Source organism: Streptomyces nymphaeiformis (assembly GCF_014203895.1).
In the GTDB taxonomy this organism is placed as follows: Bacteria; Actinomycetota; Actinomycetes; order Streptomycetales; family Streptomycetaceae; genus Streptomyces; species Streptomyces nymphaeiformis.
In genome coordinates this window covers 519,045-576,715 of sequence record NZ_JACHJY010000002.1, presented here as the reverse complement: position 1 = coordinate 576,715, position 57,671 = coordinate 519,045, and the positions used below count along the sequence as shown (strand labels likewise).

The following is a 57,671-nucleotide window of genomic DNA, read 5'->3' as shown; positions in this document are numbered from 1 at the left end:
ACCGTCTCCATGGCCGCGGGCGGTCTCGCCGCGCCGGGCAGCAGGAGACCGAACAGATGGGAGAGGTCCGCATGACCACGCGCACTCCGGAGGAACTCGCCGTCCCCGTACGAGGAGGCGACCTCGCCGTGACCCGATGGCCGGGAGAAGGGCCTGCGGTCATCGCCGTGCACGGCATCACGGGCAACAGCCTGGCCTTCGGCGCCGTCGCCGAGCGGCTCGGCGACATCGATCTGTACGCCCCGGACCTGCGCGGCCGGGCCCACAGCGCCGGTCTGCCGGCTCCCTACGGCATCCAGGCCCACGTCGAGGACGTCCTCGCCGTCCTCGATCACCTGGGTCTGCGTCAGGCGCTGCTCGTCGGGCACTCCTTGGGGGCCTTCACCACCGCGGTGGCCGCCGCGCGGCACCCGGACCGCTTCCCGCGCGTGGTTCTCGTCGACGGTGGCCTCGGCTTCCCGATTCCGGGCGGCGCGGACCTCGACGAGGTGATCGAGTCGGTCATCGGCCCGGCGATGCGCCGGCTCAAGACGACCTTCCCGGACGGCGACGCGTACCGCGCGCTCTTCCGTGAGCACCCGGCCTTCACGGACCACTGGGGCCCGCACGTCGAGGCGTACGTGGACCGCGACGTGACCGGCGAGCCCCCGGAGATGCGCAGCAGCTGCGTCCTGGAAGCGATCCGTGCCGACGGCGCGGGCCCCATCGGCGACGCCGAGACGCTGGCCGCCATCCACCGGCCGGAGGTGCGCGGCACCATGCTGTGGGCGGAGCGAGGGGTGATGAACGAGCCTCAGGGGCTCTACGACGAGGGGCGTCTGGCCGGGGGCGGCCTCTCTCCGGACCGGATCACCACCCGCCGGGTCGACGACACCAACCACTACACGATCCTGTTCGCGGAGAACGCGACGGCGGCCATCGCGGAGGCGGTGTACGCGGAGCTGAAGCAGATGTAGCACCGGAGCCGACGTGACACACCGGGCCGAGCGCGCGTCCGATTCTGCGGAACGGCGCACGTCCGGCCCGGTGCGCGACCGGCGTCAGCACGGCCGTCTGCCTGCAGACGGGTTGTTTCGAAGGTCTGATCCTGTGGCAGATGGTGACGGTGTGGACACGTACCGCTCACAGGCACCACACTCGCCTCAGCCCCTCGGCGGGGAACCAGACCTCAGGACGGAGACGCGATGCTTCGGCGCACGATCCAACTCACCCTCTCGGTTGTCATGGTCATGGTGGCAACGCTGGGTGGGATGCTGTCCACGGCCGGATCCGCCCAGGCCGACGAGTGCTACACCTGGGGCCGCACCCTGTCCGAGGGCATGTCGGGCTCCGACGTGACGCAGTTGCAGATCCGCGTGGCCGGACACGCGGCGTACGGCGAGGTCATCGCCGTCGACGGCTCCTTCGGCCCGGCCACGAAGGCCGCCGTGACCCGATTCCAGCAGGCGTACGGGCTGCCCGCGGACGGCATCGCCGGTCCCCAGACGTTCAGCAAGATCTACGCCCTGCAGGACCCGGACTGCACGCCCGTCCACTTCACCTACGCCGAACTGAACAAGTGCAACTCCGACTGGTCCGGTGGAGCGGTCAGCGCCGCGACGGCCAAGGCCAACGCCCTGCGGACGATGTGGAAGCTGGAGGCCATGCGCCACGCCCTGGGCGACGTGCCGCTGACCGTGACCAGCGGATTCCGCTCGTACGCCTGCAACAGCGCGGTGGGCGGCGCCTCGAACAGTCGGCACCTGTACGGTGACGCCGCCGACCTGACCGGCAGCCCGTCGCTGTGCACGCTGGCCCAGCGGGCCCGCTACCACGGCTTCGGCGGAATCTTCGGCCCCGGCTACCCCGACCACAACGACCACACCCACGTGGACGGACGCACCAGCCGATCCTGGTCCGCGCCCAACTGCGGCGTCTGACCCGTACGTACGCCACGGACAGCGGGCTCTCCCCCGGACCGGCTCCGGCCGGGGGAAGAGCCCGCACCGCACGCACGGCGCGCGGCCGGCAAGGCTCCGGCCCTCCGGACGGGCACCGCTCGTCCCCGCCCCGAGCAGACCTGCCCCCTCCCTCTCCCCCCTCCCCGCATCGAGTAGGAGTGCCCTGATGTCCTCCCGCATCCCCTGGCGCGTCCGTGCCGGAACGGCCACGCTGGCGGTGCTCGCCGGTGTCGGCGCGTTCGCCGCGCCCGGATCCGCCTCTGCCGCCTCCCCGCCCGGGGCCGGCCGACAGGCCGTCAGCTACCACGGCTACCGCATCGAGGTCCCCGCCGACTGGCAGGTCGTCGACCTGGCCGAGAATCCGCAGGCCTGTCTCCGATTCGACAGACCCGCCGTCTACCTGGGCGAGCCCGCCGAGCAGAGCGACTGCCCCGCACACCTCGTGGGCCGTACGGCGGGCATCGTCGTGGAGCCCCTCAGCGCCCGCTCCGCCGGCCAGGCGACGGCGGCCACCGCAAGGACCGCACGCGGCAAGGCCACCGCCCCGACCGCCGTGTCCAGCAACGACACCATCCAGATCGCGGTCGAGGACGCCGGTGTACTCGTCACCGCCGCCCACACCCCGGCGACCGAGGATCTGGTGCGGGGCGTTCTGGCCTCGGCCGAGCTCACCCCGGGTGCCCGGCGCACCGAGCTGCCCCGCACAGTCCAGCGGCCCGACGCCACCGCCCTCGCCGCGGCCGGGCCGCAACCCGGCAACTACCTGGGCAAGGGCTTCGACACCTGCGCCGCGCCCTCCCAGGCCGCCATGAACGCCTGGCGGGCCGGCTCGCCGTACAGCGCGGTCGGCGTCTACATCAGCGGCTCCTTCCGCGGCTGCGCGCAGCCGAACCTGACCGCGAGCTGGGTGACCGGTCAGACCGGCAACGGATGGCGGCTGATCCCCATCGACGTCGGCCGCCAGGCCCCGTGCACGAGCTTCTCGCTGAAGATGTCCGCCGACCCCGCCACGGCCAAGTCCCAGGGCGTGACCGCGGCGGCCGCCGCCCTCACCGCCGCGGCGAACCTCGGCATCCCCGCGGGCAGCGCCGTCTACAGCGACATCGAGGGATACGCCTCCACGGCCTCCTGCAAGGCGGCCGTGCTGTCGTACCTGTCCGGCTGGACCGAACGGCTGCACAGCGGCGGCTATCTGTCGGGCTTCTACTCCAGCGCGTCCTCCGGCATCAAGGACGCCGCGAGCGAGTACGGCAACAGCGCCTACACGCGGGTCGACCACATCTTCTACGGCTGGTGGAACGGCACCGCCGACACCAACACCGGTTCCTACGTCCCGTCCACCTACTGGGCCGGCCACCAGCGCATCCACCAGTACGCGGGCGAGGTCACCGAGTCCTACGGCGGCTACTCGATCAACATCGACCGCGACTACCTGGACGTGGGCACCGGCACACCGCCCGCGCCCACCTGCACGGGGACGAACCTCGACTTCACCACGTACCCCACGGTCCAGAGCGGATCGACCGGCGACCAGGTCAAGGCGGCCCAGTGCCTGCTCAAGGCCGCCGGATACGACCCGGGCACCCCGGACGGGGCGTTCGGCTCCTCCACGACCACCGCGACCAAGAACTTCCAGAGCGGCACGGGGCTCACCGCGGACGGAGTGATCGGGCCGAAGTCCTGGACCGCCCTGCTGTCCCGCGGATCCACCCCCACCGTCCAGAACGGCTCGACGGGAGAAGCCGTTACCCGGCTCCAGCGTGCCCTGACCGCCGCGCTCGGCCGGACGGTGGCCGTCGACGGCTCCTTCGGTCCGGGCACCGACCAGGCCGTGCGCGACTACCAGTCCTCACGTGCTCTGACGGTCGACGGCATCGTCGGCTCCGGCACCTGGGGCGCCCTCCAGTCGGGAAGGTGAGGAAGGCGCCGTGAGAGGGAGAAGGCCTGCACGGTTCAGGCCTTCTCCCTCCTCTGCTTCGCGCTCGACCGGCGCCCGTGAACCAAGACCGCCACGGGCGTCCGGTCCGGCCTTCCCCTCCTCGTCCCCGGCCTGGTGGTCGCCCGCGTCAGGAAAGCGTGCTCACGACCTTGCGGACCTCCGTCGCGACGGACGCGGGCAGCCGTGCGTAGTGGTACGCGTCCAGCTGGGACTGGCCCTCCTCGCTCGCGGTGTACGTGAGGAAGGACTTGAGGGCGGGCAACGTCTCCGGCCGGTTGCCCGTGTCGCAGACGATCTCGTAGGTCACGAGGACGATCGGGTAGGCGCCCTCGGCCTTGGTCCGGTAGTCGAGCTTCAGCCTGAGGTCCTTGCCTTCGCCGGCGATCTCGGCCTCGGCGATGCCCAGCGAGGCGCTCCGGGGAGTCGGGGCGACCGGCTCGGCGGCGCCCGTGGCGATGCGGACCGTCCCGATCTTCCGTTGCACGGCGAAGGACAGTTCGAAGTAGCCGATCGCGCCGTCGGTCTGCGTCACCGCCTGGGAGACGGCGTCCGAGCCGCTGGCCGACTGACCGCCCTGGGCCTGCCACTTCTTGTCCGCCGGATACGGCCAGGACCTCCGGGCCGCGCCCTTGAGGTAGGCGTTGAGGTTCTGGGTGGTGCCGGAGTCGTCCGCGCGGTGCAGCGGGACCACGGGGATGTCCGGCAGCGTCGCATCGGGGTTGAGGCGCTGGATCGACGGGTCGTTCCAGCGGGTGATCCGCGCGTCGAAGATCCGGGCGAGGGTCGGCGCGTCCAGAACGAGATCGGTGACCCCCGGCACGTTGTAGCCGATGGCGATGGGCCCCCCGGCCATGGGCAGGTCGACGGCCTGCCCCCCGGGGCAGACGTCCTTGGTGAACTCCACGTCCTCCGCGCTCAGTGCCTGGTCCGTGCCCCCGAACGCGGTGGCGCCGCGCTGGAACTGGGCGACGCCCGCCCCCGATCCGAGCGGGGCGTAGGCGACCTGGACGCCCTTGCAGGCGAGCTGGTACTGCCGGATCCAGCGCTCCATCGCGTTCTGCTGGGCCGACGAACCCGACCCGCGTACCTGCCCGGACTCGGCGCAGTCGATGCTCGGCGCGGCCTCCGTCGCCGACGGCCCGTCCGCGCCGTCGGAGCCTCCCGCGCAGCCGGCGAGCAGCGCGCCGCCCATCGCCACCGCGGTGGCTCCTCTCCATCGGCCGGACCGTCCCGAACGCCGGAAACCCACCGTGATCCTCCTTCGGCCATACGCGGATGTCGCGCAGATGATCATCGATGTTCCGGAGGAGAGATGACCGTGTGGTGAACAGGGGCGGTCATCCGGTCGACGTCCAGGTGAGCGGGGCGCCTTCCCCCGACCGCGGGCGGGGGAAGGCGCCCCGTGCCCGCGGTCGGGCGGTCTCGATCAGGCGCAGGTGAGGGTGGGTGCGGCCCAGTCCGCGTGGTCGTAGTCCTTGCCGTCGCCGGCGTCGGTGACCTGAAGGGTGAGCTCGTAGGCACCGGTGAGCGGGGCGTCCAGGTGCACGGTGCCGGCGCTGCCGGTCACGGTGGAGCTCTCGGCCACCTTCGTACCGTCCGCGAAGACCCTGAAGACCACCGAGCCGTGGCTGCCGGACTCGTCGTCGACGCCCACGTCGGTGCTCAGGCCGGTACACGTGCCGCCCAGGTAGTACGTGACGGTGGAGGCGGCGTGGGTGCCGAGTCCCTTGGCGTACGGCGTACCGCCGATGGTCAGGGTGCGGCCGTCGCCGGCCGCCTGCTCCCCGTTGCTGAGGTCGCGCTCCACCGGGCCCCAGCCGTTGACGGCACCCGCCCAGGGCAGGTCGCCGAGGTCGTGCCTGCCGGCCGACGGGCCGTCGCCGCAGGCGAGGCGCGCACCCGCCCAGTCGGCGTGGTCGTGGTCCTTGCCGTCGCCGGCGTCGGTGACCACCAGCCGCAGGTCGTTCGCGCCGGTGAGGTCGACGCTGAGGCGCCTGGCGGGATCGCTGCCCCGGAGCACCCCGCTGTCGGCGGCCAGGCTCTGGTCGCGGTACACCCGGAAGACCACCGAGCCGTTGTTGCCGGACTCGTCGTCGACGCCGACGTCGACGGTGAGGTTCCGGCACGTCCCGCCCAGGTGGTAGCGGACCTCGGAGGCGGCGTGGGTGCCCAGGCCCTTGGCGTACGCCGTGCCGCCGACGGTCAGGGCGTGCCCGTCGCCGGAGCCGCTCTCGCCGTTGCTCCGGTTGCGCTCCACCGGGCCCCAGCCGTTGGTCGCCGAGGTCCAGGCCAGGTCGCCGAGCTGGTGCAGGCCGGCGGGCAGCGCGATCGGCGCGTTCGGGGTCACCCGGTACATCACGGTGCCGTGCGGGGGAACCGTGGCGCCGACCGTGCCGGTCGAGGTGGTGGTCTGCTTGGACCACAGGTCCTTGAGCGTGTACGAGGGCGCGCCGCCGATCCCGGCGGCCTCTGCGGTGGTGGCGACGGTCTGGGTCTGGCCGGTCTCGTTGGTCAGGGTGATCGCGCGGCTGCCGTCGGCCAGCGGCTTGCTCATCACGACGAGGCCGCCGCTGCTGGACAGCACGGTGCCCTGCACGCCCAGCGGGTCCTGGTCGACCGCGATCACGTCGGTGTTCTTCAGGATCGCCAGCGTCGCCGCACTCGCGGTCCGCAGGTCGCTGCCGATGAGCAGCGGCGCGGACATCTGGGCCCAGAGGCTGAAGTGGGTGCGGTACTCGGTGTCGGTCATGCCGCCGTTGCCGACCTCCAGCATGTCCGGGTCGTTCCAGGCGCCCGGCCCGGCGTACGGGGCGAGCGGCTGGTTGGCGTGCGCGATGCCGATCATGCTGGACCAGGTGTCGGTGATGTCCCCGGTGGTGCGCCAGGAGTTGCCGACGTCCTGCGCCCAGTTCCACGGCTGGTTCTGGCCCCACTCGCAGATGCTGTAGAGGATGGGCCGGCCGGTGGCCTTCAGGGCGTCGCCCATCGCCCGGTAGCGCTGCCGGGCGTCGACGAACTGGTTGTTGCAGTTGTCGTACTTGAGGTAGTCGACGCCCCAGGACGCCCACAGGTCGGCGTCCTGCTGCTCGTGGCCGAGTCCGCCGGGGAAGCCGAGGTTGTCGCAGGTCTTGGTGCCGGCGCTGGAGTAGATGCCGAACTTCAGGCCCTTGGAGTGGACGTAGTCGGCCAGCGCCTTGATCCCGTTCGGGAAGCGCACCGGATCCGGGACCAGGTTGCCGGAGGCGTCGCGGTTGGGCAGGGCCCAGCAGTCGTCGAGGTTGACGTACTGGTAGCCGGCGTCCTTGAGTCCCTGGGAGACGAAGATGTCCGCGATGCCCTTGACCATCGACTCGTTGAACTCGGCCCGGCAGTGGGTGGAGTTCCAGTTGTTGAAGCCCATGGCGGGGGTGCGGGCCAGTGTGTTGTCGGCGGCCGCCGCCGGTGGAGCGGCGGCCAGTTGGAGGCCGGCCGCGGCCGTCGCGGCGAGCGCCCCGCCGCCGAACAGCATGGCCAGCGAGGCGGTCACCGCGGTCAGGGCATGCCTGATCCCGGGTGTGGACGGAGTCACGTGGGTTCTCCTGTCTGAGAGGTTGTTGGGCCGGAGCTGATCTACGCGGGCAGGCCGACGGCGCGGCCGCGGTTGCGGCGCTGCTGGATGACGACGGCGGCCACCAGGAGCAGCCCCTGTGCGACGTTCTGCCAGAAGGTGTTGATGCCCTGGACGGTGAGCCCGTTCTGGAGGGCCCCCAGCAGGGCGACCGCGAGCAGGGTGCCGCCGACGGTGCCCTTGCCGCCCTTGAGGGCGCAGCCGCCGAGCGCGGCCGCGGTGATCGACTGGAGTTCCAGGCCCTCGCTGCCGGAGACCGGCTGCCCGGAGCCGGTGCGCGCGGTGAGCAGTACACCGGCGAGGGCGGCGACGGTGCCGGTCAGCGCGTACGCCGAGATCAGGTACTTGTTGAGGTTGATGCCGGCCAGTCGGGCGGCGGTGTCGTTGCCGCCGAGGGCGTAGATGTTGCGGCCGATGTCGGTGTACGTGAGCAGGACGTGCACGGCGACCGCGACCAGGGCCAGGATCCAGACCATGGTGGGCAGCCCGGCGATCCTCCCCCGGCTGAGGAAGACGAACACCGGGTCGCCGAGGACGTAGCCCTGCGCCCGTCCGTCGGAGACGAGTTGGGCGAGTCCCTTGTACGCGGCGAGGCCGGCCAGGGTCGCGATGGTGGGGTTGACCCGGCCGTGGATGATGACCACGCCGTTGAGCAGGCCGACGGCGGCACCGGCGAGCAGGGCGGCGCCGATGCCGAGCGGGGCGCTGGAGCCGGTGGCGGTGAACACCATCGCACTGACCACGGAGGCGAGGCCGGCCTGGGAGCCGACGGAGATGTCGAGGCCGCCGCAGATGATGACGACGGTCTGCACCACGGCGAGCAGCCCCGCGATGGTGGCCGCCTCTCCGATCACCCGGATGTTGTCCCAGCCGAGGAAGTTCGGGTCGAGCGAGCCGAACAGGGCGATCACGACGACGAGGGCGCCGAGGAGGCCGACGTTCTGCCCGCCGATCGAGGCGAGGAGCGCGCGCGGGCCGCGCCGGGTCGGCTCGGGCCCGGTTCCGCTCGGCGGGCGTCGGGTGCTCGGGGCGGTGGTGGCGCTCATCGGGCGGCTCCGGTGGCGGTGGTCGGGGTGTCGGTGCCGGCGCCGCCCTGGGGAGCGGCGGTGAGGTCGTCGGCCATGGCGAGGGCGAGGATCGCCTCCTCGGAGGCCTCGGAACGGCCGAGTTCGCCGGTGATGCGGCCGTTCTGCAGCACGAGGACGCGGTCGGCGAGGCCGAGGACCTCGGGCAGTTCGGAGGAGACCACCAGGACGGCCACGCCCTCGCGGGCCAGGTCGGCGATGATCTGGTAGATCTCCGCCTTGGCGCCGATGTCCACGCCGCGGGTGGGCTCGTCGAGTATCAGCAGCGCGGGCCTGCGGGCCAGCCATCGGGCCAGCACGACCTTCTGCTGGTTGCCGCCGGACAGGGCGTGGACCTCGGTCTCGACGGAGGGTGCGCGCACGCGCAGGCGGTCGGCGAACTCCTGCGCGAGGGCGCGCTCCCGGGACTTGCTGACGAAGCGCCGGCGGCGCAGTCGGCGGAGGCTGACCAGAGCGGTGTTGTCGCGGACGGTGCGGTGCAGGAACAGTGCCTGGGCCTTGCGCTCCTCCGGGGCCAGACCAATGCCGGCGGCGATCGCGTCGCGCGGGCTGCGCAGGTCGAGACGCCTGCCGTCGAGCGTGACGGTGCCGGAGCGGATCGGTGTGTCCCCGGCGAGGGCGAGGGCGAGTTCGGAGCGGCCGGCGCCGATCAGTCCGGCAAGGGCGACCACCTCGCCGGCCCGTACCTGGAGCGTGACGTCGCGGACGTCGTCGGTGGTGAGGCCCTTGACGTCGAGCACGACGTGCTCGGTGGCGACCTCCTGCCGGGCGAACAGGCCGGCCAGGTCGCGGCCCACCATCAGACGGACGACCTCCGCCTCGGTGGTGGCGGAGGCCTCGACGACTCCGGCCACCCGGCCGTCGCGCAGGACGGCTATGCGGTCGGCGAGGCGGAAGATCTCCTTCATCCGGTGCGAGACGTAGACGACGGCGACGCCCTGGTCGCGCAGCCGCCCGATCAGGGTGAACAGGGCTTCGGTCTCGTGCTCGGAGAGGGAGGAGGTCGGCTCATCGAAGGCGATCGCCCGGGGTGGCGTTCCGCCGGTGAAGGCGCGCAGGATCTCCACCAACTGGCGCTGTGCGGCGGTCAGCCGGGAGCCGGGGAGGTCGGGGTCGAGGACCTTGGCGAAGCCGAGCCGTGCCAGGTCGGCGGTGATACGCCGGCGCAGCTCGGCCCGGTCGAGGCGGCGCCCGGCGCGGCGGGGCAGCGAGCCGGCGTACACGTTCTCGGCGACCGAGACGTGCGGGATGATCTCCGGCTCCTGCGGGATGATCCGGATCCCGGCCCGGCGCGCGTCGATCGGCGAGGCGAGGGAGAGCGGCGTCCCGTCCAGGAGGACCTGCCCCTGGGTCGGCCGGTGGTCTCCGGTCAGGATGCGCAGGAGGGTGGACTTGCCGGCGCCGTTCTCGCCCATCAGGGCGGTGACCTGGCCGGGCGGGAAGTGCAGGGTGACGTCCTGGAGGGCGTGGACGGCGCCGAAGCGCTTGGAGACGTTCTCGGCGGACAGGCCGGCGGCCGGGGTGGTGGTCATGGGGCCTCACTGATGCGAGGAGGGGCGGGACGGGAGCGAGGGCGCGTCAGCCGCAGGAGACGCCGGCGGTCCGCCAGGAGGTGGCGTCGACCATCCGGGTCGGGGCGAACGCCTCCGCGGGGAAGTCCTTGCCGCTCTTGAGGCGGTCGTACATGGTCTGGACGGCGAGCGCGCCGACGTCCTTGCCGTTGATGAACAGCGCCGCCTTCATGCCGGACGGCTTGCCGGACTGCCAGTCCTTGCAGGCGAGGTAGGCGCCGAGGCCGACGCCGATGATGTCGTTCGGGCCGACGCCCGCGTTCTGCAGGGCGGTGACGCCGCCCTGGACGTTCTCGTCGTTGCAGCCCCAGACGACCCAGTGCTTGACCCCCGGGTTGGCGGTGATCGTGGCCGCGACCTTGTCCTGGGCGCCGGTCGGGGTGTTGTCGGTGGCGACGTCGATGTTCTGGACGGCGGCGCCGGCGGATGCGGCGAACGCCGCCTTCGCGGCCTTGACGCGGTCGCCGCAGACGGTCACGTCCTGCTTCCAGGCGGAGACCGTCCGGGTGTCGGCCGCGTTCCAGCCCGCCTTGGCGTACTCCTGGGCGGCCCGCTTGCCGACCTCGCCGCCCATCTGCGCTCCGCTGAAGCCGATCCGCGGCACCAGATCGCCCTTCGCGCAGGACGCGGGGGCCGGTCCGGTGGTGCAGATCTGGTCGTCGGAGGTGAGCAGGGCGACCTTGGCGTCCCGGGCCGCCTGGACTACCTGCGGGCCGACCGCGGGATCGGGGACGACGACGATCAGGCCGTTGCTCTTCTGCGCGATCGCGGACTGGACCTCGCTGACGGTCTTGTTGGCGTCGTTGCCCAGGTTGACCACCTTCAGGTCGACCCCGAGCTCGGCGGCCTTCGCCTTCGCCCCGGCGGCCTCGCCGATGAAGTACTCCTGATCGCCCTGTTTCTGAAGGTACGTCAGGGACATCTTGCCCGCCACCGTGTGGACGTCACCGGACGAGCCGGACGGCGCCTGGCCGCTCGAACACGCGGAGAGGCCGAGAAGGGTGACGAGAACCGTCGAGGCAGCGGGGGCCAGGCGGGCGCGCAGGGTAGGCATTCGAGGGCTCCTGAGGGTGGGAAGTAACCAGCGAGTGCGACACAACCAATCAGAACCACGCGCAATCAAACGATGCGGTCACAGGAAACGCCGCGATCATGCAACCGTCAATACCTCGCGCTCGAATGGGTCATGCGGCCGCGAAACAAAGGAGGTTGAGGGAACGAGCAGGCACCCCTCAGGAGTCCGGGACAGCAGGCCGACCGGACCACGGAGGTGGTAGATCCTGTTCGAAGTACCTTCGTTCGCGACAGTCGACGCCGAGGGGGTCCGGGCGGCGGCCGGGGGACCTACCCTCTCCCCCATGCCACCTCCGCTGTTGCACCGGCGCTGTCCCGAACTGGCCGACTCCCTGGGCTTCCTCCGGCTGGGCGAGGCCCCCACACCGGTTCGGCGTCTGCCCGGCCTGGGCAGGCGCTCCGAGTTGTGGATCAAGGACGAGAGCGGATACGGGGACGGCGGCTGGGGCGGCAACAAGGTCCGCAAGCTGGAGTGGCTTCTGCCGGAAGCCCGGCGGCGCGGCGCGAGGACCATCCTCACCGTCGGCGGCCTCGGCACCAACTGGGGCCTCGCCGCTGCCTCGTACGCGCGGGAGCTGGGGCTCGGGGTGGCCCTGGGCCTGATCGACCACCCGGTCGACGAGCACGTGCGGGCTCAACTGGAACGACTGCGTGCTTCTGGGGCGACGCTGCATTTCCTGCACAGCAGGACGAGGCTGATCCTGGCCGCGCCCTGGCTCTTCGCCCGGCACGCCCACGGCCTCGCTCCGCCGTACTACCTGCCGGCGGGCGGCTCCTCGCCACTCGGCACGCTCGGCGCCGTCGAGATCGCCCTGGAGCTGGGCGCACAGGTCGAGGCCGGGGAACTGCCGGAGCCGGCGTGGCTCGTCACCCCCGTCGGATCCGGCGGGACCGCCGCGGGGCTGGCCCTGGGGCTACGGCTCGCCGGGCTGCGCACCCGCGTCCTCGGCGTCGTGGTCAACGACACCCTGCGGCTGGACTCCGCCACCCTCCTCAGGCTGTCACGCCGCTGCGCGGCTCTCCTCCGGGCCCGGGGTGCGGATCTGGACGACGCCGGGCCCGCCCCCGACGCGATCCGCACCGAGACGGCCTGGCTGGGAGACGGCTACGCGCACCCCACCGCCGCGGGTGACCGGGCCCTCGCCCGCGCCTCGGCGCAGGCCGGCCTGACCCTGGAACGCACCTACACCGCCAAGGCGCTCGCGGCCCTGCTCGACCTCGACACGGCGGGCCGACTGGGCGGCGGCCCGGTGGTCTTCCTGCAGACCCACGGACCGCGCTGAGGGCGGCGCCCGGTCGTACGAGCCGAAGTCAGGCCAGTACCCGGAGAGACGCGGGTCGCGCCCTGAGGGTCACCGGCAGGGTCGCGTCGACCTCGCCGTCCGCGCCGTACGGGAGGGGCCGGTCGGCTTCGATGCGGACCTCCTCGCCGCGCAGGATCTCGATCTGAGGACGGTTCACGTGCGCGCCCGTCTTCAGTTCGTTCATCATGGCGAAGAAGAGGCGCTTGGGCGCCTCCTTGATCACCACGACGTCGAGCAGGCCGTCGTCGACCCGCGCGCCCGGTGCGATCTTCCTCCCGAATCCGTAGAAGCCGGAGTTGGCCGCGACCACGGTGTAGCCGGTGCGCTCGTGCCGGATCCCGTCGATCGTGATGCGGTACGCGGCGGGCTTCCAGGCGAGGACCGCCCGGAGGCCGCCCGCGTAGTACGAGGCCGCGCCGCGCAGCAGACGGGAGGCGTTGGCGTGGCGGTTGGCCACCGCGTCGACACCCGCGTACACGCTGCCGAGGACGTGGACCCCCTGGTGCTTGGCGGACTCCACCTCGATGGTGTCGACGGCCCGCGGTTCGCCGTCGAGCAGCACCTTGGCGAGGCCTTCGGCGTCGGTGGGAAGCCCCAGGGCGCGCGCGAAGTCGTTGCCGCGGCCCGCGGGGACCAGGCCGAAGACCGTGTCCGTGCCGCTGAGCGCACCGCCGACGGTGCCGGCCATGCCGTCACCGCCGACGGCCAGCACGACGTGCCCCTTCGCCCCGGCGTCCCGGGCGACCTCCTGTGCGTGTTCCAGGCTGCGGCTGTAGACGGTGTCGAGCCGCGCGCCCGCCTCCCGCAGCAGCCGGGCCAGCGGGATCAGGCTCGCCGTGCCGCTGGATCCCCCTGCGGTGGGGTTGACGACGGCGGTGAACTGTCGCATGGATCTGGCCTCCGGGCGGCAGAAGAAGGGGTTCGGGAAGGAGGGGTTCGGGAAGGCGGCGCTCAGCGGACGGGGATCAGGACCCCGGGGCTCAGCACGCCGGACGGGTCGACCTCGGCCTTGACCGCCTGGAGCATGCGGACACCGAGGGGGCCGATCTCGCGGGCGTACCAGTCGCGGTGGTCGGTGCCGACGCCGTGGTGGTGGCTGATGGTGCCGCCCGCCGCCAGGATCGCGTCGTTCGCCGCCCGCTTCACCGGCGCCCAGTGCGCGACGGCGTCCTCGCCCTGCGCGGAGACGACCGTGAAGTACAGCGAGGCGCCGTTCTCGTACGTGTGCGAGATGTGGCACATGACGAGCGGCGGGGTCCCGGCCTCGGTGAGGGTGCTGGTCAGCGCGTCGCGTACCGCGGTGTAGAGGCCGGGGATCGCGGACCAGAACGCGGCCGTCTCCAGCGTCTCGGCGAACGCGCCGGCGTCGAGGAGCGCGTCGCGCAGGTAGGGGGCGTCGTAGCGGCCGTGCTCCCACTTGTCACCTGCCTCCACGCCGATGAACTCGCCGTCGCAGGCGAGGAGGACCTCACGCGCGGCCTCGCGGCGGGCGGCCGTGTCGGCCTCGGTGCCCTCGAAGCCGACGATGGCCATGCAGCCGGGGTTCTGCGGGAGTTCGGTGGTGCCGATGGCGTCCGGCTGCGCGAGGCCGATGAAGGTCTCCGACTCGTCGGAGAGGCGCAGCACGGTGGGCCGGGGGCCGTCCTGGGCGAGCCGCCGCAGGGCGGCCGTGCCCGCCTCGAAGGAGGCGAAGCGCCAGCCCTCGTAGATCCGCTTCTGCGGCAGCGGGCGAATGCGTACGGTGACCGCAGTGATCACGCCGAGGGCGCCTTCGGAGCCGAGGATCAGCTGGCGCAGGTCGGGACCGGCCGCCGAGCGCGGGGCCCGGCCGGTCTCCAGGGTGCCTTCCGGGGTGGCGACCTTCAGACCGACGACCATCTCGTCGAAGCGGCCGTAGCCGGCCGAGGCCTGGCCGCTGGAGCGGGCCGCGGCGAACCCGCCGACGGACGCCCATTCGAAGGACTGCGGGAAGTGGCCGAGCGTCCAGCCCTGCTCGTTGAGCAGGGCCTCGCACCGCGGGCCGCGCAGACCGGGCTGCAGGGTCGCGGTGCGCGACACCTCGTCGACGGACAGGAGCTGGTCGAGCCGGCGGAGGTCCAGGGCGACGAAGGGCCGCTTCGTGGTGGGCGCGAGGCCGCCGACGACGGAGGTGCCGCCGCCGAACGGGACGGCGGACAGGCCGTGGTCCGCGCAGGCCCGCAGGACGGCGAGGACCTCGTCGTGACTGCCGGGGAGGACGACGGCGGCGGGGACGTCGTCGACCTCGCCGGCACGGATGCGCAGGAGGTCGGGGGTCGACTTGCCCCGGGTGTGCCGGACGCGGCTCTCGGCGTCGTCCCGCACACCGTCCGGTGCGGAGACGGCGGCGCGCAGGGCGGCGCTCGCCTCTCCGGCCAGTGCCGGGGCGGGCACCTCTATGTCGGCGAGGCCGGCCGGGCCGCTCTCCCGCGGCGTGACGCCGAGCAGGTCCCGCAGCAGGCCGGTCACCGATTCGGGCAGGGGCGCCGCCTTGGCCGGGTCGCCCCAGCCGCTCCACAACATGTCCACTTCGAGAGGTTCCTCACGGTCTGTTTCACGGACGGCGCTGCCGCTCGGCCCGCACTGGCATTACACTGTGACAGATGACGCCCATTCGTCACAACCATGCGGACGCAGATCCCGTGCTCGACGCAGCACGCGACTGCGTACTCGCCGTCGGCGTACGGCGAACCACCCTCACCGACGTCGCCCGGCGGGCCGGCGTGTCCCGGATGACGCTCTACCGGCGCTGGCCCGACGTGCGGACCCTCGTCGGCGACCTGATGACCCGTGAGTGGATCGCCGTCGCCGCCGGCGCCATGCCGACCGCCGACGACGACCGGCCCGAACGGACCCGGATCGTCGAGGGGTTGGTGGCGGGAGTCGCCGCGTTCCGGTCCCATCCGCTGTTCCAGAAGATCCTCGACGTCGACCCCGAGCTGTTGCTGCCGTACGTCCTCGACCGGCGGGGCGCCAGCCAGGACGCCCTGCTCGGGCTCCTCGTCACGGCCCTGGACGAAGGGCACGAGGACGGTTCCGTACGCCTCGCCCACCCCGACCTGCAAGCCCGGTCCCTGCTGCTCGTCGTCCAGTCCTTCACGCTCTCGATGCGCACCATGGCCGACGAGAACGATCCCGAACTGAGCGAAGCCGCCTTCCTCGGAGAGCTGCGCACCCTGCTGGAGAGGACCCTCGCCCCATGAAGCCCACGAGCAGCACCGCCCTGCCCGGCTCCTCGCTCGACGCCGTGCGGCGCCGGCGCGAACTGGACCGGCTCGCCGACGGCGACGTCGTCGACGTACTCGTCGTCGGGCTCGGCGCCACCGGCGCCGGAGCCGCGCTCGACGCCGCCACCCGCGGACTGAGCGTCGCCGCGATCGACGCCCACGACCTCGCGTTCGGCACCTCCCGCTGGAGCTCCAAGCTGATCCACGGCGGGCTGCGCTACCTCGCGTCCGGGCAGCTCGACGTCGCCCACGAGAGCGCCGTCGAGCGCGGCATCCTCATGGAACGCACCGCCCCCCACCTCGTCCGCGCCCAGCCCTTCGTGCTCCCGCTCACCCCGCTGGTCAGCCGCGGCCAGGCCGCCCTCGCCCGCGCCGGATTCGTCGCGGGCGACCTGCTGCGCGTCGGCGCCCGCACCTCGCGCCGCACGCTGCCGCAGCCGCGCACGCTGTCCGCCGTCGAGACCCGCCACCTCGCCCCGGCCCTGCGCCCCGTCGGCCTGCGCGGCGGACTGCTCTCCTGGGACGGACGGCTCTCCGACGACGCACGCCTGGTGACCGCGATCGCCCGCACCGCGGCCGCCTACGGTGCCCGCGTCCTCACCCGCACCCGGGCCCTGGAACTCCACGGCGACGGCGCGCTGGTACGGGACGAGACCACCGGCCAGGAGCTGCGCGTCCGCGCCCGTACCGTCATCAACGCCGCCGGGGTCTGGGCGGGCGGCCTCATCGACGACGTACGTCTCCGGCCCTCGCGCGGCACCCATCTCGTCCTGCGGTCGGAAACCCTCGGCCGGCTCTCCGCCGGACTGCACATCCCGATCCCCGGTGAGACGAACCGCTTCGTCCTGGTCCTGCCCCAGGGCGACGGGCGCGTGTACGTCGGCCTCACCGACGAGCCCGTCGACGGCGACGTCCCCGACGTGCCGGAGGTGCCCGAGACCGACATCGGCTTCCTCCTCGACGTACTCGGCTCCGCCCTCGACGTCACCGTCCACCGCTCCGACGTGGTCGGGGCCTTCGCCGGCCTGCGGCCCCTGCTCGACACCCGGGACTCGGAGGGCCGCACCGCCGACATCTCGCGCAAGCACGCCGTGCTCACCTCGCCCGACGGCATCGTCACCGTCGTCGGCGGCAAGCTGACCACCTACCGCCGCATGGCCCAGGACGCCGTCGACGCGGCCGTCGCCGCCCGCGGCCTGACCGCCGGCGCGTGCCGCACCGCGTCCGTCCCCCTCGTCGGCGCGGCCGCCCCGCAGACCCTCGCCGGTCTCGACGTCCCGCCCCGCCTCGTACAGCGCTACGGCTCCGAAGCCCCGGCCGTCCACGCCCTCGGGCTCGAAGACCCCGCCCTGGCCGAGCCCGTCGTACCCGGCCACCCCGTCACGGGCGCCGAACTGGTGTGGGCGGTCCGCCACGAAGGCGCCCTCGACGCCTCCGACCTCCTCGACCGCCGCACCCGCATCGGCGTGGTCCCGGAGGACCGCGCCCTCGCCGAGGAAGCGGCCCGGGACGCCCTCGCCCGTACGGCCCCGGTGCGCTGAACGGACACGGTGCCCCTGCCCGACATCCCGGCAGGGGCACCGGTCCATGAGCCAGGCCCACGGCAAGGCGCAGCGAGCCTGGCGAACGGGCGTGCGGACGACAGGAAGATCCCCTCGGCTGAGGCGGGTCGCGGGCGCATGTCGGCGTCCGTGCGGGGAAGACGCCGGAGATGGAGGAGCGCCTTCGCGGCACGCTCTCGTGGATTACAGGAGGCCGACATGGCTCGGTCGGTCGGTATCGACCTGGGAACGACGAATTCGGTGGTCTCCGTACTGGAGGGCGGCGAGCCGACGGTCATCGCGAACGCGGAGGGTGCGCGGACGACGCCGTCCGTGGTCGCCTTCGCCAAGGGCGGCGACGTGCTGGTCGGCGAGCTGGCCAAGCGGCAGGCTGTGACGAACGTGGACCGCACCGTCCGGTCGGTGAAGCGGCACATGGGCGAGTCGGACTGGCGGTTCCCCGCGAGCGGCGAGGTGGACGGCCGGCGTTTCACCGCGCAGGAGATCTCGGCGCGGGTGCTGCAGAAGCTGAAGCGGGACGCCGAGGGCTACCTCGGCGAGGACGTCACGGACGCGGTGGTCACCGTACCGGCGTACTTCGACGACGCGCAGCGCACCGCGACCAAGGAGGCGGGCGAGATCGCCGGTCTCAAGGTGCTGCGGATCGTGAACGAGCCGACCGCGGCGGCGCTCGCGTACGGACTGGACAAGGAGAACGACCAGACGGTCCTCGTCTTCGACCTCGGCGGCGGCACCTTCGACGTGTCCCTCCTGGAGATCGGCGACGGCGTCGTCGAGGTGAAGGCCACCAACGGGGACACGCATCTCGGCGGGGACGACTGGGACCAGCGCGTCGTCGACCACCTGGTGCAGCATTTCAAGAACGGGTACGGCGTCGACCTGTCGAAGGACCGGATGGCGGTGCAGCGTCTGCGCGAGGCCGCGGAGAAGGCGAAGATCGAACTGTCCGCCGCCACGGAGACCACCATCAACCTGCCCTACATCACGGCCTCCGCCGAGGGCCCGCTGCACCTGGAGGAGAAGCTCACCCGAGCACAGTTCGAGAAGCTGACGGAGGACCTGCTGGAGCGCTGCAGGACGCCGTTCCACCAGGCGGTGAACGACGCCGGCATCGATGTGGCCCGGGTCGATCACGTGATCCTGGTCGGCGGCTCGACCCGCATGCCCGCGGTGACCGAGCTGGTGAGGTCCCTGACCGGCAAGGACCCGCACAAGGGAGTGAACCCGGACGAGGTCGTGGCGGTCGGTGCCGCGCTCCAGGCCGGTGTCCTCAAGGGTGAGGTCAAGGACGTCCTGCTCCTCGACGTGACCCCGCTGTCCCTCGGCATCGAGACCAAGGGCGGCATCATGACCAAGCTCATCGAGCGCAACACCACGATCCCGACCAAGCGGTCCGAGATCTTCACGACGGCCGAGGACAACCAGCCGTCCGTGCAGATCCAGGTCTACCAGGGCGAGCGCGAGATCGCGGCGTACAACAAGAAGCTCGGCATGTTCGAGCTGACCGGTCTGCCGCCGGCCCCGCGTGGCGTCCCGCAGATCGAGGTCGCCTTCGACATCGACGCCAACGGCATCATGCACGTGACCGCGAAGGACCTGGGCACGGGCAAGGAGCAGAAGATGACCGTCACCGGCGGCTCCTCGCTGCCGAAGGACGACATCGACCGGATGATCCGCGAGGCGGAACGGCACGCGGAGGAGGACCGGACCCGCAAGGAGGCGGCCGAGACCCGCAACCAGGGCGAGCAGCTCGTCTACCGGACCGAGAAGCTGCTGCGCGACGACCAGGACAAGATCCCCGGTGACGTGAAGTCCGAGGTCGAGGCCGCGATCGCCGAGCTGAAGGAGAAGCTCAAGGGCGAGGACGCCGCGGAGGTCCGCACGGCCGTCGACCGGCTGAACGCGGTCGCCCAGCGGATCGGCACCGCGATGTACGCGCAGCAGCAGGAGGCGCAAGGGGGTGCCGGGCCGGGGGCCGGCGACGCGGGAGGGGACGGCGGGGACGACATCGTCGACGCCGAGATCGTCGACGAGGACAAGCGGGAGGACACGGGCAGACAGGGCGAACGGTAAGCGGGACGACAGGACGACAGGACGACAGGACGAACGGTAAGCGGGACGACAGCAGCCGAACCACGTGTCCGAGGTACGAGGCGATCGAGCCATGACCGAGAAGAAGATCATCACGGTGATCGGAGCGACCGGTAAGCAGGGTGGCGGATTCGTGCGGGCCGTCCTCGCCGACCACGCGAGTGAGTTCGCGGTACGCGCCGTCACCCGCCACCCCGACGGGGAACCCGCCCGGGAGCTGAAGCGCCTCGGCGTCGACGACATCGTCCGGGCCGACCTGGACGATCCGCCCAGCCTCGCGCCGGCCTTCGAGCACGCGTACGGCGCGTTCGTGGTCACGAACTTCTGGGAGCACATGTCCGCGGAGCGGGAGAAGGCCCAGGCACAGGCGGTCGCACGGGCCGCCTCCCATGCGGGAGTACAGCACGCGATCTGGTCCACCCTGGAGGACACGCGCGACTGCATCCCCCTCGACGACGAACGGATGCCGACGCTCCAGGAGCGCTACAAGGTGCCGCACTTCGACGGCAAGGCGGAGGCCGACCACTACTTCACCGAGGAAGCGGTGCCGACCACCTTCCTGCGCACCACCTTCTACTGGGACAACCTGCTCGGCGCCTTCGCGCCGCAGCGCGGCCCGGACGGCGCCTTCCAGCTCACCTATCCCATGGGCGAGAGCCGGCTCTCCGGCATCGCGGTCGACGACATCGGCAAGACCGCCCTCGCCGTCCTCCGCGGTGGCGCCGATTTCGTCGCCGCCACGATCAGCATCGCCGGCGAGCACCTCAAGGTCGCCGACATGGCCGCGGCGCTCACGGAGTCGCTCGGCGAACCGGTACGGTACCGGCCCCTCAGCCCGGACGAGTGGCGCGCGCAGGGCCTGCCCGGGGCCGACGAGACGGGAAACATGTTCCAGTACTACGCGGACTGCGAGCACCGCTTCACCGCGGCCCGGGACCTCACCGCCGTCCGTGACCTCAACCCCGCCCTCCAGGACTTCGCCACCTGGCTCGCGGCCCACCACGACAGACTGCTCACCGCCTGGGCCTGACCCGACGTGACTGCCGCCGTTCCGGAGACGATGGCGGCCTGGGTCGTCCTCGCCGACCGCCCCGGGACGATCGAGCGCCGGGAACTGCCCGTGCCCGCCCCGGCGCCGGACGAACTGCTGGTCCGGGTTCGCGCGTGCGGCGTGTGCCGTACCGATCTCCACGTACGCGATCACGAACTCCCTCCGCACCGGGACCAGGTCGTCCCCGGACACGAAGCCGTCGGGGACGTCGTCGCCGTCGGCGACGAGGTCACCGGTCCGGAGGCCGGTTCCCGGGTCGGTGTCCCGTGGCTGCGGCGTACCTGCGGGACGTGCCCGTACTGCGCGCACGGCCGGGAGAACCTGTGCCCCGCCTCCCGCTACACCGGCTGGGACGCGAACGGCGGCTACGCCACGTACGCCACCGTGCCCGCCGCCTACGCGTACGAGCTGCCCACCGGGTACGCGGCCGAGGAGCTGGCCCCGCTGCTGTGCGCGGGGATCATCGGCCACCGGGCCCTGTGCCGCGCGGAGCTCCCCGAAGGAGGGCGGCTCGGCATCTACGGGTTCGGCGCCTCCGCCCACCTCACCGCGCAGCTCGCCGTCGCCGAGGGCGCCACCGTCCACGTCCTCACCCGCTCCCCCGCCGCCCAGGCCCTCGCCCTGGAGCTCGGCGCCGCCTCGGCGCGCGACGCCCGGACGGGGCCGCCCGAGCCACTGGACTCCGCGATCCTCTTCGCCCCGGCCGGCGACCTCGTCCCGTCGGCCCTGGAAGCGCTGGACAGCGGCGGAACGCTCGCCATCGCCGGCATCCACCTCTCCGACGTCCCTCCCCTGAACTACGCCAGGCACCTCTTCCGGGAGCGGACCGTCCGCAGCGTCACCGCCAACACCCGCGAGGACGGACGCGCGTTCCTCGCCGCGGCCACCGCACACCGCCTCCGCCCGACCCTCTCCCCCTACGCCTTCGCCCACGCCGACCGCGCCCTGGCCGACCTCGCCGCGGGCCGGGTCCACGGTGCGGCGGTACTGCGGATGCCCGGGGACGAGAAGGCGGGTCGCCCCGGAGGCGTTCTCGCCTGATCCCGGTCGCATACCGCCGCCCGAACCGCCTCCGTACCTGCCGGTCCTGGCGTCCGGCGCGCGAGAACGTTGTTGCGGCCCACCCACCGTCCCCTGTGAGGAGATCCCGTGCTCGAAGGCTTCGGCGAGGCGCTCGCGGACCGGGAGTACTACCTGCCGCTGGCCGGCGTGGCCGACCCCGGGCCGCGCTTCGCTCCCGGCGAGGTGCCGCCGGGCGTGCGCGGCTCCGCCCAGGGCATCTGGACGGTCTGGGGCGGTCCGCGGACCGGACTCGCCGAGCAGGGCTGGAAGATCCACGTGTCGGCGCGCCTCGACCGGGCGCAGCACGTGCTCGACACCGTCGCCGGGATCTGCTTCTCCGAAGGCGTGCCGTTCAAGCACCTGAGCGCCCGGCTCTTCTTCCTGTTCCTCCATCACAAGCACGCCGTGCGGGCCCAGGCGGGCAAGTTCTGCGCCGTCTACCCGCCGGACACGGCGTCCGCCCGCCGGCTCCTCGAACGCCTGCGCGACGCGCTCGACGGGGAGGAAGGGCCGTACGTCCTCACCGACCGGCGCTTTCGCGACTCGCGGACGGTCCACTACCGCTACGGCTCCTTCGACGGCGCCCGCAGCCGGCTCCGGGCCGACGGCACCCGGGAGGGGACGGTCCGCGACGGCTCCGGCCGCGAGGTCGTGGACTCGCGACTGCCCGCCTTCCACCTGCCCGCGGGGATCACGGACCCCTTCGTCGAGCAGGAGGAGCAGCCGCACGCGGGCCCGATCCTGATCCGCGACTACGAGGTGATCCGCGCGGTGCGCCTGAGCAACGCCGGCGGCGCCTACCAGGCCCGCGACCGGCGGACCGGCCGCACCGTCTTCCTCAAGGAGGCCCGTGCCCACAACGGCCTGGTCTTCGACGGGACCGACGCGCAGCAGCGGCTGCGGCACGAGTACGACGTGCTGCGCGAACTGCACGCGGCGGCCCCGGGGGTGGGCCCGGAGCCGCTGGACCACTTCACGGAGTGGGAGCACGACTTCCTCGTCACCGAGCACGTCGCGGGGCAGCCGCTGGTGGGCTGGCTGAGCCGGTCCTCCCCGCTGGCCCGCGCCGACCGCACGGCCGAGTCCGTCGCCGCGTACTACGGGGCGTGCCGGCGTCTCCTTGCCGCGCTGGACGCCTCGCTGGAGCGGCTGCACGCCGCCGGCTACCGGTTCGGTGACCTCAGCCTGGGCAATGTCCTGGTCACGCCGTCGGGCGGGGTCCGTCTCGTCGACTTCGAGGCGGCCTCGGCGGTGTCCGCGACCCCGTCCGGGATGGGCACTCCGGGGTTCACGCCGCCGCCCGGCCTGCGCCGCGCGGACGACGATCCGCTGCTGCAGGACCGGTACGGCACGTCGGCGGTCGCGCTCGCCTTCCTGGCACCGTTCAACGAGACCGCCGAGCACGCGCCCGCCAACCTCGCCCTCCTGCGCCGCGATCTGGCGGACGTCGCTCCGCCGCAGGACCTGTGGCAGCGGGCGACCGCCTTCCACCTGACGGGAGACCGGGCGCGGGGCCAGAGCGGTCCCGGCCGTCCGCCCTCCCCCGTCGAGCTGGACACCGATCCGCGCGGCTGCCTCACCCGGCTGGCCGAGGAGGTGGCCGCCGGTCTCCTCGAGATGGCTGACGCCGACCGGCCTGACTGGGTGTTCCCGCCCTCACCCGAGGCGTTCCGGACCAACAACGTGTGTCTGGCCTACGGCACGGCCGGGGTGGTGCACGCCCTGCACCGCGCCGGTGCTGCGGTGCCGGAGGAGATCCTCGAACGGTTGCGCCGCGACACGCTGGCGCTGCGCGACGCACTGCCCCCCGGCCTGCTCGTCGGCTCGGCCGGCATCGCCCGGGTGCTGGCCGGCCTCGGCCGGCCGGACGAGGCCGTCGACCTGCTCCGGGCCGCCGACGGGCACCCGCTCACCGCCTCCTGCGGCACGCTGGCCGGCGGGCGGGCCGGAGTCGGCCTGGGCTGGCTCGCCCTGCACCGGCTGACCGGGGAGAGCAGCCACCTGGAGCGGGCCGCGGCGGCGGGGGAAGGCCTGCTGCGCACCGCCGACCTGCCGGCCGCCCTCGGCGAGCACGACGCCCGCGGCCTGCTGCACGGCCGCTCGGGACTCGCCCTCTTCCTCCACCGCCTGGCCCGCGACACCGGCGAGGCCCGCTTCCTGGAGGCGGGCCGCCTGCTGCTCCACCAGGAGCTGGACCGGACCTTCCCGCTGGACGACGGCGCCCTGTCCCTCTCCGACGACGCACGGCTCACCCGTGCCATGCCGTACCTGGCCACGGGCGCGGCCGGTCTCGCGGTGGTGCTCACCCGCTACGTGGCCACCGCGCCGGACGAGCGCTGCGCCGCGGCACTGCCGCGGCTGGTCGCCGGCATCCGGGTCTCGTGCGCCACGAAGGAGGCGGGCCTGTACCGGGGGCTGGCCGGACTGACCTGGTTCCTGACCGAGCACGCCGGGCTCACCGGCACGGACGCCGCCCGCGGGGACGCCGTGCGCGCGGCAACCGGCCTGCTGAAGTACGCCGTCCCGTACCGGCGCGGTGTCCGCTTCCTCGGAGCGGGTTCGCAGCGGTTCACCGCCGACCTGTCCAGTGGCGGGGCCGGTGTCCTGCTGACCCTGCACCGCCTGCTGTCCGGCCCGCTCCTGCCGGGGCCCCACCCTGCGCGACCCCGGCTCCCGGCAGCCGTCTGACGGCACCGGACGGGCCTCCCACGACCCCCTCGGCGCGGTGGCGAACGCCTCGTGCCGAGGTATGCAGTGACCGACCGATACGACCCCGACAAGAATGAGGAGATCATCCATGACCCAGATCCTCGCGCTCCAGGCCCTGGACACCGAGCAGGAGGCCGACGCCTTCGCCCCCTGCTTCAGCGTCGCCTGGAGCATCAGCGACATCTTCCCCGAGCCGATGTAACGAGCCGGCGCCCGGCGAGGGCCGGGACCGGTGGCCCCGCCACCGGTCCCGGCCCTCTGCGTTCGCCTGCGGTGGTCCGGCGGCCCGCGTCACCGCAGGCCGGTGCCGCGGGTCACTGGAGTCCGAGGCGCCGTGCGGTCTCCTCGGTGTGCCGCAGGCGTGCGGGGGCCTCGTCGCCGAGTGCCGCGACGACTCCGGCGACGACGGTCTCGACCACGGCGAGGGTGGGCACGAGGCTGTCGTACGGTGAGGGTGTCGTGACCAGGCTGGGCAGGACGACCTCGGCGTGTGCGGAGACCGGGGAGAGCCATCGGTCGGTGAACAGGATGACCTTCGCGCCTTGTTCGAGGGCGAGTCGGGCCATGGTGACCTTGTCCTCCTCGTAGCGGCGGTAGTCGAAGACGACCAGGACGTCGCGGCGTGTGAGCGTGCCGAGTGCCGCGGTCCGCTCGACGTCTCCCGCGGGCAGGAGCCGGATGTCGCCGCGCAACTGCATGAGGTGCAGTCCGAGGTACTGGGCGAGGAGATGGGTGAAGCGGCCACCGGTCAGGGTGATGCGCCGTCTGCCGTCGGCCAGGAGCGAGACGGCGTGTTCCAGGTCGTGCGGCGGGAGTTCGGTGAGGGTCTGCCCGACGGCGGAGCTGAACAGCCTGCTGCCCTGTTCGAGAAGGGATGCTTCGCCGGCCGGTGCCTCGTCGGCGCGGGTGCGGTCGGCGGATTCGTACAGGGACAGGGGTGAGGCGTTGCGTTCGTCGAGCTCCTCGCGCAGCGCGGTCTGGAAGTCGGGGAAGCCCCGGTAGCCGAGCCGGTTGACGAAGCGGATGACGGTGGGGGCGCTGACGCCCGCCCGTTCGGCGAGGACGGCGACGGTCTCGAAGCCGGCGGAGGGGTAGTTGGCCAGAAGGACGCGGGCGACCTTGCGCTCGGCCGGGCTGAGGTCGCCCAGCTTGTGCCGGATCACGTCGGCGAGTGCGCCGGAGGCCATCGCGGGTTCCCTTCTCGGTCGTCGGCGGGCGTGCGCCCGCGTGCCGAGCCTAATGCCGATCGATCGAGCGGCGATCACGGCCGCCGGGCCCGGGGCGACGGCGGGTGCTCCCGCACCGGGCAACGGCGCGGTGAGCCGGTGCGGGAGCGTCGGGGGGGCAGCGTCAGTCGCTGCGGCCGTCGCCGAGGTCGGCGATGAGGGAGGCGAGCAGGGCGACCCTGGCCGGGACCGTACTGACGTCGAGCCACTCCTCGGGGGTGTGGTCGGCGCCGCCGACCGGTCCCAGACCGTCCAGCGTCGGGACTCCTGTCCCGGCGATGGTGTTGGCGTCCCCCACGCCGCCCGTCGCCGTGGCGCCGAAGGTCAGACCCAGGCGTACGCCGATGTCCTGGGCCCTGCCGAGCATCCGGCGGGAGGCGGCCGTGTCTTCCATCGGCGGGCAGGACGCGAGTTCCTCGACGGTGACGCGGGTGCCGGGGACGACGGGCCGCGAGGCGGCCTCTTCGAGGGCGGCGGTGGCCGCCCGCATGCCGCTGTCCGTGGTCGAGCGGATCTCGACGAGGAGTTCCGCCTCGGGGCAGACGATGTTGAAGCGGCTGCCCGCGCGCACGACGCCCACGTTGAGGGTGACGCCCTCCCACGTGCCGTTCAGCGCTTGGACGGCGATGACGAGGTGGGCGGCGGCCAGAGCCGCGTTCGCCCCGCGTTCGGGTTCGATGCCCGCGTGTGCGGCGCGGCCGGTGACGGTGAGCCTGAAGTCGGCCACGCCCTTGCGCGCGATGACCAGGTCGCCGTTCTCCCGGGCGCATTCGAGGGCGAGGGCGTAGTGCGCCCCTTCGGCCGCCCGCCGGGTGACCGGCCGGCTGGCGGGTGAGCCGATCTCCTCGTCGGGCGTGGCGAGGAAGACGAGTTCCGCGTAGTCCTCGATGCCTGCCGAGGCGAGGATCTCGAGGGCTGCGAGGCCTGCGACCAGGCCTCCCTTGTCGTCGCTGACGCCGGGTCCGTGGGCGAGGGGTCCGCTGAGGGAGAAGGGGCGTTCGGCGGCGGCCCCGTCGTCGAAGACGGTGTCCATGTGCGCGGCGAGCAGGAGTCTGCGGCCTCCGTCGGCGACGGCGAGGCGACCTCGTCTGCGGCCGATGAGCACGTCTCCGGTGCGGTGTCCCTGGGCCGGTGGCAGCGGGACGCGTTCCACGGAGAAGTCCAGACGCTCCAGATGGGCCCGGACCAGGTCGGCGACCCGGTTGACGCCGTCGGCGCTGTACGAGCCGGAGTCGATCGCGACGAGTTCGGCCAGGTCTTCGAGGTACCGGGCCTGGTGTGCGTGGGACAGGGACAGCAGCGCTTCGTCGAGGGGCTGCTGCCGGGGCGGGGCGCTCACAGGACCTTCGACAGGAAGGCACGGGTGCGCTCCTGCTCCGGTTCGGCCAGGACCCGTCGCGGGTCACCGGATTCGACGACGACGCCTTCGTCCATGAAGACGGCCAGGTCGCCGACTTCGCGGGCGAAGCCGATCTCGTGCGTGACGACGACCATGGTCATGCCGTCGTCCGCGAGCCGGCGCATGACGTCGAGGACGTCGCCGACGAGTTCGGGGTCGAGCGCCGACGTCGGTTCGTCGAACAGCATCAGTTTCGGCTTCATGGCGAGGGCGCGGGCGATGGCGACGCGCTGCTGCTGGCCGCCCGAGAGCTCGGCCGGGTAGTGGCCCTCGCGGTCGGCGAGCCCCACCTGGTCGAGGAGGGCCCTCGCCTCGTCTCGGGCCCGTTCCCTGGCGGTGCCGGCGACCTTGACGGGGGCCTCCATGACGTTCTCGAGGGCGGTCATGTGCGGGAAGAGGTTGAACCGCTGGAACACCATGCCGATGTCGCGCCGCCGGGCGGCGACCTCGCGCTCGCGCAACTCGTGGAGGCGGGTGCCCTGTGGCCGGTAGCCGACCGGTTCGCCGTCGACGGAGAGCCGTCCTCCGTCGATCTTCTCCAGATGGTTGATGCACCGCAGGAACGTGGACTTGCCGGAGCCGGAGGGCCCGAGGAGGCAGCACACCTGGCCGCGCTCGACCGTCAGGTCGATGCCCTTGAGGACCTGGAGCTTCCCGAAGTGCTTGCGCACGCCCTCGGCGTGCACCATGGGCGCGTTCAACGGCCCTCCTCCTTGTGTGTGCGGCCGAGCAGGGCGGTGAGGGGTCCGGCGCACAGGCGTCGCAGGGGGGAGATCTCGGCGCCGCGGGCCGTGCCGCGCCCGTAGCGGCGTTCGAGCCACGCCTGCGGGACGCTCAGGGCGCTGACCAGAGCCAGGTACCAGAGCGACGCCACCACGAGCATCGGGATGACCTGGTAGTTCTGCCCGTACACGTCCTGGATGTTGGACATCAGGTCGTGTGCCGCGATCACCGACACGAGGGCGGTCATCTTGAGCATGTTGATCGTCTCGTTGCCCAGCGGCGGGATGATCACCCGCATCGCCTGGGGCAGCACGATCCGCCGCATGGTGAGTGCCGGGCGCATGCCGAGCGAGTGGGCCGCCTCGGTCTGCCCCGGGTCGACGGACCGGATCCCGGCGCGGACGATCTCGGAGGTGTACGCGGCCTCGTTCAGGCCGAGCGCGAGCAGGGCCGCGACGGACGGGGTGAGCAGGGCGTTGGTGTCGGCCTGGAAGAAGGTGACGCCGGTGAACGGGACGCCGATCATCACGTGGTGGTAGAGGGCACCTGCGTAGCCCCAGAAGATGATCTGTACGAGCAGCGGGGTGCCGCGGAAGACCCAGACGAACAGCGACGAGAGGCCGTACAGGACCGGGTTGTCCGAGAGCCGCATGACGGCTACGAGGGTGCCGAGGGCGAGACCGACGGTCATCGCGGCGGCGGTCAGCCACAGGGTGGTGACCAGGCCGTCGAAGATGAGCCCGGCGAAAAGGTAGTGGCCGACGACGTCCCAGTGGAGGTTGCCGTTCTTCGCGAGCGAGCCGATGAGGCCGGCCAGCGCGGCGACGGCGCCCACCGCGGAGAGCCGGCGACCCCAGTGGTGGACGGGGACGATCTCGAACGTGTCGGGTGCGAGGGGCGCGCCGGTGTGCGGTGCGCCGACGTGGGTGGTGGTCATCTCTAGTCCACCGCCGCGTTCTTGGTGGCTTCCTTCACGGCGATGGAGGCGACGCCGTACTTGTCGCAGATCTTGGTGAGGGTGCCGTCGTCGATCAGCGCCTGGAGCGCCCGCCTGATCGCCTCGGTCAGTTGCGGGAGCTGTCTGCTGACCGCGATGCCGTTGGGCGAGGCACGGTAGCCGGCCGGCGCCTCGGGGTCCTCGGCCAGGTCGAAGGCCTTGCCGCCGTCGGCGGTCTTGGCCGACCAGCCGGCGGCGGGTTTGGTGACGACCTCCGCGATCACCTTGCCGGAGCGCAGGGCGAGTTGGGCGTCGGAGTCCTTGGGGAAGGTCTGGATGTCGGCCGGCTTCCGGCCGGCGGCCCGGCATGCGGCCTGGTGGGCCGTGAGCAGCTTGTACTGGTTGGTGGCCGCCTGGACGCCGACCTTCCGGCCGCAGAGGTCGTCCAGCGTGCTGATCTTCGCCGGGTTGCCCTCGGCCACCAGGATGCCCGAGCCGGAGCGCGAGTAGTCGACGAAGTCGACGACCTTCTGCCGCTCCTTGTTGTCGGTCAGGGCGGACATCGCGGCGTCGAACCTGCCGGCCTGGAGGGCGGGCACGATGCCGTCGAACTTCGTCGGGGTGAAGGCGAACCTGACGCCGAGCTTCGCGCCCAGGGCCTGGCCGAGGTCGTAGTCCAGGCCGGTCAGGTCGCTCTTCCCCTCGGTGACGAACATCGCGAGCGGGGGGTAGGGGACGTCCGTGGCCACGCGCACGGTGCCCGCCTTCTTGATCTGCTCGGGCAGGGCCTCGTGGAGGGCCGCGTCCCGCGTGACCGTGACCCCGGCGACCTCGCCCCCGGCCGCGGGCTCACCACCGCCGGCACCGCTCGCGCCGCAGCCGGAGACCACCGCCAGAGCCGTGCAGGCCAGCACGGCTGTCGCCCCGCGGCGGGGCGCAGAGATGTACATCAACGTCGTTCCCTCTCGGACGTCCGAAGCGAGCGGAATCAGCTCCGCCGACGTTCCAGAAGTTACACATCAATGTTCAGTATGGCTAGATGTAATGCCTGTTACGTACGGGCAGGTGTCATGCACGCTCCGGGCCGTCGAGGTCGAGGCGCTTGTTGAGGGCCTTGCCCGAGGGCAGCGCGTCGATGAAGTTGTGCAGGAAGGTGAGCATCGCGTCGGTGTCCAGGCCCTCACAGGCGGCGTCCATCGAGGCGTAGAGGAGCTCTTCGATCTCGGCGACCGCGGTGGCCAGGCGCCGCCCCTCGGGGGTGAGGCTGAGCTGGAGGTAACGACGGTCCTCGGCGTCGGTGCGGCGTTCGACCAGTCCGGCCGCGACGACGCGTTCGACCAGCCGGCTGGGGTTGGTGCCGCTCTCGCACACCAGGAGCCGCCCGAGTCCGTTGAGGCTCAAGGTGCCGTGCTGCTGGAGCAGACGCAGCACCTCGGCCTGCGACGGGGTGATGCCGTGGGGCTTGAGGGCCTGGATCAGCAGCCGGTTGCCTTCGCGCTGGGCCGCCAGGATCGCGAACCGCAGGTGTTCGGCCTTACGCATCGGCGCCCTGGCGGGTGGCCGGCAGGGCGGCGAGGAAGTCGTCGACCGCGGCGGCGTAGGTGACCGGGTGGGAGAAGCGGAACATGCGGCCGGTGCGCGGCAGCACGACCTCCCGGGCGTCGGGGATGCCCGCGAGCATGGTCTTGGAGGCGTCCTCGCCGATCAGCACGTCGTGCGAGGGGGTCAGGATCAGGGTCGGGACCTGGACCCGGCCGAGCACGTCGACGTAGTCGGCGGTGAGGGCGGCCCGCACGCGGGCGTCGAAGGAGGCGGCCGGGGTGTTGGCGAGGAACAGCTCGCGGCTGCGCGGCTCACTCCAGGACACCTGCCCCTCGCCGTCGAACGGGGAGGCGAGACGGTGGGCGTGGGCCCGCAGCGTCAGCTGCCGGTAGAACGGGCCGCGGGCCTTGCCGATCGCCCGCATCAGGGCCTTCCACGACTTCGAGTCGACCGGGTTGGCCGCGAATCCGCCGGACACGACCAGGGCGCGCAGGCCCTGCGGGCGGCGGGTGGCGAGCGCGAGCGCGACGTTCGCGCCGAACGAGTCGCCGACCAGCACGAAGTCGTCCAGGTCCGCGATCGCGCTTTCGACGTGGTCGGCGTAGCGCTCGATGTCGTTGACGCCTTCGGACAGGCGCAGCGTGCGCGTGGGCGCCGCGCCGTAGGGGGCGAGCTGCTCGGCGCTCCAGGGGGCGCCGGAGAGGCAGGAGATGAAGACGAGGGTCGGATTCTTCTCCGAAGTTTTCATATCGGACACGTTACACAACACATATGTCGTGACATAAGTTACCTGGGTCACACGCATGGTCACCTCATGCGCACGTTCGCCTCGGGCGGCGCGGTGTCCGACATCGACCAGGGCACCGGCGAAAGGCGAAGAGGGCGCGAGATCACCTGCCCAAGTCACCCCGGCTCCACGGTTCCTGACGCCCGGACTTACTCCGCCGCCGAGTTCCCTGTGCAGCAGGACGCGGAACGTGTCGTAGCGCCGGGCGGCCCTGTCCGGACCAGAGGGCGCCGGCGAGGACGGAAACCGGCCGACGCGCCCGTGCACGCCAACGAAGGCCGGCAGGCGTTGCGCGTTTCCGCGCAGGTCGACCGGCGCGGCGTCGTACTCGAGACGGAGCTGTCCGAGCAGCCGCAAGCGGGCGCCCACGGACGGGAGGGAGGCGGAAGGGAACGGAGACGACATCATCTGCGGCTTCCGCCGGAATACGCGCGTGGGGCGGTTTCGAAGGCCGCAGTCGCTCTCAATAGTACGTCTCGCAACCACATTTGGCGCGCTGGGGACGTCTCCACGGGTGGCGCGAGCGGGGCTCCCGGGTGCACGCTGAAAGAGGGGATGCTGACGGCCGCACGCCCGCACGTAGGAGGCGAGAGCAATGGCCGAGAACATCATGAAAAGTCAACAGAACGACCTCAGTTCACTCATGGAGCGGGCGTCGAAACGCGACTCCACCGTCCCCTTCGACGGCTACAGCCGCGATGACGGGAACATCCCGGGAAACATCCTGATCGTCGAATCCAGCGACTGCGTCTATTCCTTCGCCAAGTCCGACATCATGGACCGGGAGACCCTCGGCGAGGACCGGATCAGGGTGTACGTGCGGCAGGGTGCCACGGCGTTCCGCCTGGGCCGGATGCGCGCCGGTGAATCGCAGGACGCCTTCATGGTCGCCATGGAGGACATCGCACCGCCGACGAGCCCCGGAATGCCGGGAGAGCCGAAGCCGGCGGGCGGGCCGGTCGGGCTCGCGAACGCCGAGGCGATGGAGCACCTGGCCCCTCCGTCGGCAGCGGACATGCCGGGCGCGCCGCGCTACGCGGAAGCGGACACGGGACAGGCGCAGGCACAGACGGCCCAGCCCCGCGTGCTCGCCCCGCCCCTCTCCAGCGTCGGAAGCTACTGGACGAACAGCTGCATCGCGGGCGACACCTTCGCGAACAACTGCGCCCACTTCCTCTCGGACGCCTTCATCCGCGCCGGGTACACGGAACTCTCCGCCCCGAACCCGTACATCAACGCCCGGTGCTACACCTACGCCCGCCGGCCCATCAGAGCACGGGACATGTGGGCCTGGTTCGCGTCGAAGGCGGTTCGCACGAGCTCCACACCGACTCCGTACACAGGATGGTGGGCCGTCTTCCAGCTCGACGAGAGCGTGTACTGGGGCGGCCACGTGGCGCTCTTCGACTCCAACTCGTGGACGTATTACGGCACGGGCTGGCACGGCGCGTGGCGCCAGTACATGTACCAGTGGTGAACGCGTTCCGGCACCAGCCGCGTCCGGAAGGAGACCATGGTGAACGCGCTTCTGTACGCCCCGAACAATCGCATCGTCGAACTGATGAAGCAGCCCGCGCAGCTGCGTGACGTGGACTGGATGCAGGAGGCGGCGCAGCAGGCGGTCCTGCTGGAACTCGCCACGCTCCCGCCGTACCTCTGCGGCCTGTGGTCGATCGACACCTCGACCGGGGACGGTTCCGTCTTCGACACCCTGCGCGAGATCGTCTTCGACGAGATGTCGCACCTGGGTCTGGCGTGCAACCTGCTCACCACGATCGGCGGGACTCCCGTGCTCGCCGACGAGACGGTGGTGCCGAGGTACCCGGGCCCGCTTCCCGGCGGTGTGCGGCCCGAACTCTCCGTCTTCCTCAGCGGACTGACGAAGGATGCGGTGGACATGTACTCCCGCATCGAGGAACCGGACCATCCGCTCGTACGGGCCGTGGCGGAGCACACGTCGATCGGGGCCTTCTACACCGCACTCCTGGACGCGTTCCGCGCGCATCCGGAGCGGATCACCGGCACCCGGCAGCTGACCATGCTCATGCCCCAGCACGGTGAGGGGAACGACGTCGTGCCCCTCGACACGCTCGCCGCCGTCGAGTCGGCCATCGATGTGATCAAGGAACAGGGTGAGGGCACGTCGGCCTCGCCTGACAACCCGCACCCGGGGGAGGCGGGAGAACGCGCCCACTACTACGCCTTCCGGGAGATCTTCCACGAGCGCAAGCTGCAGAAGAACCCGGACACCGGGAAGTTCGAGTTCACGGGAGCGCCCATCCCGATGCCCGATGCCAAGCGCATGACGGTGGTTCCCGAAGGGGGCTGGCCCCGGACGGGACCCTCCGCACCGGACGCCGAGACGATCCAGACCCTCGACGAGTCCAACCAGGCCTTCAGCGACCTGCTGCGCGCGCTGGAGAAGCCGTGGCGGGCGGGCGACGCGAGCCAGGCGGAGGAGCTGCTGTCCGCCGCGGTGGGGCAGATGTTCTTCCTGCAGGACCCCGCGCAACGGCTGATGGACCGGCCGATCCCCGGCGCCGGCGGCAAGACCTACGGTCCGGAGTTCCGGTACGTGGCTCCCTGACGGCACCGGGGCGCGCCTCCACGGGCCGTCCACGCGCCCCCGCCGGGCGGGTGAAAAGGGGACCGGTTCGGCGCCCGGGGGTGGTTCGCAACCGCGCCCCGCGCGGTGACCGGGGTTAGCGTCGGACGCGTTCCGATCCCCCATCCGCCCGGCAGGGGGCCCCTTGGTGCGTCCGCGGGCGGAGAACGGCGACGATCCGATGAACGTCCACCTCCCCTCACGGACCCGCTGATGGCAGCCGCCCCCCTGCCGCAGCTGGCGACCGACGTCCGCGACGGGCTGATCCTCCTGCTCCCGGACCTCCCGGGGCTTCCCGACACCGCCCGTCCGAAGCGCCTGGCGCAGGCGCTCGGACTGCCCTCCGACGCGCTCACCCCGGAGGCTCTGCTCACGCGGCTCGCACTGCCGAACGCAGCGGCGCCGGGGGATCTGTGGCCGGTCCTCGTCGACCTGCTGCGGACGGCGGTACGCGGCGCGACGCGGGCGACGCCGAACTGGTCGCTGGTGATCGAGAACGTCCTCCGCGCCGGCCCCACCGAGGTGGAGCCGCTCGGCACCACGCTTCCTCCGGTGCTGAACCTCACGTTCAGGCTGAGTGACACCCTCGGTCTGGTGCCGGGGCTCTCCGTGCGGGACGGCATCGGCCTCGTGCTCGCCCTGCCCACCCTCGCGCCCGAGAACTCCACCCTCGCGTTCCGGGCCGACGGCCTGGAGCTCGCGCTCGCGGACCACGAGCTGCTGAAGCTCCTCGCCCCCGACGGCCTCTCCCTCAAGGGGAGTCTGGGCGTCCGCCTCGACGGCAAGGGGCTGCGGCTCGACGGCGGCAGCAACGGCAAGGGCATCGCCCTGCCCCTGGACCGGGCCCCCGCCGGGCTGCGCGCGCCCTCGCTGTACGTGGCCTCGCACGACGGCGGGCTCCAGCTCATCACCTCCTTCCGTGCCTCGCTGCTCGGTGTCGCGGACGCGGCGGTCGACGGGGTGGGGCTCGAGATCCGTCCGACGGCCGGCGGGTACACGCCGTCGATCGTGCCGCCGAAGGGGCTCGGACTCAGCCTGGCCCTCGGCCCGGCGAAGGGCGGCGGATTCCTCGGCGAGCAGGACGGGCAGTACCGCGGGGCGCTCTCGCTGAGCCTGGGCCCCGTCGAGGTCAAGGCGTTCGGGATCCTGCAGCCCCGCCCGCCGTCGGTGCTCGTGGCGCTGAGCGCCGAGTTCACCCCGGCGATCGAACTGGGCCTCGCGTTCACGCTCAACGCCGTCGGCGGTCTGGTCGGCGTCGGCCGCGCGCTCGACCGGGCGGGCCTGGCCGCGGCCGTGCAGTCCGGCCACCTGGACGACCTGCTCTTCCCCGCGGACGCCGCCGCGGCGGCGCCGCGCATCCTGACCACGCTGGGGGCGGTCTTCCCCGCGCGGGCCGGGAGCACGGTCGTCGGGCCGATGTTCCGGGTCGGCTGGGGCCGTCCGGTCTCGTTCGTCACGGCCGATGTCGGCGTGGTGCTCGAACTGCCCAGCGGGGTGGTGGGCCTCCTCGGCCGGCTGCGGATCGCGCTGCCCGCCCCGCAGGCGCCGGTGATCGACCTGCGGGCCTCGGTCGCGGGCGTCGTCGACGCCGCCGACGGCCTGGTCGAGATCAACGCGAACCTCGCCGGATCACGGCTGCTCACCGCCCCGGTGGAGGGCGGCCTCGCCCTGCGGGCCAAGTCGGGTCAGGACGCGACGTTCATCCTCAGCGCCGGTGGCTTCCATCCCCGCTACACCCCTCCCGCGGGCTTCCCCACGCCGAAGCGCCTGACGATCCCGATCGCGGACAGCCCGTTCCTGAAGGTCGTGTTCTCCGGCTACTTCGCCCTCACCCCCGGCACCGTCCAGGCGGGCGCGGAGTTGTCCGCCGTCATCGGGACGAGCGGCACCGGCGTGTCCGGGCGGCTCTCCTTCGACGCGCTGGTGCGCTGGGAGCCGAGCTTCGGCGTGATGCTCGACCTCAGCGGCTCGTTCGCGCTGCGCGTCGCCGGGGAGACCCTGTGCTCCGTCGGGCTGCGCGTCCACGTGGACGGTCCGACGCCGTGCTGGCACGTCGCCGGACGCGCCAGCGTGTCCTTCTTCTTCTTCGACGTCAGCTTCCCCTTCGACGAGCACTGGAACTGCACCGGCCAGGTGGTCGCCCCGACGCCCCCGGACGTCTGCCGGGCCCTGGAACAGGCCCTGGACGATCCCCGCAGCTGGGAGCCGGTCCTGCCGGACGGCGTGCGCACGATGGTCTCGCTGCGCGCCGACGGCGTGGCCGCCGGCCGCCTGCTGCATCCGCTGGGGCGGGTGCGGTTCAGCCAGCGCACGGTGCCGCTGGGGATCGAGGTGGTCCGGTTCGGTCCCGGCCGGCTGCCCAAGGCGACCGCGTTCGACGTGGCCGTCACGTTCCCCACCGGGGTCGGGACCTCGCAGCCGGTCACGGAGGACTTCGCGCGGGCCGACTTCTTCGACCTCACGGACGATCAGAAGCTGACCCAGCCGGCCTTCGAGCGGTTCCGCTCCGGCGCCGAGCTGACCCCGCCGCCCACCGCGGGCAGCGCCACCCGGACGACGGTGCCGGTCGAGTACGAGACCAAGTGGCTGGGTGGCACGGCCCCCGCCCCTCCCTGGCTGATCAGCGACGCGGCCCTCGAGACCGCCCTCGCCCACGGTGCCGTCGGCCGCAGCCTCGTCCACGAGCTGAGCACCCGTTACACCACGCCGCCGCGACAGCCGGTGCTGAAGGAGCGCATGTACGCGCTCGCGAGCCGCGACACGCTCAAGACGCAGACCGGCTTCCTGAGCACGTTCACCGAAGCCGCAGCCAAGCTGGGGGACACCGCGGGCGGGCCCGGGCTTCTCCAGATCGTGCCCGCGTACGAGGTGAGGCCATGACCGTGTACACCTTCGCGTCCTGGGACCGGGCCGGCGCCGCCGCCTGTCTCACCGACGCCGACGACCTGTCCCGTACCACTCCCGTACGGGGGTCGCTCGCGGCCACCGCGTCCGTGAACGGCCGTCCCGGCCGGCCGGTCCCGATGCCCGCGCTCCAGCTGTACGGCCCCGGGGACGTCCGGGCGATCGACCCCAAGGAGATCGTGCGGGTCTTCCCGCTGCCCGGCACACCGGACGCGGAGCCGACCCGGTTCCCGCTGGTGGAGTTCGAACGCACCGAGCTGCCCTGGCTGTTCACCCCGCTGCGAGCCGGCGCGACGGGCGAACTGCGCCCCTGGCTGACCCTCGTCTGCGTACCCGGCTCGGCGGGCCGCCCGCAACGCGAACCCGGTGTGCCGCTGCCGGTCCTCCGGGTCCCGGGCAGCGAGCTGCCCGATCCGAGCACCCTGCACCTGTGGGCGCACGCCCAGACCCTCCCCGGCCACGAGACCGACCCGCGGCGGTCGGTCTCCCGGCTCCTCGCACCCCGCCGCCTCGAACCGCACACCACGTACACCGCCTGCCTCGTCCCCTCCTTCCTCGCCGGAAAGCTCGCCGGACTCGGCAAGGCCGCCGACGGCGCGAGTCTCGCCCCCGCGTGGGAGTCCGACGCGACCGTCCGGTGCGAACTGCCCGTCTACTTCTCCTGGGTGTTCTCGACCGGCGAGGCCGGCGACTTCGAGACCCTCGCGGCGCGTCTCCAGGCCCACCCGCTCCCCCCGCACGCCGGCCGCCGGCCGCTCGACGTCAGCCGCCCCGGTCTGTTCGCGAACGGCCCCGGACCGGTCGTCCAGGAGGTGGAGAGCGCCTTGCGTCCCCCGGGCGACCGGCCCCGGGACCCGTGGCCCACCGGCGCCCAGAGCGCACAGTGGCAGCAGCGGCTCGCGAAGGCGCTGGTCCCGGTCTCCGACGGCAGCGGCGATGAGGACCCCGACGTCCTGCCCCCGCTGTACGGAGGCTTCCACGCCCTGCGCAAGAGCGCCGACCCGGCCTCGGCGGGCTGGCTCGACACCCTCAACCTGGACCCGCGGTGGCGGGTCCCGGCGGGCCTGGGCGCCCGGGCCGTGCAGGCCGACCAGGAGGCCCTCATGGCCTCCGCGTGGCGCCAGCTGGTGGACGTCCAGGCGGCCAACCGGTTCCTCGACCTGGCCCGGTTCGCCCGGCTGGTCTCCGGCCGGCTGCACCTGCGGCACGTGAAGCCGCTCTCCGCCGACGAGGTGCTGCGCCTCGCGACCCCCCTGCAGAGCCGGATCCCCCTGACGGCGAACACCACCCTGTGGTCGTCGGTCCGGGCGAGCCTCCTGCCGAACGCCATGGCCACCACGGTGTTCCACCGCACGGTGCGCCCCATGGGCGTCCTCAGCCGGCGGGTGGGCCTGATCGCCGGGCGGGCGGCGGACGCACCGGAGCCGCCGCCGTTCTCGACGGTGCTGACCTCGGTCGCCTCCTCCCCCACCGGGCTCGCCGTGGCCCGCCGCGACCCGGACGGCACGGTGGCTTTCTCCGTCGCGCCCGAGCAGGTCGTCGGCGCGGAGCGGCTCGACGCCGTACGGAAGGTGTTCGCGCCCGAGGACGGGGCGGCTGACGCCTGGCAGAAGGTGGCGGCCGACGCGCTCGCACGCTCCCGGCAGCGCGCCGTCACCACCGCGGAGCTGGCCGCCAAGGCGCCGCTCGCCGCTTCCGGACTCAACCGTTCCTTCCGGCTCGGCGCACTGCCCGAGGTGGAGGCCCCCGAGGACTTCCTGGCCAGGACGAGGGTCGACCCGCACGGCGATCTGGTCTTCCCCACCGAACGGACCGGACCGGCCGGACTCGACCTGTTCACCGGCGCGGTGGACACCGGGACGGCACCGGGAGGGTTCACCGGCTCCTGGACCGGGCCGTGGGACACCGTGAACGCCGGCAAGGGCGAGCCGGCCGGCGGCTGGCGGGGCACCTGCTCGGGCACCTTGCGGATGGGCCCCGACCGGTCGGGCACCTGGCAGGGTGCCTTCCACGGCAGCTGGAGCAACAACACGGGCGCCGGCGGCACGGACCCCACCTGGCTCGCCCTCTACACCGGCACCTGGGAGTCCGGTGGGGAGCGCGGGGTCTGGCGCGGGGTGTGCACCGGGACCTGGGACTCCTGGAACTCCTCCTCCGACGGCGTCTTCACCGGGACCTGGAGCTCCGAGTCCCACCACGGCACCTTCCGGGGCACGTGTCCGGGCGACTGGGACTGGGACGCCGCCGGCGGCTACACCGGCGAGTGGAGCGCGGACTGCTACGGCGAGCTCCGTCTCCTGGGCGAGGGCTCCGGCGCACCGCAGGATCCCTGGGACCCGGAGGCCCTCAAGGGGCTCGTCGACCGCTGGCAGTCCACCGGCACGCTGCCCCTGGACGTCTTCACCGGCGGCGGTCTGCTCGCCGGGCAGCAGGACCGGCTGCCCGCACCCGCCGTGCTCGGCGCCAGTCCGGAGAACCTCAAGGACATGGTCGTCTCGGCGCACGACCGGGTCCTCGGCCCGTCGGACGCCCCGCCGATCCCGCACCGGGACCCCTTCCCGACCGGCACCTCGCAGAACGGCATCGTGGCGCTGACGGACCCGTCGGTGACGGTGCCCGCCGTGGTGGCCTCCCGGGTGGAGCGGCCCGAGGGCACCGACCCGGAGGCCCCGGTGCAGTGGGCGCCCGTGTTCCAGGACGCCATGTGGCCGCCGCTGTCCAGGCAGTCCGACGAGTGGCTCTTCGGCGGCCTCGAACACGTCCCCGCCGACTCGGCGGTCCTCGCGCTCACCAACGCGCCCTTCGTGGCCTCCTACATGGTCGGCCTCAACCACGAGTTCGCCCGCGAGCTGCGCTGGCGCGAGTACCCCACCGACCAGCGCGGCACGTACTTCGCCTCGTTCTGGGGGTACGGGAAGGACCTGCCGGAGCTGCACACCTGGCAGCGCGACCTCCCGCTGGGCGCGCACCTGACCGCCCCGCCCGACCGGGTGGTCCTGCTGCTGCGCAGCGCCCTGCTGCGCCGCTACCCCGGCGCGATCATCTACGCGGCTCCGCTGCACGGCACGGAACCCGACGAGGCACACGCCCGGCATCCCCTGTTCCGCGGCGGTCTGGACCCCGACACCACCATGGTGGGCTTCGACGTCACCGAAACCGAACTCAGGGCCTCGCCCTGGTGCTTCGTGATCGCCGAGCAGCCGACCGAGCCACGGTTCGGGCTCGACGACCCCGACCCCGACGCGCTCACCACCCCGCCGCCCGCCGGCGCCTGGGGCGGCCCGTACAACCCGCCGAACACTCCCGGCGAGGCGGACGACTGGAACGAGCTGAAATGGAGTCACCTCTTCGACTCCAAGGACGCCTACCTCGCCGCGACGTACGCGCCGGGAACCCTGCGGCCCAACGTCTCGTACGGCGGCCTGGTCTGGGGCAGGAGCGCGGCCGGAACGGCCCGCCAGTGCTTCCAGCAGCCCGTCAGGGTCATCCTGCCCGCCGAACGGCTCCTGGCCCCCTGAGGAGAGAACACCCGATGAGAGATCTCGGCGCACTGCGCCAGGACGTGGCCGAGGCCGAGGAGCACCGCGCCCTGCTCGGCGCCGGGGCCACCGACGCCAAACGCAAGGCCGCTTTCGCCCGCCTCGGCAGGGCCCGGCGCGCGGTCGACGAGGAGCTGCGCACCCGCACCGGCGACGGTTTCGCCCCGCTGCTGCGCCAGGTGGATCCCGAGGTGCCGCTGATGCTCCTGCCGGTACGGCTCGAGACGCGGTTGCGCCTGGACGGTCCGGGACCCGACGAACTGCTCGTCCGCATCTTCCCCGACGACATCCACGTCGAGTCGCACGAGCCGCACCCGACCGACGGTGAGGTCCAGCAGGCCCGGCGGTACTGGCGGACCGTGTGGCGGGCGGGCCGCGCCGACGACGCGGACCGGGACCGTGAGCGGCTGCTGCTCGCCGCCTGGGGCCAACTGACGGGGGCGGTCGGCGCACCGCGGGCCCGGTGGCTGGTCCGGCTCATGAAGCCGGTGTCGGACACCCGGCCGCCGACGCCGGTGCCCGACGGCGAGGCGGTGCCGGAACCGCAGTGGCCCGAGGTGCCCGTCCGGGGCCGCGGCTGGAACCGGGCGGCGACCGTCTCGACGCTGCCGGACATGTTCGTCGTACGGGCCTACCAGGGCGACCGCCTGGTCGCCGAGGAGCCCGGCGAGGCGATCCCCGATGTCGTGCACGTCGGCCCCGACCCGGACGCCGAGCCCGCACCCGGCGGACCGCACCTCGATCCGGCGCTGCTCTGGCTGAAGCAGTACGACACGGCGAAGCAGAACGGGCTCGCCGTCACCCTGGCCCTGCGCCCCGAGAACGGGTACGAGCCGGACCGGGAGCCGCTGCTGACCCGCGTGGTCGTGTTCGGCGTGTCGGCCTCGCTCGACCCCGAGGCGGCCGCGGCTCGCGTCGCCGGCCTGCTGTCCGGCCGGGACGGGGACGGCGAGGCGGCGTTCGTGCCGCAGGGCATGCCGACCAACAACCTTCCCGAGACCGAGGTCCCGCCGCCCGCGCCGCCGGACGTCGACCGGCTGCTCGGCGCCATGCCGACCGCCCCGGCCGACGCCTGGGACAACGGCACCCGTACCGCGGCCGCCCTCGGCCTGCCGCCGGGCGGCCTCGACGCGCTGCCCGGTGCCGACGATCCGGAGCAGGCCGACGCGCGCAGCCTGCAACTCGCCCTGTGGAGCGCCACCGGGGACTTCTTCCTCGACGAGCTGATGGATCAGGACAGGGGAGGCGGGCAGCTCGACGTCGACCGGGAGTGGCTGCGCCGCCATCACTACGAGAACGTACGGGCCAGGGGCCCGCTGCCGGTCCTGCGGGTCGGCAGGCAGCCGTACGGGCTGCTGCCCGTCACCGCGACCGCGCGCTGGCGGGCCGACGTCCCGGAGCACGAGCCGTCCGGACTCGCGGGGCTGCACCGCGTCCTGGGCGTCCTGCGCCCGTTCTGGGAGGTGGGTGTCGGCACGCTGCCCCGTATCGGCGGACCCGACCAACCCGGAGAGACGCTCCCCGTGCCCAAGCCCGAACGGGACGTGCTGCGGGCCCTCGGCATGGCGCCCGTATCCGCGACGGTGCAGGTGCGGTCCGTCCAGGGCGGCATGCTCGCCTGCTTCGGGGACCTCGGCCTCGGCATCCTCGGCTCCGGCTTCAGCACCGGGGAGCAATGCATGGAGAGCACGCCGGAGGACCGGCAGTCCCGGGCCCTCAACGAGGCCCTGGGCATCCACTACCGGCCGCGCATCACCTACCAGATCAACGGCCGGGCCACCCGGCTCTGGCTGCCGTACGCACAGCCGTACCTGTCCGACGGCACGGATCCGGTGCAGGCGCTCTCCGGCTTCCTCGACAGCGTCGTCGAACGCTTCGAACTGCGCAGCCTGATCGTCGGCAAGCAGGAGGCGCGCACCCTCCTGGAGGCGCTGCTGCGGCACAGCGCCAACCTGGAGTACGGGCGCGCCGCCGCCGGGGCGAAGGACCCGCTGGTGTTCCGGCCCCGGCTGCCCTTCGCCGATGTGCTGCTCAACCCCGACACGGCCTTTCAGACGATCAGTTCCGCCGGGCTGAAGGCGAGGACCTTCACCCTGGGCAAGATCATGCAGTCGCCCGCCGGGGGCGTCGGCGGGACGTCCGGGAACGACACCCCGACCGACCGGGGTCCGACGGTGTTCCAGGCCATCGTCGACGCCCGTCTGTCCCTCGCCGGTCAGATCTCGGACGCGGCGCTCAACCGCAGGGGCGTCTTCCTGACGCTGGGCACCGAACGCCCGTGGAGCGTGCGGCTCGCGGAGATGGACTCCGCCCTCCAGTACCTCGCCGGGCGGGTGAAGGAGTGGGACAGGCGCGGGGACGCCTTCGGGCCGGTCGAACGGCTCCTCGGCGAGTCCCTCGACCTCGTGTCGCACCGGCTGGACGCGTGGATCACCTCCCTCGCCACCGCCCGGCTCCACGCCCTGCGGAAGCGACGCCCGGCCGGTGTGCAGCTGGGCGCGTACGGATGGGTGGAGAACCTGTCGCGGCACCCGGGCAAGCGCAGCCGGGGATGGGTGCTCGCGCCCTCGATCCCGCAGGCGGCGACCGCGGCCATCCTGCGCAGCGGCGCCCTCTCGCACCCGAGCGACCCCGGGGCCTTCGCCGTCGACCTGTCCTCCCGCCGGATGCGCGTGGCGATGACGGTCGTCGACGGGATGGCCCAGGGCCAGCCGCTGGGCGCGCTGCTCGGCTACCGGCTCGAACGGCGCCTGCACGACGAACGCGAGCGCGCCGACGCGCCGCCCATGGAGCTGGACCGGTTCATCGCGCCGCTGCGTGCCAAGTGGTCGGTGCAGACCGCGCAGCACCCGGGTGCGGGGGCGCAGGAGTTCATCGGCCCCCACGACGTGACGGACGGGGCGCGGCTCGCCGAGGTGCCGGTGCAGCAGGTCGTCGACTACCTCAGGACGCAGGCGGGGACCACGGAGATGTCCCCCGACGAAGAGGCCGTCGTACGGCGGCACCTGGAGGCCCTGCGCGACGATCTCGACGCGGTGGCGGACCTCCTCCTGGCCGAGGGCGTCCATCAACTGGCCAACGGCAACCCCGACCGGGCGGCCGCCACGATGGAGTCCCTCGCGGCGGGCGGGCAGCCGCCGCCCCGGCCGCAGGTGCTCGACACCCCGCGGCGGGGCGTCCCGCTGGGCCACCGGGTCCTCGTCGTCGTACCGGAGGGGACCGCCCGGGCGGCCGGGTGGGACGGTGCGCAGCAGGTCGCACGGCCCCGCGCGCTGGCCGAACCGCGGCTCGACGCGTGGGCCGGGCACCAGTGGGGGCCGACGGGCCGGATCCGGCTGCGGGCCGCCTGGGTACGGCCGGGCCAGGACCCCGGGGCCGGGTCGGCCACGGTCACCGAGCACGCCTGGCCGCTCGCGCGGTACTGCGCCCTGGACGTGGTGGCGCTCGCCGCGGCGGGCCGGCTGCGGGCGGTGCTGGAACAGGCGTTGACCGGCGAGCGGCCGGCGAACGTGCCCGACGACGCCCTGCCGGTCCTGCGCACCGGCAGGGCCTCGGCCTGGGCCCGTACCACCGTGGGCATCACCCAGGTCGAGGCGCTGGGCGCGGCGGTGGCCTCGGTGCTCGCCTCCGGCAGGGCGGGCACGGCCGCCGATCTGGCCGCGGCCCACAACCCCCCGCAGGCCGCCGCCGACCAGGAGCTGACGGACCGGGCGGACACCGCGCGCGGCGGCCTCCGGGCGGCGCTCGCGGCCAAGGACCTGGAGGCGCTCGCCGCCTACGGGGTGACCGGCCCGCCGTCGGGCTCCGCCGCGGAGCTCGACGACCAGCTGGCCGGCGCCCTCCGCAAGGGGCAGGAACGGCTCGACCGGGCCGACGAGGAGGCGAAACGGAAGGACCCGGGGGCCGCGGCCGCCGTCCTGGAGGCGGTGTTCGGCGCCGGGTTCCGGGCCGTGGGCCTCGTCCAGGCACCGGAGGCCGGCGTGCTGGACGCCTCGTTCGGGTCCGGCCTCGACCGGGGCGGCGACGACCGTCTCGTCCCGGGCGACTGGGTGGAGCAGATGGGCACGGTCCGGCCCGGCACCGGCGCCCTGGCGGACCTGCTGCTGCACGCCCAGGCCGCCGGGACGGGGGCCGGTCAGGCCCTGCGGATCGGACAGGTCCCGTTCACGAAGGGCGACCGCTGGGTCGGCGCGCGCAGGACGCCCGAGGACGAGAGGAAACCGGCGACGGGCCTGGTGGTGCACGGGCCCGCCCAGCCGTTCGCGACGCACCGGGCGGCCGTCCTCGTGGTCGACGAGTGGTCGGAGCTGATCCCCGCTCAGCGGCACACGGCGGGCGCCACCTTCCACTACGACGCGCCGGGGGCGCGGGCTCCGCAGGCCGTGCTGCTCGCCGTACCACCCGAGGTGGGGGCGGCCTGGACGCCCGACGTCCTGACCGCCACCGTCGGCGAGGCGCTCGACCTGGCCAAGCTGCGGCTCGTCGACCTCGACGCGCTGGGCTGGCTGGGGCGCTACCTGCCCGCGGCCTATCTGCCCGACACGGCGCTGCCCTCGGCCCCCTCCGTGAACATGAAGGACCTCATGAAGCGGGCCGAGCTCGAGTCCCTCGTCACCCTGCTGACCGACAAGGAGTCCTGACGGTGTTCGATGTCATGTCCTTCGGCCAGTTCCACCGCGTGGAGCCGGTGGTCAGGCCGAGCGGTACGGGCGGCCGGCTCGACGACGCGCTCGCGGCGCGGGTCGCCGACCCCCTGTTCCTGCTGGCCCGGCAGTGGCAGGTCGCCGAGTTCGCGGGCGAGGACGGCGGCTCGCCCGTCTGGTGCACCCTCAGCACCGAGAGCACCCCGCTCGGTTCCTTCCGTCCGTCCGCCGACGGCACGGCGGTGCCCCTGCCGAAGGGCGTGCCGCTGGAGTTCCTGGCGGAGGCCGGGGCGGCACCGGGAGAGGGCGCGCGTCAGCTCACGCTGCGCGCCGCGGCCCGGGCCGGCGGAAGGTTCCTCGCCACCCTCCGTACCGTGAACCTGCCCGACGGCGTCCTGGACGACATCGACGAGGCGGTCCTCGCGAAGGCGCCGCTGCCCGGACCCGGAAGCGATCCGGAGCAGGACCCGCTGCGCCGCGACCCGGCCGGGCGTGCCCTGCGCGAGGTCCTCGCGGGCCGGGCCCCCGACGGGGCCGCGCTCGCCGGCCATCTCGCCGACGGCTGGCGGCCGCCGGGACTCACCGGCCCCCAGCGGACCGCGTTCGACAAGGCGGCCGACCTCTGGCTGGCCTGGTTCCGGGAGCAGTACCAGCCGCCGGTGACGTCGAGTTGGGCGCGGGAGCGTCTGGAGCACCGCTTCGCGGTCACCGCCGCACCCGGCGGCCGGACGGTGACGCTGACCGCTCCCGAGTACACCGGCGGCGCCGCCGACACGTACCACTTCGAGCTCGACACCGGCGGCGGCGCGCTGCCCGCGCCGGCCGGCGGCACACCGGTGGGAGTGCTGCCCACCCGGGTCACGTATCCCGGCATGCCGGCCGAACGCTGGTGGGAGTTCGAGGACGCCACCGTCAATCTGCCCCGCATCGACGCGGGCGTCACGGACCTGGCCCGGCTCCTCGTCGTCGAGTTCGCGAACGTCTACGGAAACGACCACTGGATCGTCCCGGTGGAGCTGGCCACGAGCGCGCTGCACCGGATCGCCTCGCTCACGGTCGTCGACACCTTCGAGGAGACGACCGTGATCGAGCCGGCCGACGACGACCACTGGTCGGTGTTCCGGCTGACGGACGCCGCGACCGGCGCGCCGGCTCCTCCCCTGCTGCCGCTGCTGCCGACGGCCTCGGCCCGCCTCGAAGGCGCCCCCGTCGAGGAGGTCCTGTTCGCCCGCGACGAGATGGCCAACCTGGGCTTCGCGATCGAGCGGATCGTGCAGAGCGCCACCGGCAGACCGCGCGTCCGGGCCGACGAACCGCCGGACGACGAACCGCAGGTCCCGCCGGCCGACCCGGCGGCGCTCGCCTACCGCCTCCTGACGCCGGTCCCGCCGCACTGGATCCCCCTGGTGCCGGTGCCGCTGAAGGAGGACTCGGCGGCCATCTGTCTGCGCCGCGGCCAGATCCCCCGGTTCCGCGCGGACGGCACCCGGCTCCCGCAGGTCAAGGCGGCGGGCCGGGTCCTCGAACCGGAGGTGAAGCGGGTGTTCTTCCGCGACGAGGAGGTCCCGCGCTCGGGAGTGACCGTCAGCCGCGTGCCGGTCGTGGCGCGCGGCGAGGACGGCCGGATCTACCAGTGGGTGGGCCGCCGTGTCCGGGCCGGCCGGGGCGAGGCGTCCAGCGCCCTCGCGTTCGACGGGGCCGTACCGCCGAAGGGGTCGTGATGGACGCGGGAGCGAGGATGAACGCGTACGCCCGGACGGGCATGCCGGACGAGGGGATCGGGCCCGGCGCGCGCGGCGACCGCCTGAGGCCAGGATCCACCGCCGTGAGGAGCACGAACCGCGCGGTGGGCGAGATCACCACTCCTACGGAGTTGATGGTCCTCCGCCTGACGTCGGACGATGCCGAGATCGTCGGTGTGGACTACATCGGGTACGTCCGCCGCTGGGACAGACTGCTCGGGCAACCGCTGTCCGACCCGGTCCAGGTACATGCACGGACCGTCTTCGCGATGGTGCTCACACCCGACGACCGCGAGATCGTCATCGGCGGCGGCGACGGTGTGCTGCGCCGCTGGGACCGGGTGGACGGCACCCCGCTGGGCGAGCCCCTCATCGGCCATCGGCTCCGGGTCCGCGGCCTCGCCGTCACCCGTGACGGGCGGGAGCTCGTCTCCGCCTCGCAGGACGGCACGGTACGCCGCTGGGACCGGGCGGCCGGCTCCCCGCTCGGCGAACCCCTGCGGGGGCACGCGGGAACGGTACGGGCGGTCGCCCTCGGCGCCGACGAGGACGTCATCGTCACGGCCGGGCAGGACGGCACCGTACGGCGCTGGAACCGGTCGGCCGGCACCCCGATCGGCGAGCCGCTCCTCGGCCACAGCGGTCCGATCCAGGCGCTCGCGGCCGCTCCCGACGGGCGGATCGTCGCCTCCGGTGGCAGGGACGGCACGGTACGCCGCTGGGACCTCGGCTCGGGCCGGCCGGTGGGACCCCCGCTCGTCCTCGACTCGCCCGTGTGGTCGGTGCTGCTCACGAGCGACGGAGAGATCGCGGCGGGCAGCGCCCACGGCCTCCTGCACCGCTGGGACCGCACGGGACAGCGCATCGGTGCGGCCGTCGCGGCGCACACCTGGGGCGTGCCGTCCCTCGCGGTCACGCGGGACGAGTCCGAACTCGTCACCTGCGGCTGGGACCGCAGGATCCGCCGCTGGGCGCGCGTCACGGGGGAGCCCACCCGGTCGGCCCGGAAGGAGACCCGGATCGAGCTCGTACCGCGTCTGGAGATCACCGGCACGACACCGTTCTGACCCCCTCCCCGCACCGACGACCGATCGGGAGAGCCGATGCCGGCCATCACCATCGACACCTCACAGCTCACGTTTCCCCTTGTCGCCGTCGTCGACGCCGGATACGAGGCCGCGGACGGATCCGCACCCGGGTACGCGGACGGGGCCGGGTACGCGGCGCCTTCCGGGCATCCGGCCGCATCCGCGTACGGCGCCCGGCCCGGGACACGGTTCCTCGACGGGGCGGCCGACCCGCCGCCCGAGGTCGTGCTCCCGCCGCGTACGGGCTACCGCCTGCGGCTCGCCGACGGCGCCACGGCCGCCGTCACCTTCGACGTGCGCGAGGACGGCACGCTCGACTTCGCTCCGGAGTTCGACGCCTTCCTCGGCGGCCGCGGCGGACGGCGGCTGACCGTGCGCGGCGTCCTCGTCGCCGTCGACGCCCGGGCTCTCGACCATCCGCTCGTCCCGGACCTGCCGGAGGCGGAACCCCTGGCACCGGACCGGGTCCACCAGCTCGATCTGCTGCCCGCCTCCGGTTACCGGCTGCGGGTCGCGGCCGGCACCGCCGACGGCGGCCTCGGCTTCTCCGTGTCGCCGGACGGCCGTGTCCGGCCCGCCCCGGAGGCGGCGGGCTTCGCCGAAGCCTCCGGGCACACGCTGACGGTCCACGGGCACACGATCACCGTCGACGGCCGCGCGCTCTCCCACGGCCTGCTGCCCGTCGGCGCGCCTGTCGCCGGCACCGGCTTCCTGTCCCGTGCCTCGACGCACCGGCTCACGCTGCTGCCGGCCTCCGGGTACCTCCTCCAGGCGGGTCCCGGGGTGACCGCCGACCTCGCGTACACCGTCCGGTCCGACGGCACCGTCGACTACGAGGAGTCCTGCGACACGTTCCTGACCGGACGCGGCACGGACACGCTGGTCGTGGGCGGGTTTCCGGTGGTGCTCTCGACGGTCCGGGCGGACAGCGACCTCGTCGGTGTCACGGCCCTGGACTCCCCGCCCCAGACCCCCCGCGAGCTGACGGCCGTCCTCGCCCCGGCGACGGGCTACCTCGCGCGGACCGCGCACGGCCTGTGCAGCGCGTTCGGGATCGACCGCGACGGCGCCTTCGCCATCGATCCGTCGGCCGCCCGCTCCTTCGCCACCCGGCCGGCCCTGGCCACCGGGTCGCACACGACGTTGACGGTACGGGTCGCGCCGACGGTCCCGGGCGGTCGCCCGCCGCGCGGTGCCGTCACCTTCAGCACGGACGGCCGGGTGCTCGGCACGGTCCCCCTGGACGAGGTGGGCATGGCGACGCTGCGGACCGCCGACCTGCCGGCGGACGGGGCCGGGATCGACGTCACGTACGAGGGCGACGACGACCACGGTCCGTGCGGCGTGACCGTTCCCTCCGGGTCTCAGGGGGACGGGGGTGGCGAAGCCGCCCCGTGAGCCGGCGGCTCCTCCGGATTCCGGGTGGCCGGGGAGTCGGTGACGACCCGTTTGCCGTCCAGCGTGTAGTCGCGGCGACGGCGCCGGGGCACGTACCCCTCGGGGCAGAGCCGCACGCCCCGCCCCGGCGGGGGGTGCTGGTCCTGCGGGGGCGGATAGGGCGGCGGCTCCGCCGCCCCGCCCGCCTTCTCGATCCGGACGCACTCGACGTCCGGATCGACCTCGGAGGGGATGACCTCGGGCCGGTCGTCCTCGGGCCGGTCGTCCTCGGCCGGGAGGTCACTCGACTCCACCCGGGCCTCCCCAGTAGAAGTTCGAGCCCCAGGTCGTCGTCCCGGAGAAGTCGGTCGCGATCCTGTAGGCGTTCGGGTTGGTCTCGTGGGGGTAGCCCTGCATGTTGACCATCGTTCCGGAGGGGTCGGACTGATAGGCCAGGTTGCGCATGTAGGCCGCACGGCTCCAGCCCTCGAACGGGAAGTGGCCGCTGCCCATCCAGGTGGCCGTCGGCCCCGGGTGGCCGATCTCGTCGACGACCTCGCCGCCCCAGTCGACGGACTGCGCCTGGTTGAGCAGTCCGGCGGCGTTGAACAGGCTTGCGGGGTAGTACCCCATCCATTCGTTGCCTATCCGGATCCACCAGTTGCCGTTGAAGAGCGTGACCTTGATGGCGAGTTCGTACTGGTCTCCCCCGTAGACGCTCTCCGCGAGGCGGACGGTCGGGTAGACCGAGGTCGACACCTGCTGCCAGCCGGCCACGTCGGTGTTGTAGCCGCCGATGTTCGCGCCGCTGGCCGTGTAGTTGTTGGTCGTGTAGAAGATGAACAGGTGCGGGTACCAGTCCCCGTAGAGGTCCTTGTAGGTCTGCGCGCCCACTTCGACGGTCTGCCCGTCGGTCGTGCCGGGCACGAAGCTGCCCCGCACCACCCACTCCTGCCCGAGGGAGAACTCGTCCGACCACTGGACGTAGGGCCGCCAGGTGTTGATGACGCCTTCCGTGCCGTAGTTCGTGACCTGCTGGGCGGCGTGCGCGTACTTGTGGGGGGAGACGGCCGGGGGCGCGATGCCGGGATCGTCGGGCGGGGTCATGACCTTCGCCCGTGTCCCCTTGGCGAGGTAGTCCTGGAGCGTGCCGGCGGCGGTGATGCTGTCCAGCTGCTTGCGCACCAGGGGGACCGTGCCGGGAGGGCCCGTCTGGGCGCTGCCGGCGGCCGCCTCGAAGGGCTGGGCCGACGCGGGACGGTCGCTGGTGCCGGGGCGTTCCGGGTACTCGAGATCGGGTGGCTCGGCATCGGCCTCGCTGGGGACCCAGTCGAGGTCCTCTCCGTACGGGGTGGTGGTGCGGGCGACGACGTCGCGTCGCGCGTACAGGTCCTTGAAGTACTGCCGGATCTCGTCGAGCCGTTCTGCGGCCTCGCGTTCGATGTCCCGGCCCGCTCGCGGTGGCGGCGCCGACTGCGGCGCCTCCGGGTTGCGTTCGACCCTGCCCGCTTCCATGGTTGCCTCCTTCAGGCCTTCCGGAGCGACGGCCCGTCAGGGGCCGACACCGAACTCGACGTACCGGGGCTCGACGTGGTCGAGAATCGTGGCGCCGTCGAGCCCCGGGGGACGGCGGGGCCGGGCTGCGGGTGTTCGGACAACAGGTTCGCCACCTGATGGTCCGGAGACAGGGGGTTCGTACGCGTCACCGGTCATGGGAAACCTCTTGGCGTCGGATGCGGGCGACGATGTCGCGGCCGCACAGCCCCGCTATCTCCCATCCTGCCCCCACACGGGGGTCGGCGCAGCTCGACGGCAAGGACCCGGTCGTCGGTGTCGGGAATCCGCCAGAGGACGGCGCCCGTTCCTGCTGGACTGGTGGACGCCTTCTGCAGGTGACGCCCAACTCAGGACGGGATTCATGTCCACAACGACCACCACTTCTGTCCCCTCTCCGGCACCGTCGGAGCGCCCGGACTCGACTTCCTGGCTGGCTGTGATCTCGGTGATGCTGGGAATCTTTTCGATCGTCACCACGGAAATCCTGCCGATCGGGCTGCTGACCTCGATCGGTTCGAGTTTCACCGTCTCGGACGGAATGGCCGGTCTCATGATGACCATGCCGGGATTCCTGGCCGCGGTCGCGGCACCCTTGGTCACGGCGGCCACGGGGCGCGTCGACCGGCGGGTCATGCTGGGTGCGTTCGTCCTCTTGCTGGCGCTGGCCGATTTCCTGGCCGCTGCGGCGTCGAACTACTGGCTGGTCCTGGTCTCCCGCGTCATGGTGGGGATCACCATCGGCGGCTTCTGGTCCATCGGTGCCGGGCTCGCCGGCCGGCTGGTGCCTGCGCGATCCGTGGGCCGCGCGACCTCGGTGATCTTCTCCGCGGTACCGCTCGGCTCCGTACTCGGGGTACCACTGGGCACTTTCATCGGTGACGCCGCCGGCTGGCGGACCGCGTTCCTCGTCATGGGCGGCTTCACGCTCGCCGTCCTCGCCCTGCTGCTCCTGGTCGTCCCGCCGCTCCCCTCCGACCGGGCGACCCGCCTCGACGCCCTCGGCGGCATGTTCCGGAGGGTCGACACCCGCTTCGCCCTGGCGATGACCTTCCTGGTCGTGCTCGCCCACTTCGGCACGTACACCTACGTCACCCCCTTCCTGGAGCAGGTGACCCAGGTGGGTCCGGGGCTCATCACGGTCTGTCTGCTCGTCTACGGAGCAGCCGGAATCGCCGGCAACTTCCTCGGTGGATCGACTGCGGGGCGCCATCCGCGGGCCGCTTTCGCCGCGGCCGCCGCGTTGATCGCCGGTGCGACCCTGCTCCTCCCGGTCCTCGGCCGGTCGGCGGTGGGAGCGGTGGCACTGCTGATCGTCTGGGGCGTCGGCTACGGAGCCGTGCCGGTCTGCTCGCAGACCTGGTTCGCCAAGGCCGCACCCGACTCCCCCGAGGCGTCCTCCGTCCTCTTCACCGCCTCCTTCCAGGCCACCATCTCCATCGGGGCCCTGGTCGGAGGGGCCGTCCTCGACCGGTCCTCGCCCTCGACGGTCATGGTGCTGGGCGGTTCGGCGGCCGTCCTGTCGGTACTGGTGGCTGGGGCCCACCGGGCAGGGAGGCCCCTTGGAGCGATCGGCCGCCGACCGGGGAGGGACTAGGGCATCCCGCCCGTCCCGCCCGGAACGACATCGCGCGGCGGGGCGGGCAGCGGGGGAAGGGAGGGCTGATGGAGCCAGGACGTGAGCAGGGTATCCAGCGGCTCGGCCGCGTAGCGGGCCACGTGGGCGGCGAAGCTCGCGGTGGTCACCACGCCGTGGCGGTGCACGCCGGCCCAGTCGCGCAGCATGCGGAAGAACGCCCCGTCACCCAGCGCGCAGCGGATCGCGTGCACCGCGAGGCCCCCGCGTTGGTAGAGGCGGTCGTCGAACATCAGCTTGCGGCCGGGGTCGGCGAGGACCAGGTCCTGCGGCTGCGAGGCCAGCAACCGGTGTGCGGCGAGGGCCAGTTCATGTGCGGTGCGACCGCCGGACCGCTCGGACCAGAGCCATTCGGCGTACTTCGCGAAGCCCTCGTTCAGCCAGATGTGCCGCCAGTCGGCGATGGTCACGCTGTTGCCGAACCACTGGTGGGCGAGCTCATGGGCGATGAGCCGCTCCGAACCCCGCACGCCGTCCACGTGGTTGGTGCCGAAGAGGGACAGCCCCTGGGCCTCCACCGGCACGTCCAGCTCCTCGTCGGCGACGACGACCGCGTACTCGCCCAGGGGGTAGGGGCCGAACAGTTCCTCGAAGAGCCGCATCATCGCGGGCTGCCGGGCGAAGTCCCGGGAGAAGTTCGGCAGCAGGTGCGCCGGTACGTGGGCGCTCTGCGGAACACCGCCGAGTCCGGGGTCGCCGAGCAGCACGGTCTGGTACATGCCGATGGACAGGCCGACCAGATAGCTGGAGGTCGGGGCGGTCTGCTCGTACACCCAGGTGGTCGTGGAGGACTTGGTCGTCCGTGTCAGCAGCCGGCCGCCGGCCACCACCGCGTACGCGGAAGGGGTGTTGACCGAGAGCAGGTAGGAGGCCTTGTCCGCGGGACGGTCGTTGCACGGGTACCAGGAAGGCGCGCCGACCGGCTGGCTCGCGACGAGCGCGCCGTCCGTCAGTTCCTCCCAGCCGAGGCCGCCCCAGGGGCTGCGTACCGGCTTGGGGTTGCCCGACCAGTGCACCTCCACGGTGAAGGCGGCGCCGGCGGGGAGGGGCTTGGCCGGGCGGATGCGCAGTTTGCCGCCCCGGTGGCTGTAGTGGGGCGCCCGGCCGTTCACCTGGACCCGGCCGACCTTGAAATCGGCCAGGTCGAGGGCGAAGTCGGTGAGCTGCGCCCGGCCGGCGATCGCGCTGAGCCGCGCCGTCCCGGCCAGCCGGTTGGGGCCGGGACGGTAGTCCAGGGCGATCTCGTACCGGTGCACGCGGTATCGGGGGTCGCCGCTGGCCGGAAAGTACGGGTCCGACGCCGTTGTCCTCTGGCCGCTCACTGCCGCTTCCGCTCCCTGCGCTGTGCTCGTACGCCGTAGCCCCTTCAGGACCGCCACGCCTCGATCGGATTGCCCAGCCAGCGGGTGTCGGCGGGGACGGATTCCCCGGCCATCACGAGCGAGGCCGGTCCCAGTGTGCTGCGGGCCCCGACCGTGCTTCCGGGCAGGACGATTCCGTTCGGACCCAGGGTGGCGCCCTCGCGAAGGATCACAGTATCCGTCCTCAAGATCCGGTCGTGGAAGAGGTGCGTCTGCAACACACAGCCGCGGTTCACGGTGGCGGCGTCGCCCAGTGCCACGAGGTCCGTCTCGGGAAGCCAGTAGCTCTCGCACCACACGCCCCGGCCGATCCGGGCCCCCAGACCACGCATCCACAGGGTGAGGAGCGCGGTCCCCGGCACCGATCCGGCGAGCCAGGGCACGGCCAGGACCTCGACGAACGTGTCGGACAGTTCGTTGCGCCACACGAAGCCGCTCCACAGCGGGTGCTGCCCCGTCCGGTGCCGGCCCACCAGCAGCCATTTCGCGGCCACGGAGACCACCGCGGCGGTCGCCCCGGCGGCGAGCAGGACCGCTCCGGACAGCAGCGCGGCCCCCGCCACCCCCACTCCGCCGGTCGCGGTCAGGGCGCACAGCGCGGCCACGGTCAGGACGGCGAGCGCGGCCGAGCAGAACACCGGGACGAGCCGGCACAGCTCCACCAGGCCGCGGGCCCACAGCAGGTGCTTGGGCGGGTCGTAGGTGCGGCTCCGGTCCGCGTCGGCCGCGGACCGCGGCAGCTTGACCGGCGGCAGGCCGAGGTAGGAGCTGCCCTTCTTGGCCTTCTTCGGGGTGGCCGACAGGACACCGACCAGCCCGTCGTCGGGCACGCTGCGGCCCGGCGCGGTCATTCCGGAGTTGCCGAGGAACGCCCGGCGGCCGATCTCGGAATGTCCGATGCGGACCCACCCTCCGCCCAGTTCGTACGGAGCGGTCAGGGTGTCGTCGGCGAGGAACGCGCCGTCGCCCACGGTCGTCAGGCTCGGGAGCGCGAGCACCGTGGACACCTCGGCGCCCCGGCCGATCCGCATGCCGAGCAGCCGGAGCCACACGGGGGTGATCAGCCCGGCGTACAGCGGGAACAGGGTCTCCCGGGAGAGGTCCATCAGCTGGGTGACGGTCCAGGCCTGCCAGCCGACCCGGCTGTGCGTCGGATGGGTCCCGGTCCGCAGCCCGAGGCTGAGCAGACGCACCGAGACGAGCAGCAGCAGCGCGTACGCGAACCCGAAGGCGAGCGCTCCGGGCACCACGGCCGTCAGCGCGCCGCGCAGGGCCTCGGCGAGCCCGGCGTCGGCGGGTACGGACAGACTGACGACGAGCAGCGCCGGCAGGGCGGCGAGCACCGGCAGGGCCGTGAGCCAGAGGCCGCTCGCTCCGTACAGGGCGCGCCAGCGGACGGCACGCGGCGGGCGCTCCTTGGGCCAGTTCCGCTTGGCCTTGCCGAGCTTGACGGCGGGTACTCCGGCCCAGCGCTGGCCGGTCGGGATCGGCCCGGTCACGGCGGAGCCGGGGGCCACCTCGGCCCGCTTGCCGACCCTCGCGCCCGGGAAGAGCACGCTGCGGGTGCCGACGACGGCGCCCGCGCCGACCTTGACCGGGCCGATCTCCAGCCGGTCCCCGTCCAGCCAGTGCCCGGAGAGGTCCACCTCGGACTCCACGGCGCAGCCGCGTCCGAGCTTGAGCATGCCGGTCACGGGGGGCAGGGAGTGCAGGTCGACCTCCGGGCCGATCTTGGCTCCGAGGGCCCGTGCGTAGCGTTCGAGCCAGGTCCCGGTGAGGGAGGTCGCGCCGACGAGGTCGGCCAGTCGTTCGGCCGTCCACAGGCGCAGGTGCACGCTTCCGCCGCGCGGGTAGTGGCCGGGCCCGACCCCGCGCAGCAGGAGGCGGGCGCCACCGGCCGCGAGGGCCAGCCGGCCCGGTGGGCTGTAGAGCAGGGCGGCGCCGGCGGCGACGAGCCACCAGGAGGCGGTGGGCACCCAGGGGTAGGGCCCGAACCGGTGGAGGACGTTGCCCAGGGCGAGGAGCGCCACCGTCCAGCGCAGTCCGACCAGGGTGAACAGCGGGAGCAGGAGCAGCGTCTGGACCACCTGGGACCGGAGCGGGACGGGGGCGACGGTCCGGGCCTCGCCGCCGTCCTGCACGGACCGCTCCAGGTGGCGGGCGAGCTTGCGCAGGGTGGGCTGCTGGTAGACGTCGACGACGGCCGCGCTCGGGTAGCGGGCGCGGAGCCGGGTGGTGAGCTGGGCGGCGGCGAGGCTGCCGCCGCCGATCGCGAAGAAGTCGTCGCCGGCTCCGGTGACGGGCACGCCCAGGGTCTCGCTCCACTGCTCGGCGAGCCAGGCCTCGGTGCCGTAGAGCCGTTCGGCGGGGCGGGCGGTCTCGAGTTCGGGCAGTGGCCAGGGCAGCGCGTTCCGGTCGACCTTGCCGGAGGTGCGGGTCGGCAGTTCGGCGACCGGCGCGAGGAGCGGCACGAGGGCCGCGGGCAGTTCGGCGCGGAGCCGCTCGACGGCCGCGGCGTGGTCCCATCCCTCCTGGGTGACGACGTAGCCGACGAGGAGCTCGTTGCCGCCGCGCGCGGTGCGGACCGCGGCGGCCGCTCCGGCGACGCCGGGCAGGGCCTGGAGTGCGGCGTCCACCTCGCCCAGTTCGATGCGGCGCCCGCCGAGCTTGATCTGCTCGTCGCCGCGGCCGAGGAAGACGAGCCCCTCCGGCTCCGCGCGGACGAGGTCGCCGCTGCGGTAGGCGCGCTGCCAGCCGAGGGAGGCGAGCGGGGCGTACTTCTCGGCGTCCTTCGCGGGGTCGAGGTAGCGGGCCAGGCCCACGCCGCCGATCACGAGCTCGCCGCTGCCGCCCATGGGCACCGGCTCGCCGGACTCGTCGGCCACGGCCAGTTCCCATCCGTTCAGCGGGAGACCGATGCGGATCGGTTCCTCACCGGTCAGGAGCGAGGCGCAGGCGACGACGGTGGCCTCGGTGGGGCCGTACGTGTTCCAGACCTCGCGGCCCTCGGTCACCAGGCGCTGGGCCAGTTCGGGCGGGCAGGCCTCCCCGCCGAAGATCAGCAGCCGGACCTCGCCCAGGTCCGCGGGGTCCCAGAGCGCGGCCAGGGTCGGCACGGTGGAGACCACGGTGATCTCCTGTTCCACCAGCCAGGGACCGAGGTCGGCGCCGCTGCGCACCTGGGAGCGCGGGACGGGCACGAGGCAGGCGCCGTGGCGCCAGGCCAGCCACATCTCCTCGCAGGAGGCGTCGAACGCGACCGACAGTCCGGCCATGACCCGGTCGCCGGGTCCGATCGGTTCCTCGGCGAGGAAGAGCGCGGCCTCGGCGTCCACGAAGGCGGCGGCGCTGCGGTGGCCGACGGCGACGCCCTTGGGCACTCCGGTGGAGCCGGAGGTGAAGATGACCCAGGCGTCGTGCTCGGGCCCGGGGCGGGCGGCGGGGGCGTGGCCGGGCTCGGGGGCCGCGGTGACCTCGACGGATCGTCCGGCGCCGAGCACGGCGCGTACCCCGGCTTCGCCGAAGACCAGTTCGGCCCGCTCGTCCGGGTCCTCGGCGTCGACCGGCACGTAGGCGGCGCCTGCGGCGAGCACGGCGAGGACGGCCACGTACAGGTCGTTGGTCCCGGAGGGCACGCGCACTCCGACGCGGTCGCCGAGTCCGACGCCGGCCGCGGCGAGGGTGCGCCGCAGCCGCTCGACCTCGGCGGCCAGCTCACGGTATGTCAGCTGGGCGGAGCCGTCGTCGAGCGCGGGTTCGTCGGGGTGGGCCAGGACGGTCGCGTCGAGGATGTCGACGAGCGTACGGGGCGGGGCGGCGGGCCCGGCGGAGAACCGGGCCGCTTTCCCTGAGTCCTCGTACGTCTCCCCGTCGTCGAGCAGAGTGAGTTCACCGCGCTCAGGTGTGGCTGACATCGGCCCTCGCGTCTCGTGCCCGGAAGCGTCCGGGTCGCCGGTGGAGCCCGGGTCTGCCCAGGTTGTTCCGATCCGGCGCCAAACAGCCCGTCAGTCTAGTGCGCCCGACCGGGATTTCCTTGTCGAATCCCTTGCGCGTTGCCGAGGAAATCCGATATGGGGCGGCTGACGGTGAGACCGGGACGGAGCACTGTCACGGGGACAGTGCGTCGGAGGCCTCCCGGATATCGCCGAAGGGGACGGTTCAGGGTGAGGTGCGAGCCCGGTTCGTCCGCTGAAGCATGGCGAGGCGGCTGGCTGTGCGGTCCAGGTCGCGGGTGAGGGCCTGGTCGGCGGGGAGGGCGGTCAGGGGGTCGGCGCCGATGAGGACGAGCCGTATGTCACGGTCGCAGGCGACGTCGACGAGGTTCGCGAACCGCTGCCGTCCGTCCGCGGAGGCCTCGGCCAGCGGAGG

38 protein-coding genes (1 of these 38 only partly in view) are annotated in these 57,671 nt (G+C 73.0%); 19 read left to right on the top strand and 19 right to left on the bottom strand.

The window, feature by feature from the left end; genetic code table 11:
- The first annotated feature begins 71 nt into the window (after positions 1 to 71).
- The 3 genes from GGE06_RS08390 (at position 72) to GGE06_RS08380 (ending at position 3,858) form a co-directional block, all read left to right on the top strand.
- Positions 72 to 956 carry an alpha/beta fold hydrolase gene (locus GGE06_RS08390; protein ID WP_184930417.1) on the top strand — a complete coding sequence of 295 codons (885 nt, stop codon included), beginning with the start codon at positions 72 to 74 and terminating at the stop codon, positions 954 to 956.
- A 228-nt stretch (positions 957 to 1,184) separates the two neighbouring features.
- Positions 1,185 to 1,919: a D-Ala-D-Ala carboxypeptidase family metallohydrolase gene (locus GGE06_RS08385; protein ID WP_116157124.1), complete on the top strand. Its 735-nt coding sequence runs from the start codon at positions 1,185 to 1,187 to the stop codon at positions 1,917 to 1,919.
- 187 nt (positions 1,920 to 2,106) lie between these two features.
- The gene (locus GGE06_RS08380) at positions 2,107 to 3,858 is read left to right on the top strand and encodes a glycoside hydrolase domain-containing protein (RefSeq protein WP_116157125.1); all 1,752 of its coding nucleotides are present in this window, start codon (positions 2,107 to 2,109) and stop codon (positions 3,856 to 3,858) included.
- A gap of 148 nt (positions 3,859 to 4,006) precedes the next feature.
- On the opposite strand, the gene pstS is transcribed toward GGE06_RS08380, so the two are convergent.
- The 5 genes from pstS to GGE06_RS08355 all read right to left on the bottom strand — a co-directional run bounded on the left by pstS (position 4,007) and on the right by GGE06_RS08355 (position 11,196).
- A complete protein-coding gene (gene pstS / locus GGE06_RS08375; RefSeq protein WP_246532439.1) occupies positions 4,007 to 5,071 on the bottom strand; it encodes a phosphate ABC transporter substrate-binding protein PstS in 1,065 nt (354 codons plus the stop codon).
- 234 nt (positions 5,072 to 5,305) lie between these two features.
- Positions 5,306 to 7,387, bottom strand: coding sequence for an NPCBM/NEW2 domain-containing protein (locus GGE06_RS08370; RefSeq protein WP_184930619.1), 2,082 nt, complete (start codon positions 7,385 to 7,387; stop codon positions 5,306 to 5,308).
- A 101-nt stretch (positions 7,388 to 7,488) separates the two neighbouring features.
- On the bottom strand, positions 7,489 to 8,532 hold the full coding sequence (locus GGE06_RS08365) for an ABC transporter permease (protein ID WP_116157127.1): 1,044 nt from the start codon (positions 8,530 to 8,532) through the stop codon (positions 7,489 to 7,491).
- Entirely contained in the window at positions 8,529 to 10,103 is a 1,575-nt protein-coding gene (locus GGE06_RS08360; protein ID WP_116157128.1) for a sugar ABC transporter ATP-binding protein, read from the bottom strand. The genes GGE06_RS08365 and GGE06_RS08360 overlap by 4 nt, the downstream gene beginning before the upstream one ends.
- Positions 10,104 to 10,149: 46 nt before the next feature.
- Positions 10,150 to 11,196 carry a substrate-binding domain-containing protein gene (locus GGE06_RS08355; protein WP_116157129.1) on the bottom strand — a complete coding sequence of 349 codons (1,047 nt, stop codon included), beginning with the start codon at positions 11,194 to 11,196 and terminating at the stop codon, positions 10,150 to 10,152.
- Positions 11,197 to 11,500: 304 nt separating this feature from the next.
- Here GGE06_RS08355 and GGE06_RS08350 point away from each other — a divergent pair, with 304 nt between their 5' ends.
- Positions 11,501 to 12,499 (top strand): pyridoxal-phosphate dependent enzyme, encoded by a 999-nt coding sequence (locus GGE06_RS08350; protein WP_184930416.1) that lies wholly within the window; start codon positions 11,501 to 11,503, stop codon positions 12,497 to 12,499.
- A 28-nt stretch (positions 12,500 to 12,527) separates the two neighbouring features.
- Here the strand turns inward: GGE06_RS08350 and GGE06_RS08345 are convergent, their stop codons facing one another.
- Together GGE06_RS08345 and GGE06_RS08340 are read right to left on the bottom strand one after the other, a co-directional pair.
- Positions 12,528 to 13,409, bottom strand: a complete 882-nt coding sequence (locus GGE06_RS08345; RefSeq protein ID WP_116157131.1) for a diacylglycerol/lipid kinase family protein — start codon at positions 13,407 to 13,409, stop codon at positions 12,528 to 12,530.
- A 62-nt stretch (positions 13,410 to 13,471) separates the two neighbouring features.
- Positions 13,472 to 15,067: an FAD-binding oxidoreductase gene (locus tag GGE06_RS08340; protein ID WP_116157132.1), complete on the bottom strand. Its 1,596-nt coding sequence runs from the start codon at positions 15,065 to 15,067 to the stop codon at positions 13,472 to 13,474.
- A gap of 74 nt (positions 15,068 to 15,141) precedes the next feature.
- Here GGE06_RS08340 and GGE06_RS08335 point away from each other — a divergent pair, with 74 nt between their 5' ends.
- The 6 genes from GGE06_RS08335 (at position 15,142) to lanKC (ending at position 24,219) form a co-directional block, all read left to right on the top strand.
- Positions 15,142 to 15,741, top strand: coding sequence for a TetR/AcrR family transcriptional regulator (locus GGE06_RS08335; RefSeq protein WP_116157133.1), 600 nt, complete (start codon positions 15,142 to 15,144; stop codon positions 15,739 to 15,741).
- Complete coding sequence (locus GGE06_RS08330; protein ID WP_116157134.1) at positions 15,738 to 17,306, top strand: glycerol-3-phosphate dehydrogenase/oxidase; 1,569 nt, start codon at positions 15,738 to 15,740, stop codon at positions 17,304 to 17,306. Before GGE06_RS08335 ends, GGE06_RS08330 begins: the two co-directional genes overlap by 4 nt.
- Before the next feature lie 219 nt (positions 17,307 to 17,525).
- Entirely contained in the window at positions 17,526 to 19,400 is a 1,875-nt protein-coding gene (dnaK, locus tag GGE06_RS08325) for a molecular chaperone DnaK (protein ID WP_184930415.1), read from the top strand.
- Positions 19,401 to 19,491: 91 nt separating this feature from the next.
- Positions 19,492 to 20,448 carry an NmrA/HSCARG family protein gene (locus GGE06_RS08320; protein WP_184930414.1) on the top strand — a complete coding sequence of 319 codons (957 nt, stop codon included), beginning with the start codon at positions 19,492 to 19,494 and terminating at the stop codon, positions 20,446 to 20,448.
- A 30-nt stretch (positions 20,449 to 20,478) separates the two neighbouring features.
- Positions 20,479 to 21,510 (top strand): zinc-binding alcohol dehydrogenase family protein, encoded by a 1,032-nt coding sequence (locus GGE06_RS08315; protein ID WP_184930618.1) that lies wholly within the window; start codon positions 20,479 to 20,481, stop codon positions 21,508 to 21,510.
- Between the two features lie 108 nt (positions 21,511 to 21,618).
- Entirely contained in the window at positions 21,619 to 24,219 is a 2,601-nt protein-coding gene (gene lanKC / locus GGE06_RS08310; RefSeq protein WP_184930413.1) for a class III lanthionine synthetase LanKC, read from the top strand.
- 335 nt (positions 24,220 to 24,554) lie between these two features.
- On the opposite strand, the gene GGE06_RS08305 is transcribed toward lanKC, so the two are convergent.
- The 7 genes from GGE06_RS08305 to GGE06_RS08275 all read right to left on the bottom strand — a co-directional run bounded on the left by GGE06_RS08305 (position 24,555) and on the right by GGE06_RS08275 (position 30,815).
- Positions 24,555 to 25,427: a MurR/RpiR family transcriptional regulator gene (locus GGE06_RS08305; protein ID WP_116157139.1), complete on the bottom strand. Its 873-nt coding sequence runs from the start codon at positions 25,425 to 25,427 to the stop codon at positions 24,555 to 24,557.
- A gap of 163 nt (positions 25,428 to 25,590) precedes the next feature.
- Positions 25,591 to 26,805, bottom strand: a complete 1,215-nt coding sequence (locus tag GGE06_RS08300) for a M20 family metallopeptidase (protein ID WP_116157140.1) — start codon at positions 26,803 to 26,805, stop codon at positions 25,591 to 25,593.
- Positions 26,802 to 27,554 carry an amino acid ABC transporter ATP-binding protein gene (locus GGE06_RS08295; protein ID WP_116157141.1) on the bottom strand — a complete coding sequence of 251 codons (753 nt, stop codon included), beginning with the start codon at positions 27,552 to 27,554 and terminating at the stop codon, positions 26,802 to 26,804. Before GGE06_RS08295 ends, GGE06_RS08300 begins: the two co-directional genes overlap by 4 nt.
- An 8-nt stretch (positions 27,555 to 27,562) precedes the next feature.
- The gene (locus GGE06_RS08290; RefSeq protein WP_184930412.1) at positions 27,563 to 28,525 is read right to left on the bottom strand and encodes an amino acid ABC transporter permease; all 963 of its coding nucleotides are present in this window, start codon (positions 28,523 to 28,525) and stop codon (positions 27,563 to 27,565) included.
- 2 nt (positions 28,526 to 28,527) lie between these two features.
- Positions 28,528 to 29,475, bottom strand: a complete 948-nt coding sequence (locus GGE06_RS08285) for an ABC transporter substrate-binding protein (protein ID WP_184930411.1) — start codon at positions 29,473 to 29,475, stop codon at positions 28,528 to 28,530.
- 118 nt (positions 29,476 to 29,593) lie between these two features.
- A complete protein-coding gene (locus GGE06_RS08280) occupies positions 29,594 to 30,067 on the bottom strand; it encodes a MarR family winged helix-turn-helix transcriptional regulator (protein WP_116157144.1) in 474 nt (157 codons plus the stop codon).
- Positions 30,060 to 30,815 (bottom strand): alpha/beta fold hydrolase, encoded by a 756-nt coding sequence (locus GGE06_RS08275; protein ID WP_184930410.1) that lies wholly within the window; start codon positions 30,813 to 30,815, stop codon positions 30,060 to 30,062. The genes GGE06_RS08280 and GGE06_RS08275 overlap by 8 nt, the downstream gene beginning before the upstream one ends.
- A gap of 634 nt (positions 30,816 to 31,449) precedes the next feature.
- Between GGE06_RS08275 and GGE06_RS08270 the strand changes: the two genes are divergently transcribed.
- From GGE06_RS08270 to GGE06_RS08235, 8 genes are all read left to right on the top strand, one after another.
- Positions 31,450 to 32,331 (top strand): hypothetical protein, encoded by an 882-nt coding sequence (locus tag GGE06_RS08270; RefSeq protein ID WP_184930409.1) that lies wholly within the window; start codon positions 31,450 to 31,452, stop codon positions 32,329 to 32,331.
- Positions 32,332 to 32,367: 36 nt separating this feature from the next.
- Positions 32,368 to 33,441 (top strand): ferritin-like domain-containing protein, encoded by a 1,074-nt coding sequence (locus tag GGE06_RS08265; protein ID WP_221517894.1) that lies wholly within the window; start codon positions 32,368 to 32,370, stop codon positions 33,439 to 33,441.
- A 231-nt stretch (positions 33,442 to 33,672) separates the two neighbouring features.
- Positions 33,673 to 36,339, top strand: coding sequence for a DUF6603 domain-containing protein (locus tag GGE06_RS08260; RefSeq protein ID WP_184930408.1), 2,667 nt, complete (start codon positions 33,673 to 33,675; stop codon positions 36,337 to 36,339).
- Complete coding sequence (locus GGE06_RS08255; RefSeq protein ID WP_184930407.1) at positions 36,336 to 39,881, top strand: hypothetical protein; 3,546 nt, start codon at positions 36,336 to 36,338, stop codon at positions 39,879 to 39,881. Before GGE06_RS08260 ends, GGE06_RS08255 begins: the two co-directional genes overlap by 4 nt.
- A 14-nt stretch (positions 39,882 to 39,895) precedes the next feature.
- Entirely contained in the window at positions 39,896 to 44,542 is a 4,647-nt protein-coding gene (locus GGE06_RS08250; protein ID WP_184930406.1) for a hypothetical protein, read from the top strand.
- Between the two features lie 2 nt (positions 44,543 to 44,544).
- A complete protein-coding gene (locus tag GGE06_RS08245; protein ID WP_116157150.1) occupies positions 44,545 to 46,266 on the top strand; it encodes a hypothetical protein in 1,722 nt (573 codons plus the stop codon).
- Between the two features lie 17 nt (positions 46,267 to 46,283).
- On the top strand, positions 46,284 to 47,354 hold the full coding sequence (locus GGE06_RS08240; protein WP_246532378.1) for a WD40 repeat domain-containing protein: 1,071 nt from the start codon (positions 46,284 to 46,286) through the stop codon (positions 47,352 to 47,354).
- A gap of 36 nt (positions 47,355 to 47,390) precedes the next feature.
- The gene (locus tag GGE06_RS08235) at positions 47,391 to 48,773 is read left to right on the top strand and encodes an Ig-like domain-containing protein (RefSeq protein ID WP_184930404.1); all 1,383 of its coding nucleotides are present in this window, start codon (positions 47,391 to 47,393) and stop codon (positions 48,771 to 48,773) included.
- Here the strand turns inward: GGE06_RS08235 and GGE06_RS08230 are convergent.
- Positions 48,740 to 49,066: a hypothetical protein gene (locus GGE06_RS08230; RefSeq protein ID WP_184930403.1), complete on the bottom strand. Its 327-nt coding sequence runs from the start codon at positions 49,064 to 49,066 to the stop codon at positions 48,740 to 48,742. The two genes, GGE06_RS08235 and GGE06_RS08230, sit on opposite strands and share 34 nt — an antisense overlap.
- Positions 49,053 to 50,267: a neprosin family prolyl endopeptidase gene (locus GGE06_RS08225; RefSeq protein ID WP_184930402.1), complete on the bottom strand. Its 1,215-nt coding sequence runs from the start codon at positions 50,265 to 50,267 to the stop codon at positions 49,053 to 49,055. Before GGE06_RS08225 ends, GGE06_RS08230 begins: the two co-directional genes overlap by 14 nt.
- Before the next feature lie 403 nt (positions 50,268 to 50,670).
- Between GGE06_RS08225 and GGE06_RS08220 the strand changes: the two genes are divergently transcribed.
- The gene (locus tag GGE06_RS08220) at positions 50,671 to 51,903 is read left to right on the top strand and encodes an MFS transporter (RefSeq protein ID WP_184930401.1); all 1,233 of its coding nucleotides are present in this window, start codon (positions 50,671 to 50,673) and stop codon (positions 51,901 to 51,903) included.
- Here the strand turns inward: GGE06_RS08220 and GGE06_RS08215 are convergent.
- From GGE06_RS08215 to zapE, 3 genes are all read right to left on the bottom strand, one after another.
- Complete coding sequence (locus GGE06_RS08215) at positions 51,900 to 53,264, bottom strand: M1 family metallopeptidase (RefSeq protein WP_116157156.1); 1,365 nt, start codon at positions 53,262 to 53,264, stop codon at positions 51,900 to 51,902. The genes GGE06_RS08220 and GGE06_RS08215 overlap by 4 nt on opposite strands.
- Positions 53,265 to 53,308: 44 nt before the next feature.
- Positions 53,309 to 57,217, bottom strand: a complete 3,909-nt coding sequence (locus tag GGE06_RS08210; protein ID WP_184930400.1) for a Pls/PosA family non-ribosomal peptide synthetase — start codon at positions 57,215 to 57,217, stop codon at positions 53,309 to 53,311.
- 244 nt (positions 57,218 to 57,461) lie between these two features.
- Positions 57,462 to 57,671, bottom strand: the 3' portion of a protein-coding gene (gene zapE, locus GGE06_RS08205) for a cell division protein ZapE (RefSeq protein ID WP_184930399.1). The gene runs 882 nt beyond the window's last position; the window shows 210 of its 1,092 coding nt (coding positions 883–1,092); the start codon falls outside the window, past its right edge — the gene reads right to left on this strand; its stop codon occupies positions 57,462 to 57,464.

Excerpts from the sequence above, each read along its gene's own strand:
- GGE06_RS08390 (WP_184930417.1), top strand. The coding sequence starts at position 72 with ATGACCACGCGCACTCCGGAGGAACTCGCCGTCCCCGTACGAGGAGGC.
- GGE06_RS08385 (WP_116157124.1), top strand. The coding sequence starts at position 1,185 with ATGCTTCGGCGCACGATCCAACTCACCCTCTCGGTTGTCATGGTCATG.
- GGE06_RS08380 (WP_116157125.1), top strand. The coding sequence starts at position 2,107 with ATGTCCTCCCGCATCCCCTGGCGCGTCCGTGCCGGAACGGCCACGCTG.
- pstS (WP_246532439.1), bottom strand. The coding sequence starts at position 5,071 with ATGGGCGGCGCGCTGCTCGCCGGCTGCGCGGGAGGCTCCGACGGCGCG.
- GGE06_RS08370 (WP_184930619.1), bottom strand. The coding sequence starts at position 7,387 with ATGCTGTTCGGCGGCGGGGCGCTCGCCGCGACGGCCGCGGCCGGCCTC.
- GGE06_RS08365 (WP_116157127.1), bottom strand. The coding sequence starts at position 8,532 with ATGAGCGCCACCACCGCCCCGAGCACCCGACGCCCGCCGAGCGGAACC.
- GGE06_RS08360 (WP_116157128.1), bottom strand. The coding sequence starts at position 10,103 with ATGACCACCACCCCGGCCGCCGGCCTGTCCGCCGAGAACGTCTCCAAG.
- GGE06_RS08355 (WP_116157129.1), bottom strand. The coding sequence starts at position 11,196 with ATGCCTACCCTGCGCGCCCGCCTGGCCCCCGCTGCCTCGACGGTTCTC.
- GGE06_RS08350 (WP_184930416.1), top strand. The coding sequence starts at position 11,501 with ATGCCACCTCCGCTGTTGCACCGGCGCTGTCCCGAACTGGCCGACTCC.
- GGE06_RS08345 (WP_116157131.1), bottom strand. The coding sequence starts at position 13,409 with ATGCGACAGTTCACCGCCGTCGTCAACCCCACCGCAGGGGGATCCAGC.
- GGE06_RS08335 (WP_116157133.1), top strand. The coding sequence starts at position 15,142 with ATGACGCCCATTCGTCACAACCATGCGGACGCAGATCCCGTGCTCGAC.
- GGE06_RS08330 (WP_116157134.1), top strand. The coding sequence starts at position 15,738 with ATGAAGCCCACGAGCAGCACCGCCCTGCCCGGCTCCTCGCTCGACGCC.
- dnaK (WP_184930415.1), top strand. The coding sequence starts at position 17,526 with ATGGCTCGGTCGGTCGGTATCGACCTGGGAACGACGAATTCGGTGGTC.
- GGE06_RS08320 (WP_184930414.1), top strand. The coding sequence starts at position 19,492 with ATGACCGAGAAGAAGATCATCACGGTGATCGGAGCGACCGGTAAGCAG.
- GGE06_RS08315 (WP_184930618.1), top strand. The coding sequence starts at position 20,479 with ATGGCGGCCTGGGTCGTCCTCGCCGACCGCCCCGGGACGATCGAGCGC.
- GGE06_RS08305 (WP_116157139.1), bottom strand. The coding sequence starts at position 25,427 with ATGGCCTCCGGCGCACTCGCCGACGTGATCCGGCACAAGCTGGGCGAC.
- GGE06_RS08295 (WP_116157141.1), bottom strand. The coding sequence starts at position 27,554 with ATGGTGCACGCCGAGGGCGTGCGCAAGCACTTCGGGAAGCTCCAGGTC.
- GGE06_RS08290 (WP_184930412.1), bottom strand. The coding sequence starts at position 28,525 with ATGACCACCACCCACGTCGGCGCACCGCACACCGGCGCGCCCCTCGCA.
- GGE06_RS08285 (WP_184930411.1), bottom strand. The coding sequence starts at position 29,475 with ATGTACATCTCTGCGCCCCGCCGCGGGGCGACAGCCGTGCTGGCCTGC.
- GGE06_RS08280 (WP_116157144.1), bottom strand. The coding sequence starts at position 30,067 with ATGCGTAAGGCCGAACACCTGCGGTTCGCGATCCTGGCGGCCCAGCGC.
- GGE06_RS08275 (WP_184930410.1), bottom strand. The coding sequence starts at position 30,815 with ATGAAAACTTCGGAGAAGAATCCGACCCTCGTCTTCATCTCCTGCCTC.
- GGE06_RS08270 (WP_184930409.1), top strand. The coding sequence starts at position 31,450 with ATGGCCGAGAACATCATGAAAAGTCAACAGAACGACCTCAGTTCACTC.
- GGE06_RS08265 (WP_221517894.1), top strand. The coding sequence starts at position 32,368 with ATGGTGAACGCGCTTCTGTACGCCCCGAACAATCGCATCGTCGAACTG.
- GGE06_RS08260 (WP_184930408.1), top strand. The coding sequence starts at position 33,673 with ATGGCAGCCGCCCCCCTGCCGCAGCTGGCGACCGACGTCCGCGACGGG.
- GGE06_RS08255 (WP_184930407.1), top strand. The coding sequence starts at position 36,336 with ATGACCGTGTACACCTTCGCGTCCTGGGACCGGGCCGGCGCCGCCGCC.
- GGE06_RS08250 (WP_184930406.1), top strand. The coding sequence starts at position 39,896 with ATGAGAGATCTCGGCGCACTGCGCCAGGACGTGGCCGAGGCCGAGGAG.
- GGE06_RS08240 (WP_246532378.1), top strand. The coding sequence starts at position 46,284 with ATGAACGCGTACGCCCGGACGGGCATGCCGGACGAGGGGATCGGGCCC.
- GGE06_RS08235 (WP_184930404.1), top strand. The coding sequence starts at position 47,391 with ATGCCGGCCATCACCATCGACACCTCACAGCTCACGTTTCCCCTTGTC.
- GGE06_RS08225 (WP_184930402.1), bottom strand. The coding sequence starts at position 50,267 with ATGGAAGCGGGCAGGGTCGAACGCAACCCGGAGGCGCCGCAGTCGGCG.
- GGE06_RS08220 (WP_184930401.1), top strand. The coding sequence starts at position 50,671 with ATGTCCACAACGACCACCACTTCTGTCCCCTCTCCGGCACCGTCGGAG.
- GGE06_RS08210 (WP_184930400.1), bottom strand. The coding sequence starts at position 57,217 with ATGTCAGCCACACCTGAGCGCGGTGAACTCACTCTGCTCGACGACGGG.